We start from the raw sequence: 45,013 nt of genomic DNA, 5'->3' as shown, positions 1-45,013 counted from the left end.
GGCAATTTACCCCTGAAATATTACGACCAACTGCGCAACTTCTTGCGCAGTTGGGGATTTGCCGGGACCGCGATGTTGCCTTCGCGAGCAGGCTCGCTCCCCCAGGGACAGTGCTGCCAGCGAAAGCGTCTTATAAATGAAACACCGCCCTCGGCTATACTCCCCGCATTTCGATCAGGCACGAGGATTCACTGTGAAGAACTGGACGTTGCGCCAACGCATTTTGGCGAGCTTTGCGGTGATTATCGCCATCATGCTGTTGATGGTGGTGCTGTCCTACTCGCGGTTGTTGAAGATCGAGGCCAGTGAAAACAGCGTGCGCGACGATGCCATCCCCGGCGTCTATTACAGCTCGATGATTCGTGGTGCATGGGTCGACAGTTATTTGCAGACGCAAGAGCTGCTCGGCCTCAAGGAAGGCCAGGGCGTTTCCAGCGAAGACGAAGCGGACTACAAGGCGTTCGAGGCGCGTCTGCAAGAGCAGATGGCCAATTATCGCAAGACCATGGCCACCGATGAAGACCGATCCGAATTCGCCTTGTTCGAGAAGTACCACGACACCTACATCCAGATTCAGGATGCCGTGCTGGATCTGCACAAGCGCAATCTGGAAGCCGATGCCATCAAGCTGTTCAACGAGAAGCTGACCCCGGCGTGGTACACCGGGCGCATGAAACTCAACGACATCATTGGCGAAAACAAAGTCGTCGCCGATAACGCCATGGCCAACATCGACGATGCGGTCGCAACGGCCAAAGTCAGCATGGTCATTTCCCTGCTGGTCGCGGTACTGGTCGCCGGCCTCTGCGGTCTGCTGTTGATGCGCGCGATCATGGCGCCGATGAACCGCATCGTGACCATCCTCGACATCATGCGCACCGGTGATCTGAGCTCGCGCCTGAACCTCGATCGCAAGGACGAATTCGGCGCGGTCGAAACCGGCTTCAACGACATGATGACCGAGCTGACGTCGCTGGTATCCCAGGCCCAGCGCTCCTCGGTGCAGGTGACCACCTCGGTCACCGAGATCGCCGCCACTTCCAAGCAACAACAGGCCACCGCCACCGAAACCGCAGCGACCACCACCGAAATCGGCGCAACCTCCCGTGAGATCGCCGCGACTTCGCGGGATCTGGTGCGCACCATGACCGAAGTGTCCACCGCTGCCGATCAGGCCTCGGTGCTCGCCGGCTCCGGCCAGCAAGGCCTGGCGCGCATGGAAGACACCATGCACTCGGTCATGGGCGCGGCGGATCTCGTCAACGCCAAACTGGCGATACTCAACGAGAAGGCCGGCAACATCAATCAGGTGGTGGTGACCATCGTCAAAGTGGCTGACCAGACCAACCTGCTGTCGCTCAACGCAGCGATCGAAGCCGAGAAGGCCGGCGAGTACGGTCGCGGTTTTGCCGTGGTCGCCACCGAAGTCCGGCGTCTGGCCGATCAGACCGCCGTTGCCACCTACGACATCGAACAGATGGTTCGCGAGATCCAGTCGGCGGTGTCGGCCGGGGTGATGGGCATGGACAAGTTTTCCGAAGAAGTGCGCCGCGGCATGTCGGAAGTGCAGCAGGTCGGCGAGCAGCTGTCGCAGATCATCCATCAGGTGCAGGCGCTGGCGCCGCGCGTGCTGATGGTCAACGAAGGCATGCAGGCCCAGGCCACTGGCGCCGAGCAGATCAACCATGCGCTGGTGCAGTTGGGCGATGCCAGCAGCCAGACCGTCGAGTCGCTGCGTCAGGCCAGTTTCGCTATCGACGAACTGAGCCAGGTGGCCGTCGGCCTGCGCAGCGGCGTTTCGCGATTCAAAGTCTGATGAGCGAAATCATCGCCAAACGTGGCGCCGCGCCAGTGGCGAAGCAGGCGCTGTTTCTGCTGTTTCGCATCGGCAACGAGCGCTATGCCCTGCGCGCCACGGAAGTGGCCGAAGTGCTGCCGCGCCTGCCGTTGAAGCCGATTGCCCGGGCGCCGCACTGGGTGGCTGGGGTGTTCGCCTATCGCGGGGCGGTGGTGCCGGTGATCGACCTCAGTGCGCTGACTTTTGGCCAGCCCGCCGAGGCGCGCACCAGCACGCGGCTGGTGCTGGTCAATTATCAGCCGGATCAATCGCAATCAGCACAATGGCTCGGGCTGATTCTCGAGCAGGCCACCGACACGCTGCGCTGTCATCCGCAAGATTTCCAGCCTTACGGCCTCGACAACCGTGAGGCGCCGTACCTCGGCCCGGTGCGCGAAGATGCGCAGGGATTGCTGCAATGGGTGCGGGTCAATGACTTGCTCGATGACGCCGTGCGCAGCTTGCTGTTCCCCGATCCGCCGCGTGATCCGGCGCAGCTTGAGGCGCAGCCATGAGCAGTGAGCAGCGCTTTTTCGATTTCCTCAAGGAACGCATCGGCCTTGATGTCGCGTCGGTGGGCGCGGCGATCATCGAGCGTGCCGTGCGCCAGCGCACGACCCTGTCCCAGGCCGCCCACGCCGACGAATATTGGCAGCTGTTGCAAGGCTCGCGGGACGAGCAGCAGGCGCTGATCGAAGCGGTGATCGTTCCGGAAACGTGGTTTTTCCGTTATCCGGAATCTTTCGCGACGCTGGGCAAACTGGCGCGAGGTCGGCTTAAAGAACTCAATAATATGCGCGCGCTGCGAATTCTGAGCCTGCCGTGCTCGACCGGCGAAGAACCCTACTCGATTGCCATGGCCTTGCTTGATGCCGGATTGCAGCCGCATCAATTCAAGGTCGACGGCATGGACATCAGCCCGCTCTCGGTGGAAAAGGCGCGGCGTGCGGTTTATGGCAAGAACTCCTTTCGCGGTCAGGATCTGGAATACCGCGAGCGACATTTTTTTGCCGAGCAGGACGGCCACCGGGTCAACGAATACGTTCGCGAACAAGTGCGCTGGCAGGTCGGCAATGTGCTCGATCCGACGCTGTTGGCGAGCGAGCCGGCCTTCGATTTCGTGTTCTGCCGCAACCTGCTGATCTACTTCGACCAGCCGACGCAAAAGCAGGTGTTCGAAGTGCTCAAGCGCCTGACCCACGTCGACGGCGTGCTGTTTATCGGCCCGGCGGAGGGCAGTCTGCTCGGGCGTTTGGGCATGCGCTCGATCGGCATCCCGCAGTCGTTCGCTTTCAGCCGCCATAGCGAGCCGCACCCCGAACCGCTGCCGATGCCCAAACCGGTCGCCGTGCCGGTCAGCCAACCACTGCGCAGCGCGCCGCCGCCAGCGCCAGTGCGCAATCGGCCGTTCGCTGCCGTGACGGCTTTGCCGGTGGCGAAAAAAACTGCCGACCCGGACGCCGCAACGCTGCTGGCGCAGATTGCTGCACTGGCCAACGAAGGCAAAAGCGCCGAGGCCCGTGCCGCGTGCGAACACTATCTGCGCAGCCATGAACCCGTGGCGCAGGTGTTCTATTGGCTGGGCCTGCTCAGCGATGTCGCCGGGCTGAGCCTCGAAGCCCAGGGGTATTACCGCAAGGCCTTGTACCTCGAACCGCAACACCCCGAAGCGCTGATGCACCTGGCCGTATTGCTGCAGGCTCAGGGCGATACGGCGGGTGCCCGACGATTGCAGGAGCGCGCCGCCCGCAGCGGGCGCACCGCCGACAGTGAGCGTAAACGATGAGCGCGTCCGACACTTTGAACGTTACCCACGAAGACGCCCGCGCCATCGACGATTGCTGGAACCGCATCGGCATTCATGGCGACAAGTCCTGCCCGTTGCTGGAAGAGCATATTCACTGCCGCAACTGTTCGGTGTATTCCGCCGCCGCCACGCGCCTGCTCGACCGTTATTCGTTGCAGCAGGACCAGCGCGAAGCGGTGGTCAGCAAGGTCGAAACCGACGTCAAGACCCGCTCGCTGCTGATGTTCCGCCTCGGCGAGGAATGGCTCGGACTGGCCACGCGCACGCTTGTCGAAGTTGCGCCGTTGCAGGCGATACATTCGCTGCCGCACCAGCGCTCGCGGGCCTTGCTCGGCGTGGCCAATGTCCGTGGCGCACTGGTCGCGTGCCTGTCGCTGGTGGAGCTGCTCGACCTCGGCGCCAGCGTTGCGCCGGCCAGCGGCGGACGCGTCATGCCGCGCATGCTGATCATCGCCGCGCACGGCGGGCCGGTGGTGGTGCCGGTGGATGAGGTGGACGGCATCCATGCCATCGACGAGCGCATCCTCGACGCCGCGTCGCAGTCCGGTGCGCAGAACAGTGCCAAGTACACCCGTGGCGTTCTGCAATATCGCGGTCGCAGCCTGCGCTGGCTGGATGAAGAACAGCTGTTGTCCGCCGTGACCCGGAGCCTGACATGACCCCCGAGCAAATGCGCGACGCCTCTCTGCTCGAGCTGTTCAGTCTCGAAGCCGAAGCCCAGACCCAAGTGCTCAGCGCCGGGCTGTTGGCGCTGGAGCGCAATCCGACCCAGGCCGATCAGCTGGAGTCGTGCATGCGTGCGGCGCACTCGCTCAAAGGTGCGGCGCGCATTGTTGGCATCGACAGCGGCGTCAGCGTCGCCCACGTCATGGAGGATTGCCTGGTCAGTGCGCAGGAAGGCCGTTTGTTGCTGCGTCCCGAACACATCGACGCGTTGTTGCAGGGCACCGACCTGCTGATGCGCATCGCCACGCCGGCCAATGCGCCGCAACCCACGGACATTGAAGCCTACGTCGCGTTGATGGGGCGTCTGCTCGATCCTTCGGCGCCAGCCGCTGTGGTTGCCACGCCGCCAATGGCCGAGTTGCAGATCGAGCCCGCGCCAACGGCGACAGCGCCGATCATGGACGAGCCCGCCGAGCCGACTCCGCGCAAAAACAAACGCACCACCGAAGGCGGCGAGCGCGTTTTGCGCGTCACTGCCGAACGCCTGAACAGCCTGCTCGATCTATCGAGCAAATCGCTGGTGGAAACCCAGCGTCTCAAGCCGCATCTGGCGACCATGCAGCGCCTCAAACGCATGCAGAACAACGGTCTGCGCGCGCTGGAAAATCTCAATGTGCACCTGAAGGAGCATGCGCTGAGCCTGGAAGCGCTCGAGTCGCTGGAAGATGCGCGACGTTTGCTCGCCGAGTCGCAGCAATTGCTCAGCGAGAAAAACGCCGAACTCGACGAATTCGCCTGGCAGGCCAGCCAGCGTGCGCAAGTGCTCTATGACACCGCGCTGGCCTGTCGCATGCGCCCGTTCGCCGACGTGTTGAGCGGGCAGGCGCGCATGGTTCGCGACCTCGGTCGCAGCCTTGGCAAACAAGTGCGCCTGGAGATCGAAGGTGAGAAAACCCAGGTCGATCGCGACGTGCTGGAAAAGCTTGAAGCACCGCTGACTCATCTGCTGCGCAACGCCGTCGATCACGGCATCGAATCCCCGGAACAACGCCTGCTCAAGGGCAAGCCGGAAGAGGGCCTGATTCGCTTGCGCGCTTCCCACCAAGCCGGTTTGCTGGTGCTGGAACTCAGCGATGACGGCGGTGGCGTCGATCTGGAGAAAGTCCGCCGCAGCATCGTCGAACGGCAGTTATCCCCAGCCGAAACCGCAGCGCAATTGAGCGAAGAAGAACTGCTGACCTTCCTGTTTCTGCCGGGATTCAGCCTGCGCGACAAGGTTACCGAAGTGTCCGGGCGTGGCGTTGGCCTGGACGCTGTTCAGCATATGGTCCGCCAATTGCGAGGGGCCGTGGTGCTGGAGCAGACGGCGGGCGAGGGCAGCCGTTTCCATCTGGAGGTGCCGTTGACGCTTTCGGTGGTACGCAGCCTCGTGGTGGAAGTCGGCGAAGAGGCTTACGCATTCCCCTTGGCGCACATCGAACGCATGTGCGATCTGGCCCCCGAAGACATCGTGCAGGTCGAAGGACGCCAGCATTTCTGGCACGAAGGCCAGCATGTCGGCCTGGTTGCGGCCAGCCAGTTGCTCAATCGCCCGGCCAGTCAGAACGATGGCGCTACCCTGAAAGTCGTGGTGATCCGCGAGCGCGAGGCGATTTATGGGGTGGCTGTCGAGCGCTTCGTGGGTGAGCGCACGCTGGTGGTGTTGCCGCTGGACGAGCGTCTGGGCAAGGTTCAGGATATTTCCGCCGGGGCCTTGCTCGATGATGGTTCGGTGGTGCTGATCGTCGATGTCGAAGACATGCTGCGTTCGGTAGACAAGCTGCTCAACACCGGGCGTCTGGAGCGCATTGCCCGCCACGGCAATCAAGCTGCCGAAGCGGCGCGCAAACGAGTCTTGGTGGTCGACGATTCGCTGACCGTGCGCGAGCTGCAACGCAAACTGCTGCTCAATCGCGGCTATGACGTCGCGGTGGCGGTGGACGGCATGGATGGCTGGAATGCGCTGCGTTCGGAGAACTTCGATCTGCTGATCACCGACATCGACATGCCGCGCATGGACGGCATCGAGCTGGTCACGCTGCTGCGCCGCGACAACCGTTTGCAATCGTTGCCGGTGATGGTCGTGTCGTACAAGGATCGCGAAGAAGACCGCCGCCGTGGACTGGACGCCGGCGCCGACTATTATCTGGCCAAAGCCAGTTTTCATGACGACGCCCTGCTCGATGCAGTGGTCGAGCTCATCGGGGGAGCGCGGGCATGAGGATCGCAATCGTCAACGACATGCCCCTGGCGGTGGAGGCCCTGCGCCGAGCGCTGGCGTTCGAGCCGGCGCATCAGGTGATCTGGGTCGCCAGCAACGGCGCCGAGGCGGTGCAACGCTGCGCCGAGTGCACGCCAGACCTGATTCTGATGGACCTGATCATGCCGATCATGGACGGTGTCGAAGCCACGCGGCGGATCATGGCCGAGACCCCATGCGCGATCGTCATCGTCACCGTCGACCGCCAGCAGAACGTGCACCGCGTGTTCGAGGCCATGGGCCACGGCGCGCTGGACGTGGTCGACACGCCGGCGATCGGCGCCGGCAATGCCCAGGAAGCGGCGGCGCCGTTGTTGCGCAAGATCCTCAACATCGGCTGGCTGATCGGCGACAAGGCGCCGCGTTCGCGCCCGGCTCCGAGTTCGCCGCGCAGTTCGCCTTCACGTCAGCGGCTGGTGGCGATCGGTTCGTCTGCCGGTGGGCCGGCGGCGCTGGAAGTGTTGCTCAAAGGCCTGCCGAAGGATTTTTCCGCCGCGATCGTGCTGGTGCAGCATGTCGATCAGGTGTTCGCCGCCGGCATGGCCGAATGGCTGGCCAGCGCCAGCGGCCTCGATGTGCGTCTGGCCCGTGAAGGCGAGCCGCCGCAAAGTGGCGCGGTGCTGCTGGCCGGGACCAATCACCATATTCGCCTGTTGAAAAACGGCACGCTGGCCTACACCGCCGAACCGGTCAACGAGATCTATCGCCCCTCGATCGACGTGTTTTTCGAGAGCGTTGCCAGTTACTGGAACGGTGACGCGGTCGGGGTTTTATTGACCGGAATGGGGCGCGATGGCGCGCAAGGGCTTAAGCTCATGCGCCAGCAGGGTTATTTGACCATCGCCCAGGATCAGCACAGCAGTGCGGTGTACGGCATGCCCAAGGCTGCCGCGGCAATCGATGCCGCGGTGGAAATCCGCCCGCTGGAAAAGATAGCGCCACGATTGCTGGAGATTTTCCCCAAATGAACAGGTTGATCCGCAATCCAGGCCCCCGCAGTACTCAGGTGACCGCTCATGAATGATTTACAGATCGACGACATTAAAACCGACGAAAACGCCGCTATGGTGTTGTTGGTGGATGATCAGGCGATGATCGGCGAAGCGGTGCGCCGTGGGCTGTCGAATCAGGAAAACATCGACTTCCACTTCTGCTCCGACCCGCAGCAGGCCATCGCCCAGGCGGTGCGGATCAAACCGACGGTGATTCTCCAGGACCTGGTGATGCCCGGCCTCGATGGCCTGAGCCTGGTGCGCGAATACCGCAATCATCCGGCGACCAAGGACATCCCGATCATCGTTCTCTCGACCAAGGAAGACCCGCTGATCAAAAGCGCGGCGTTCTCCGCTGGCGCCAACGACTATCTGGTGAAACTGCCGGACACCATCGAACTGGTCGCGCGCATTCGCTACCACTCGCGGTCCTACATGACATTGCTGCAACGCGACGCCGCGTACCGAGCGTTGCGGGTCAGCCAGCAGCAATTGCTCGACACCAATCTGGTGCTGCAAAGGCTGATGAACTCCGATGGCCTGACCGGGCTGTCCAACCGACGGCACTTCGACGAGTACCTGGAACTGGAGTGGCGCCGTTCGCTGCGTGATCAGACGCAGCTGTCATTGCTGATGATCGACGTCGATTACTTCAAGTCGTACAACGACAGTTTTGGCCACGTTGAAGGCGACGAAGCCTTGCGCAAGGTCGCCACGGCGATCCGCGAGGCCAGTGCGCGACCGTCGGATCTGCCGGCGCGTTACGGCGGCGAGGAGTTTGTGCTGGTCCTGCCGAACACCTCGCCCGGCGGCGCGCGGCTGTTGGCCGAGAAACTGCGCCAGACCGTGGCGGCGCTGAAAATTCCGCATAACACGCCGGCCGAGGGCTCCAGTCTGACCATCAGCATTGGTCTGGCGACCATGGTGCCGCAGGCGGGCAGTGATTGCCGGCTGCTGATTTCGGCGGCGGATCGCGGCTTGTATCTGGCCAAGAACAATGGGCGCAATCAGGTCGGGATCGAGTAACGGCCGTTGCCCTCACCCCAGCCCTCTCCCGGAGGGAGAGGGGGCCGACCGAGGTGTCTCGGGCCAGACATCGACCTGAGAGATCGCAGCGATTATGGATCTTCAGGCTTGGCGATCACGGATTCGGTGAAGCCATTCTATTCGGCGTATGTTTCAAATATCCCCCGATCGGTCCCCTCTCCCTCCGGGAGAGGGCTAGGGTGAGGGCAGCAATCTCGGCCCATTCACCGCCAGACGGGCTGCCGCGACAGGCTGTTTACGTTATACTCGCCGGCTTTCAAAAGTTCGCCAACGAGTGCTGCCCGTCATGGAAATCAACCCGATCCTGAACACCATCAAGGACCTGTCCGAGCGCTCCGAAACTATTCGGGGGTATCTTTGACTACGATCAAAAGCATGAGCGTCTGACCGAGGTCAATCGCGAGCTTGAAGATCCGAGTGTCTGGAACAAACCTGAATACGCCCAGGAGCTGGGCCGCGAGCGTGCCGCGCTGGCGCAGATCGTCGACACTCTCGACGAACTGAACGGCGGTCTGGCCGATTGCCGCGACCTGCTGGACATGGCCGTCGAAGAAAACGACGAAGGCGCAGTGGGCGATGTCGTCGCCGAGCTGGCCCGTCTCGAGGAAAATCTGGCCAAGCTGGAATTCCGCCGCATGTTCAGCCATGAAATGGACCCGAACAACGCCTACCTGGACATCCAGGCCGGTTCCGGCGGTACTGAAGCGCAGGACTGGGCCAACATCCTGCTGCGCATGTACCTGCGCTGGGCTGACAAACGCGGTTTCGACGCAACCATCATGGAACTGTCCGCCGGTGAAGTCGCCGGGATCAAGGGCGCGACCGTGCACATCAAGGGCGAATACGCCTTTGGCTGGCTGCGTACCGAGATCGGCGTGCACCGTCTGGTGCGCAAGAGCCCGTTCGACTCCGGCAACCGTCGCCATACCTCGTTCTCCGCTGTTTTCGTCTCGCCAGAGATCGATGACAAGGTGGAAATCGAAATCAACCCGGCAGACCTGCGGATCGACACCTATCGTTCCTCCGGTGCCGGTGGTCAGCACGTAAACACCACCGACTCGGCCGTACGTATCACCCACGTACCGACCAACACCGTGGTCAGCTGCCAGAACGAACGTTCCCAGCACGCCAACAAGGACACCGCGATGAAAATGCTGCGGGCCAAGTTGTACGAGCAGGAAATGCAGAAGCGCAACGCCGCTTCGCAGGCGCTGGAAGACACCAAGTCGGACATCGGCTGGGGTCACCAGATTCGCTCTTACGTGCTCGATGCCTCGCGGATCAAGGATCTGCGTACCAACATCGAACGCAGCGATTGCGACAAGGTGCTCGATGGCGACATCGATGAGTACCTGGAAGCCAGCCTGAAATCCGGCCTGTAACACCCTCTGTGGGAGCGGGCTCGCCCGCGATCCCCAGCCGAAGGCTGGGGGCAACGAACCTGATGGAATACTTAAAGACATGAGCGACCTACAACTCGACCCGCAAGCCCTGCAACAGGAAGAAAACTCCCTGATCGCCCTGCGCAAGGAAAAGCTTGCTGCCGAGCGCGCCAAGGGCAATGCCTTCCCGAACGACTTCCGCCGCGACAACTACTGCGATGCCTTGCAGAAACAGTACGCGGACAAGACCAAGGAAGAGCTGGCAGAGGCTGCAATCCCGGTCAAGGTTGCCGGTCGCATCATGCTCAACCGTGGCTCGTTCATGGTGATCCAGGACATGACCGGGCGCATTCAGGTCTACGTCAACCGCAAGACGCTGTCCGAAGAAACCCTGGCTGCGGTGAAAACCTGGGACATGGGCGACATCATTGCCGCCGAAGGCACCCTGGCGCGTTCCGGCAAAGGCGACCTGTACGTTGAAATGACCAACGTGCGCCTGCTGACCAAGTCGCTGCGCCCGCTGCCGGACAAGCACCACGGCCTGACCGACACCGAACAGCGCTACCGCCAGCGTTACGTCGACCTGATCGTCAACGAAGACGTACGCCAGACCTTCCGCGTGCGTTCGCAAGTGATCGCGCACATCCGCAGCTTCCTGATGAAGCGCGACTTCCTCGAAGTCGAAACGCCGATGCTGCAGACCATTCCCGGCGGCGCCGCAGCCAAGCCGTTCGAAACCCACCACAATGCGCTGGACATGGAAATGTTCCTGCGTATCGCGCCAGAGCTGTATCTGAAGCGTCTGGTGGTTGGCGGTTTTGAAAAGGTCTTCGAGATCAACCGCAACTTCCGTAACGAAGGCGTTTCGACTCGTCACAACCCTGAATTCACCATGTTGGAGTTCTACCAGGCCTACGCCGACTACGAAGACAACATGGACCTGACCGAAGAATTGTTCCGTGAACTGGCGCAGCTGGTTCTGGGCAGCACCGACGTGCCGTACGGCGACAAGGTGTTCCACTTCGGCGAGCCGTTCGTGCGTCTGTCGGTGTTCGACTCGATCCTCAAGTACAACCCTGAGCTGACTGCCGATGATCTGAACGACATCGACAAGGCTCGCGCCATCGCCAAGAAGGCCGGCGCCAAGGTGCTGGGCTTCGAGGGGCTGGGCAAATTGCAGGTGATGATTTTCGAAGAACTGGTCGAGCACAAGCTGGAGCAGCCGCACTTCATCACTCAGTACCCGTTCGAAGTGTCGCCGCTGGCCCGTCGTAACGACGAGAACCCGAACGTCACCGACCGCTTCGAGCTGTTCATCGGTGGTCGTGAAATCGCCAACGCCTACTCCGAGTTGAACGACGCGGAAGACCAGGCCGAGCGCTTCATGGCGCAGGTGGCCGACAAGGACGCCGGCGACGACGAAGCCATGCACTACGACGCCGACTTCGTCCGTGCGCTGGAGTACGGCATGCCGCCAACCGCCGGCGAAGGTATCGGCATCGATCGTCTGGTGATGTTGCTGACCAACTCGCCGTCGATCCGCGATGTGATCCTGTTCCCGCACATGCGACCGCAAGCGTAAACGTTTCAGTTAAAAAGCCGCCTAAAACAGGCGGCTTTTTATTGCCTGTCTGGTACAAATGTATCAATTGGTTAATTTGGCATTAGTAGAGGAAGTGCTGTCGTGATGGGTGCATTAGCTCAAGAAGGTGCAGCGGGTATCGCCACTGCGGTCGCTGAAAGTGTTCAGTACCAGGGCCGCAAGGCCAGCCGACAGGGCAGTGAGCAGCGTCGCCAGGACATTCTCGACGCCGCGATGCGCATTGTCGTGCGCGACGGCGTGCGTGCCGTGCGCCATCGTGCGGTCGCGGCGGAGGCCGGCGTGCCGCTGTCGGCGACCACGTATTACTTCAAGGACATCGATGACCTGCTCACCGATACCTTCGCCCAATACGTGGAGCGCAGCGCGGCGTACATGGCCAAGTTGTGGATCAATAACGAGGGTCTGTTGCGCGAAATGGTGGTCAGCGCCGACGGCAGCCCGGAGTCGCGCTCGCAATTGGCCGATGACATCGCGCGGTTGATGGCCGATTACGTGCACCGGCAACTGATCAACCGCCGCGAGCATCTGATGGCCGAACAGGCGTTCCGCCAGGAAGCGCTGCTCAATCCGCGTCTGGCCATTCTGGTGCGCTCCCACCAGCAGATTCTGCTGCAGGGCACCTGCCAGTTGTTCCAGGTACTGGGCTCGCGCGAACCGCAGCAGGATGCCAAGGTGTTGACGGCGATTATCGGACGGATGGAATATCAGGGCCTGCTCAACGACGCCGAGCCTCTGGCCGAAGAGGACATGCTCGGGATCCTGACGCGGTATATGCACCTGGTGCTGGCGTCGGTCTAGCGTTTCACGCACCCTGCGGGAGCGAGCCGTTGATGATCGTTCCCTCGCTCCGCGTGGGAATGCATCCTGTGACGCTCTGCGTCACGCAGCAAAAAGGGACGCGGAGCGTCCCGGGCGACATTCCCACGCAGAGCGTGGGAACGATCAGTACTGCAATCCTGCGTCACGTTTTCTACAGGAGTTTCGGGTGGACGATTACCAGCAGACGATACGCATGTTGTCCGATCGCATTGTGCTGGCGCAGACGCCGATCCGCGTGCTCGATGCGGTCAAGTGGGACGACAACGTGCGCAAGGGCTTCCTCAAGGCCAAGGGCAAGGAAATGCCGGCGGTGGATCGCGACTACTACCTCAACCGCCCGCTGTCGTTCGATTCGAGCCAGGTCAAACTGGAATTCCAGAACATCGAGCGTGACATCACCCGCCAGCTCGGCCAGTTCAACCCGGTCGGGCAGATCATGCGGCGCATGTGCAAGGAATACCGCATGGTGGTGCGCATGCTCGAAGCGCGCGGCACCGAGGACTTCGGGCTGATCTCGCAGGAGCTGTACGGCGCGGCGTCCGATGCCTTCCACGCCGGTGACCCGACCCTCGCCGACCTCGGCCTGATGATGTCCGACTACCTGAACAACATCGACGGGCGCGGCGATCTCAAAGACGAGCCGAAAATCCTCACCGCCAAAGACGCGGTGCACCTGCTGCAAACCCGACTGAACAAGGTATTCGGTGAGGCCGAAGAAACCATTCGCGTGTTCGAGTCCGACGGCATCGTCGCCGACGCTGCGGCGGGCGCCGACTACATCAAGATTCGCACCGACGCGCTGTTCAACGACCGCGACGTGCGCGCACTGGAAGTCCACGAAGGTCTGGTGCATGTCGGCACCACGCTCAATGGCTTGAACCAGCCGATCTGCACGTTCCTGTCGAAAGGCCCACCCTCGTCGACGGTGACCCAGGAAGGTCTGGCGATCCTGATGGAAATCATCACCTTCGCCTCTTACCCGAGTCGCCTGCGCAAACTGACCAACCGCACCCGTGCGATTCATATGGTCGAGGAGGGCGCCGACTTTTTGCAGATTTACGAATTCTTCCGCGAGCAGGGTTTCGAGATGGCCGAAAGCTACGGCAATGCCAGCCGGGTTTTCCGTGGCTCGACGCCGACCGGTCTGCCATTTACCAAAGACTTGTCCTACCTCAAGGGCTTCATCATGGTTTACAACTACATTCAGTTGGCCGTGCGCAAGGGCAAGCTCGAGCAGATTCCGTTGTTGTTCTGTGGCAAGACCACACTGGAAGACATGCGGACCTTGCGCCAACTGGTGGACGAAGGACTGGTGGTGCCGCCGAAATATCTGCCGGACCAGTTCCGGGACTTGAATGCGTTGTCGGCGTGGATGTGTTTCTCCAACTTCCTCAACCATTTGAGCCTGGACCGGATTGAGGCGGATTACTCCAATATCCTCTAGACCCAGCACCGAACCCCTTGTGGGAGCGAGCCTGCTCGCGAATGCGATTTCACCTTCAACATTGATGTCGGCCGATACACCGCTTTCGCGAGCAGGCTCGCTCCCACAGGTTTGATTTGTGTTCAGTTCTCTTCTTTGCGAGGTTTCACCGGATGAGAATCCTCGGCATCCTTTGCCTGCTCTTGACCCTCAGCGGTTGCAGTTCGCTGCTGTTCTACCCGGAACCGGGCCAGATCTTCACCCCGGACAAAGCCAAACTCGAATACCGCACCGTCACCCTGACCACCGCCGATGGCTTGAAGCTCAACGCCTGGTGGCTGCCGGCCAAACCTGGCGTCGAGGTCAAAGGCACGGTCCTGCATCTGCACGGAAACGGCGGCAATTTGCCGATGCATCTGGGCGGCAGCTGGTGGTTGCCGAAGAACGGCTATCAGGTGCTGCTGGTCGACTATCGCGGCTACGGTTTGTCCGAAGGCAAGCCGAGCCTGCCGGCGATCTATCAGGACATCGACGCCGCGTTCGCCTGGCTCGACAACGCGCCAGAGGTCAAAGGCAAACCGCTGGTGCTGCTCGGGCAGAGCCTCGGCGGCGCGATGTCGGTGCATTGGCTGGCGCAGCACCCGGAACGGCAAAAACAACTCAAGGCCCTGGTGCTGGATGGTGTGCCGGCCAGTTATCGCAGTGTCGGCCAATTCGCCCTCAGCACTTCGTGGCTGACCTGGCCATTGCAAGTGCCGCTGTCGTGGCTGGTGCCGGACGGCGACAGCGCAATCAACTCGATGGCGCAGCTGACCGGCGTGCCGAAGCTGATCTTCCATAGCATCGACGATCCGCTGGTGCCGATGGTCAACGGCATTCGCCTGTATCAGGCAGCGCCGCCGCCGCGCGTGTTGCAGCTGACCCGTGGCGGTCATGTGCAAACCTTCGGCGACCCGGTGTGGCGTCAGGTCATGCTGCGCTATCTCGACGACCCCGAACACTTCGACGGCCTGCGCCGCCTCGGCGAAATCCCCAACTATCCGCCGCCCCCGAATTCCGAAGATGAGACCCCGCAATGACTGAAGAACGTAATGCCATCCCGCTGATCATCACCGGTATCTGCAGCATCCTCGGCACCGTCGGGGCGCTGTGGTACTACGGCTACCTGCACTTTGCCAAGCCGGAGGATGCGTTGCTGCTCAGCGAATTCACCATGCTCAAGACCGTGCCGGGCGAGGACTACAAAGTCTCGCTGACGCCTGCGCCGCAAGTGGCGCAGTGCATTGATGGCGTGCTGGTGCTGTTCGATACCGAACAGAAAGGCCTGACCGGGGTGCTGGTTAATGCGCAGAAGAAAGCCGTGCGGTGTATGGGTGAAGAGACCCCGCAGAAGCTGGAGGAGTGATTCTGCAGGTTCAGCCCTCACCCTAACCCTCTCCCAGAGGGAGAGGGGACTGACCGAGGTGTTTGTTTAAGCTAAGTCGACCTGATCCATTGCGCCGAACACAAGTTTTGAAAGCGACCAAATCGGCTCCCTCTCCCTTGGGAGAGGGCTGGGGTGAGGGGCTACGATGTCTGCTCCCACAAAAAAGCCCCGCCTGATCAGTTCAGGCGGGGCTTTTGCGTTACCGAGTGAAGCTTAGTTCGAGCTCACCGAAGAACGCGGTGCTACTGGCTGGTTGTCGTTGGAGATGGTCACTTCCACACGACGGTTCATCGCACGGCCCGAGACGCTGCCGTTATCCGCTACCGGGTACTCCTTGCCATAACCCTGAGCGACGATGCGCGAAGGATCGACGCCCATCTTGATCAGGGCCATCTGCACGGAAGTCGCGCGGCGCTCGGACAGCGACTGGTTGTAGCTCGCGGTGCCGGTGCTGTCGGTGTAACCCTCGACGATCACTTTGCGATCCGGGTTTTCCTGGAGGAATTGCGCCAGTTTGTTGATGTTCACCAGGCCGCTGGATTTCAGATCAGCCTTGTTGGTGGCGAACAGCACGTCACCGAAAGTCACCAGCGTACCGCGATCAGTCTGCTTGGCGTTGAGGCTGTCCTGCAGCTGTTTGATCTGCTGGTCACGGGCATCCAGACGGGCCTGGGCACGTTGGGCTGCGGCGTTTTTCAGGTTGTTTTCAGCGGTGCGCAGAGCGATTGTCTGCTTGGCCACTTCGACGCGCTGGTTGGTCAGGTAAGCCAGTTGGTCAACCTTGGCGGCGTCTTCCTTGTCCAGATAAGCCTTGTCGGCCTTGTCCAGGTAATCGCTGGCGTCTTTGGTTTCCAGTGCTGCGACTTTGCTCGCCTGTGGGTTGGCCTGCAGACCGGCGTAGTTGGTGCGCGCCTGTTCCAGGTTCGGGTTAGGCGGGGTGGAGCAGGCAGCCAGTGCAACGCTTGCGGCCAGAAGAGCGGGAATCATCAGTTGCTTACGCATAATTTGTCGTCCTTTCTATCGGTAAGAGTTTCAGCTTTGCGATCGGGATGCGCGCTTACTGCACAGTGCGCTGGCTTTCCTGACGCAGTTCCTGAACACCTTTCTGGGAATCCTTCACAGCCTGTTCGGCCTTGGCGGCCTGAGCCTTGCGTTCAGCGACGCGAGCGTCCCATTCAGCCTGTTCGGACAGGCGACGGGCCTCGTCATACTTCTTGTCGTGCATGGCGATTTCAGCTTGTTTCAGTTTGTCCTGAGCCTGCTTCATTTCCACCGCAGCGAATTCGGTACCGCCAGCGCTGACGGCGCTGTTGACGGCCGATTGGGTCACGGCGTACTGCTCGGTCGGAGGATTACCGGCGCAACCGGCCAGTACGAAGCTGGTGCCGATGGCCAGAGCGGCCAGTTTCAGACCGCGCAGGTGGGAAAACGAGGTTTGGGTTTTCATGGTCTTCAACTCCATTAGGCATCTCCTGAAAATACAACTGAATCCATCCTGGCAGAGGAGGCGAAAGCATCGCTTGTAGACGCGAATTGAAACGCTCGTTCCAGGCGTGGTTACCTGTTCCGACCGGCGGCATTTTTGAAAAGTTCAGAAAAGATGGCCTATCGCCAAAAATTAAATTGACCGTTTGGACAAGGCTCTGGGATGGGAACTTTGGGGCTTTGGAGCGGTACGCGCGGGTGGGTTTTAAGGTGATATCAGAGGGTGATCAGTACCCTGTGGGAGCTGGCTTGCCAGCGATGAGGCCATCATGCTCAGCACATTTTTGACTGAACTGCCGCCATCGCGGGCAAGCCCGCTCCCACATTTTTCTCGGTGTCAGGAATCAGTGCTTCTGCTTGTTCTCAGCCGAGGACAAATCATGCAAATGCCGCCGCGACAACGCCAGAAAACGCGGCGTCGGGCCGACATCCTCATACAACGGATCACCTTCCTCATCGGTCGCCACCACCGTCGAACCCTTCACATACGGCAGGCTCGCTTCGAACTCCTCAAGCGCGGCGCCGATCAGCTCGCCGAGCAGTTCCTCGGGATGACGTTTGGGATACATCTCGGCAATTGCCGCCAGGCGCGCGGCGGCCTCGACGTCCAGATGAATCGTGTAGCCGGTGTCGGTCAGGCGACCTTTGGCGTTTTCTTCCCAATGCTGGGCGAGTTCACGAATTTTCATGATGACCTCATTTAGCGCCTGCTGATGGCAGGCCTGGGTGAGTGTCCGGCAGCGCCGGCGGCGGGCCGTCGTACGGCTTACTGTTGAGACTAGCTTTCGCCGGCAAGGTTTAAAGTCAATTCGTCGCCTGCTTGTAAGAAGCGGCGCAGAGCGGCACTCTCTGGCAAAGCATTCGTTTCTGCGCTGTCCCCGATTACCGCTGGAGAACTGCTGATGACCGATATTGATGCACGCTTGCGCGAAGATGTTCACCTGCTCGGAGAGCTGTTGGGCAACACCATTCGAGACCAGTACGGCGAGGCGTTCCTCGACAAGATCGAGCAGATTCGCAAGGGCGCCAAGGCCGACCGGCGCGGCTCGATGGACGCTGAACTGAGCGCCAGCCTCAATCAATTGAGTGAAGACGAATTGCTTCCGGTCGCGCGGGCCTTCAACCAGTTTCTCAACCTGGCCAACATCGCCGAGCAATATCAGCTGATCCATCGCCGCGAGGAGTCGCAACCGGCGCCGTTCGAATCGCGGGTATTGCCGGAACTGCTCGCGCGCCTGCGCAGTGAAGGGCACAGCGCCGAATCTCTGGCCCGGCAGCTGGCGCGGCTGGAAATCGAACTGGTGCTGACCGCGCACCCGACCGAAGTGGCGCGACGCACGTTGATCCAGAAGTACGACGCGATCGCCGCGCAACTGGCCGCGCAGGACCATCGCGACCTGACCAGCGCCGAGCGCGAGCAGATCCAGAGCAAACTGCAACGGCTGATCGCCGAAGCCTGGCACACCGAAGAAATCCGCCGCACCCGCCCGACGCCGGTCGATGAAGCCAAATGGGGCTTTGCGGTGATCGAGCATTCGTTGTGGCAGGCGATCCCCAACCATATGCGCAAGGCCGATCAGGCGCTGTTCGCCGCCACGGGTCTGCGCTTGCCGCTGGAAGCCGCGCCGATCCGCTTCGCCTCATGGATGGGTGGCGACCGTGACGGCAACCCCAATGTCACCGCCGCCGTCACTCGCGAAGTCTTGCTGCTGGCGCGCTGGATGGCCGCTGACTTGTATCTGCGCGATGTCGATCACCTTGCTGCCGAACTGTCGATGCAGCAGGCCAGCGACGCGCTGAAGGCCAAGGCCGGCGACAGTGCCGAACCGTATCGCGCGGTGCTCAAGCAACTGCGCGAACGCCTGCGCGCCACACGCAACTGGGCGCATGCCGCGTTGACCGCGCCGACCCCGGCCACCGCCGATGTGCTGCACGATAATCGCGACCTGCTCGAGCCGTTGCAGTTGTGTTTCAACTCGCTGCACGAGTGCGGCATGGGCGTCATCGCCGACGGGCCGTTGCTCGACTGCCTGCGTCGGGCGGTGACGTTCGGCCTGTTCCTGGTGCGCCTCGATGTGCGTCAGGATTCGACCCGGCACAGCTCGGCAATGACCGAAATCACCGATTACCTCGGCCTCGGCCGCTACGAAGATTGGGATGAAGAACAGCGCATCAACTTCCTCACCGAGGAGCTGAGCAACCGTCGTCCGTTGCTGCCCGCGCATTTCAAACCATCGGCCGACACCGCCGAAGTGCTCAACACCTGCAAGGAAATCGCCGCCGCGCCCGCTGCGTCGCTGGGTTCCTACGTGATCTCCATGGCCGGCGCCGCTTCCGACGTGCTCGCGGTGCAACTGCTGCTCAAGGAATCCGGCGTATTGCGGCCGATGCGCGTGGTGCCGCTGTTCGAGACCCTCGCCGACCTCGACAACGCCGGGCCGGTGATGGAACGTCTGCTGCTGTTGCCGGGCTATCGCGCGCGTTTGCACGGCCCGCAGGAAGTGATGATCGGCTATTCCGACTCGGCCAAGGACGCCGGCACCACCGCTGCGGCGTGGGCGCAATATCGCGCGCAGGAACGACTGGTGGAAATCTGCCGTGAGCAGCAAGTCGAACTGCTGCTGTTCCACGGTCGCGGCGGCACCGTTGGCCGTGGCGGCGGACCGGCGCACGCGGCGATTCTGTCGCAACCACCGGGTTCGGTGGCCGGGCGTTTCCGTACTACCGAGCAGGGCGAAATGATTCGTTTCAAATTCGGCCTGCCGGACATAGCCGAGCAAAACCTCAATCTGTATCTGGCTGCCGTGCTCGAAGCGACCTTGCTGCCACCGCCGCCGCCGACTCCGGAATGGCGCCATCTGATGGACGAGTTGGCGGCGGACGGTGTCAGCGCTTACCGCCAGGTGGTGCGGGAAAATCCGCAATTCGTTGAGTACTTCCGTCAATCGACCCCGGAGCAGGAGCTCGGACGGTTGCCGCTCGGCAGTCGCCCGGCCAAACGCCGTGCCGGCGGTATCGAAAGCCTGCGGGCAATTCCGTGGATTTTCGGCTGGACCCAAACCCGATTGATGCTGCCGGCCTGGCTGGGCTGGGAGACGGCGCTGAGCAAGGCGCTGGAGCGCGGCGAGGGCGAGTTGCTGGGGCAGATGCGCGAACAGTGGCCGTTCTTCCGCACCCGTATCGACATGCTGGAAATGGTCCTGGCCAAGGCCGATGCGGATATTGCGCAGTCCTACGACGAACGTTTGGTCGAGGCTGATCTGCTGCCATTGGGCGCGCAGTTACGCGACCTATTGTCGCAGGCGTGCTCGGTGGTACTGGGCCTGACCGGGCAGTCGCAGCTGCTGGCGCACAGCCCGGACACCCTCGAATTCATCCGCTTGCGTAATACCTATCTGGACCCGCTGCATCTATTGCAGGCCGAGCTGTTGGCGCGTTCGCGGCAGCAGGATGTCGAGCAGGGCAGCCCGGTGGAACAGGCGCTGCTGGTGTCTGTGGCGGGGATTGCCGCCGGATTGCGCAATACCGGCTAAGGTTGCTGAGCATGTCAGGCGGCATTCGCGATGAGGGTCGGATGCCGCTTCTCCTGCTGTAGGAAAGTGCCGCCAGGCGACAGTTAATGTAGGGGTTGCGACTTGGGTTACCGCGTCGCGAGGTCACGGCGGGCGTCGGTTTCTCCGACTTTTGGCGTCTTGTGTGGGCGCAGCCTGCTGTGTATCTTGATCAGCCTTTGGCCGTTTGTGCGGCCACGACCCGTATTTTCAGGATCCGCCGGTTACGAGCGAATCCTTTGTTTTGTAAAGCTTTTATATAAAAAATTGAGGAGCACATCGATGCGCGTCATTCTGCTGGGAGCTCCCGGGGCCGGTAAAGGTACTCAGGCAAAGTTCATCACCGAGAAATTCGGCATTCCGCAAATCTCCACCGGCGACATGCTGCGTGCTGCGGTCAAGGCTGGCACTCCACTGGGCGTGCAAGCCAAGAGCATCATGGATGCCGGCGGCCTGGTGTCGGATGACCTGATCATCGCGCTGGTCAAGGACCGCATCGCTCAACCTGATTGCGCCAACGGTTTCCTGTTCGACGGCTTCCCGCGCACCATTCCGCAGGCTGAAGCGCTGGTCACTGCCGGCGTCGAGCTGGATGCCGTGGTCGAGATCGCTGTAGAAGACGACGAAATCGTTCAGCGCATCGCCGGTCGCCGTGTTCACGAAGCCAGCGGCCGCGTTTACCACATCGTTTACAACCCGCCGAAACTGGCTGGCAAGGACGACATCACCGGCGAAGAGCTGGTGCAGCGCAAAGACGACACCGAAGAAACCGTACGTCATCGCCTGTCGGTCTACCACTCGCAGACCAAACCGCTGGTAGAGTTCTACCAGAACCTTTCCACCAACAACGGCGGCAAGCCAAAGTGCAGCCACATTGAAGGCGTGGGTTCGGTTGATGCAATCACCACCAAGGTGCTGGCCGCGCTGAGCTGAAAAGTCTGATCGGCTGCATCATCCACGGCCCGCTTGCGGGCCGTAGTTGTTTATACTGACGCACCTTTTCCCCACCCCTGTTTTGGAAACATCGATGAGCACCTTGCTGGCCCTGGACACCGCGACTGAAGCTTGCTCCGTTGCCTTGCTGCATGACGGCAAGGTCACGAGCCATTACGAGGTGATCCCGCGTCTGCATGCGCAGAAGCTGCTGCCGATGATCCAGCAATTGCTCGCCGATGCGGGCACCACGTTGCAAGCGGTCGACGCGATTGCCTTCGGCCGTGGCCCGGGTGCGTTCACGGGTGTGCGCATTGCCATCGGTGTGGTGCAGGGTTTGGCCTTTGCTCTGGATCGTCCGGTATTGCCGGTATCCAACCTTGCCGTGCTGGCGCAGCGTGCCTTTCGTGAACATGGCGTAAGCCAGGTCGCGGCTGCGATCGATGCGCGGATGGATGAAGTGTATTGGGGCTGCTACCGCGAGACGGCGGGGGAGATGCGTCTGGTTGGCGCCGAAGCGGTGCTGCCGCCGGAGGTGGCTGCGCTACCGGCCGATGCCACAGGTGACTGGTTCGGTGCCGGTACCGGTTGGGGTTATGGTGAACGCATTGCGGTCAATCTGAGCGGCTCCGACGCCGGCATGCTGCCCCACGCCGAAGACCTGTTGACGCTGGCGCGTTTCGCCTGGGAGCGCGGTGAGGCGATCTCGGCAGATGACGCCCAGCCGGTCTACCTGCGCGATAAAGTTGCCACCCCGAAAGCCCGCTGATTCGACACTTTCTCCTGTGGGAGCGAGCTTGCTCGCGAAGGCTTCTGGTCAGTCAATGCATGTGTTGAATGTGCTGGCCCCTTCGCGAGCAGGCTCGCTCCCACAGGTTCGCTGGCCACATACAAATATCGCCAATCGTCAGTTTCTGCCCCCTCGCTTAAAACCTTTTGCGCTTTATGTGTTCTAGTTATCACTCGGCGGTTTGCTAAGTCGGTCAAGTGCCGCTAAATTGCCATCATTGATACCGAGCATGACATTATGCGTATAGACGGCGTTTCCACTCAGTCCTACCCCATCAAGCGCAAGCCGCGTAAAGGCAATGCGGCGCTGGATGAATCCGTCGACATCATCGACGGCGAGCTGGAATTCCCGAGCGAAGAGCAGATGGCCGCCCGTGCCGCTCAAGCCACCGCGCAACGCCTGAGCAACCTGCCTGCCCGTCAACAAGACATGATTTACCACCGCGCGATGAAGAAGAGCGTAGCCATGGCTCTGGCCAGCTACCTGAGCACCGCCGGTTTTGTCGATTGGGACGCAGACGTGCTGGGCCTCGATCTGTATATCTGATGGATCTGCCTTACTACCTCGGTTGCCCGTCCTGGAGCGAAAATGCCTGGCGCGAGTATCTGTATCCGGTAGACGCAAAAACCTCCGACTTTCTCGCTCTCTACTGCCAGGTGTTCAACGCCGTCGAAGGCAACACCACCTTCTACGCCAGCCCGTCGCCAGCCACTGTGCAGCGCTGGGCCGAGATCATGCCGGCGCACTTTCGCTTCACTGCCAAATTCCCCGGCGACATCAGCCACAGCGGCGACTTGCGCGAGCAATTGACCGCTGCCGAAACTTTCCTGCAATTACTCAAGCCGTTAGGCGAACGTGTTTCGCCGCTGTGGCTGCAACTGTCGAAAAGCTTCACGCCGCAGCGTCTGCCGGAGCTCGCGGCGTTTATCGATGCGCTGGATTGCCCGCTTGCGGTCGAGGTGCGCAATGAACAGTTCTTCGCCAAGGGCGAGAGCGAACGTCTGCTCAATCGTCTGTTGCTGGATCGCGGTGTCGAGCGCATCTGTCTCGACCCGCGCGCGCTGTTCAGCTGCTTGTCGACCGAGTCCTCGGTGATCCACGCGCAGTCAAAAAAACCGCGTGTACCGACGCGTCCGGCGGCGTTCACGCAGTTTCCGCAGGTGCGTTTCATCGGCCATCCCGAGCTTGAGGCAAACGATGCGTTTCTTGTGCCGTGGGTGGCGAAAGTCGCTGAATGGATCGAAGAGGGCCGCACGCCCTACGTCTTTCTGCATACCGCCGACAACCTGTTGGCAGCGAAACTGGCGCAACGTTTTCACGCACAACTGATGCAACGTTTGCCTGGCTTGCCCGCGCTGCCTGAGCTATACAGAGAACCCGCCGCCGAGCAGCTTGGCTTGCTCTGAGGCGGGTTTTTTCTGTCCGGGAGCCCGTCGATGAACGTCCAAGTCAGTCAACAGCAACTCCTTAAAGCCCAAGCCTTCAAGGCCCTGCATGATCGCCAGGGGATCTTCGTCATCCCCAATCCGTGGGATGCCGGCTCGGCGAAGATGCTCGCCAGTCTTGGCTATCAGGCCTTGGCCACCACCAGCGCCGGTTACGCGTTTTCTCAGGGCAAAGCTGATGGCGCGTTGAGTCTCGACGAGACCCTGGCCAATGTCCGGGCGATTGTCGCGGCGACGGATCTGCCGGTGGCGGTGGACTTGGAAAACGGCTTTGCCGATGATCCGCTCGAGTCCGCGCAGAGTCTTCTCCGTGCCGCCGAAGCGGGCGCGGTGGGCGGGTCGATCGAGGACGCTACGGGACGTCCGGACGCGCCGATCTATTGCTTCGAACACGCCGTCGCACGGATTGAAGCTGCTGTCGCGGCGGTACGCACGCTGCCGTTTCCCTTCATTCTTACGGCTCGCGCCGAAAATTACCTGCACGGTAATCCCGATCTCGACGACACCATTCGCCGTTTGCAGGCATTTGCCGAAGCGGGTGCCGACGTGCTCTATGCACCGGGTTTACGCAGCGCCGAAGAAGTGCGCGCAGTGGTGCAAGCGGTGGCGCCGAAACCGGTCAATGTGTTGATGTCTGGCGGTTTGAAGCTGACCGTGCAACAGCTCGAGGAACTGGGCGTACGCCGCATCAGCACCGGCTCGGCACTGGCGCTGGCGGCGTTCGGCGAGTTCTTCCGAGCGGCTGAAGAAATCCAGCAATTTGGCACCTTTGGCTTCACGTCACAGTCGATGCCGTATGCCAAGGCCAATCAACTCTTCAAGGACTGAGCATGGGACGTTGGCTGTTCTGGGGGGTGTTGCTCGCGATCGCTGGTGGCGCGGTGAGTGTCTGGCGTGGCTGGCTGGACGTGCCGCCGCAGTGGAACCCGTGGGCGCCATTGGACATAAAAGCCGCGCCCAACTGGCTGACCGGTTACAAACTCATGCGCCTGCGCAGTGATTCCGAGCTTTGCGCACAGGCATTGAGCAGCTCGGATCTGCGCGTCAGTCCGCAGGCCGACAGCCCGGGCGCCAAGTGTCCGCTGATCGGTGCTCTGCGGGTGCAGGGCGGTGAAGTGGCGCTGAGCAGCAGTTTCATCGCCAGTTGCCCGCTGGCGATCGCCTACGCAATGTTTGAACACCACACCCTGCAACCGGCGGCGCAATCGGTTTACGGCCAGAAAATCGCGCGGGTCGATCACCTCGGCAGCTTTGCCTGTCGCAATGTCTACAACCGTGAGAGCGGCGCTCTCAGCCGACATGCGAGTGCCGACGCGCTGGACATTGCCGGTTTCCGCCTGGCTGACGGGCGCACGATCAGCGTGCTCAAGGATTGGCCCAAGCAGAATCAGGACGCAGAGTTTCTGCGCCAGCTGCGTGACGGCGCCTGTGAGTCATTCAGTGTGGTGTTGAGTCCGGACTACAACGCCGCTCATCGCAATCACTTTCATGTCGATGTCGGGCGCTGGAGCGTGTGTCGCTGAGAATCAGGCGGCGAGGCGCAGGTTCTGCAGAACGATCGGGCGAGCCCAGCCATTATCGAAGTCCAGGGCCTTCTGCTGTTCGACGATCTCTTCCGGCGGGAACGGCGGGTAAGGCTTCTGCAGCAAGTCCAGGTCGAACTCGGCAATCGGCAGGTACAGCGGACGTTTCTGCGGAGCAGGGCCTGGCTCCGGCACTGGCTGGCCATTGTTGATCACAATCGGGCGTACCCAGCTGCTGTCGAAATCCTGTTGCTCTTGCTGAGCCTTGAGTTCTTCTGGCGGGAACGGTGGGAACGGCTTGTCCAGCAGCTCCATTTCGAACTCGGCGATCGGCAGGAACAGTGGCTCTGGCGGGCGAACCTGGGTCTCTACCACATCGCACTCGCGCTGGCTGACGATATGCGCGTGCAACTCGCTGCCAACGGTCGGTTCTTCCGGGCTGTTCAGGTCAACCGGTGGAAACGTGCCACAGGCAGGCACCACTTCACTCGTCTGTTCGGCCAGGGCCTGGGCAAAGAAATCCTGCCACAGGTGACTGACGCCGCTCAGTGCTTGAGTGTTATGACGGCTGAAGTCGCCATGGGGCGAAACGTAGCCAATCGATGTGGGAAGAATGCCTGACATTTTTTTCGGTTGACGCTCAGCTCTGGCAAAATGCGCGTTGAATGGTTTATCGGCGGTTTTTGTCGATCCTTAACTTTTTTGAGCGTTTTTTCATGATCGAGTCACCTGCGGCCTGCCGCATCCATGTCCAGGCCCTCGCCCCGACGTTTCAAGCGCAAGCCGAGCACTGGGCCGAACGTCTCGGCCTGCCGCTCGGCGAGGCGCACGGTGAGTTCGCCTTGCAGGTCGGCGAGCAGGGTTTGCAGTTGCAGCAGCTCGGCCCGGATGCGCCTGGGCCGGTGCGGGTCGACTTCGTCGAAGGCGGCGCGGCGCATCGTCGTTTGTATGGCGGCGGCAGCGGGCAGATGATCGCTAAAGCGGTCGGCATCGCCCAAGGCGTGCGTCCGCGCGTCCTCGATGCCACGGCGGGGCTGGGCAAGGACGCGTTTGTGCTGGCCAGTCTCGGTTGTGAAATGAGCCTGATCGAGCGTCAGCCGCTGATCGGCGCACTGCTTGAGGACGGCCTGGCCCGGGCGGCAGAAGATTTCGATGTAGCGCCGATCGTGGCGCGGATGAAATTGCTCAAGGGCAATTCCATCGAAGTGATGCGCAGTTGGGAAGGGGAGCCGCCGCAGGTGATCTACCTCGACCCGATGTTCCCGCATCGCGAGAAAACCGCGCTGGTGAAAAAGGAAATGCGCCTGTTCCGCCCGCTGGTCGGTGATGATCCGGATGCCCCGGCCCTGCTTGAAGCCGCGCTGGCGCTGGCCACGCACCGGGTGGTAGTCAAACGCCCGCGCAAGGCGCCGTGCATCGAAGGGCCGAAACCGAGCCATGCGCTGGATGGCAAATCGAGCCGGTATGACATTTATCCGAAAAAAGCGCTGAAGCCCTGAGACTGCGTCGCCCCATTCGCGAGCAGGCTCGCTCCCACAGTTGAAATGCATTCCAGTGTGGGAGCGAGCCTGCTCGCGAAGCGGTCTGCACAAGCACCGCAAAACTGTCAGGGTTTGTACGCCCTCATAAACAACCCCACCACCTCCCGCACATGCCGCTCCGCTGCCTCTCCGGTCAGCGGCTCGCCGCAGCCGTACAACAAACGAAAATTTCCCGCCCCTTTGATCAGGCAGAAGAAATGCTCGGCGGCGTTGCGTGGCTGGTCGATGCTCAGCGCGCCGGTTGCATGGATTTTCGCCAGCAGACCTTCCATGCCGTTGACCACGCGCTCTGGGCCGGCCTCGAAGAAGATCAGCGACAGCTTCGGATCCTGACTGCCCAGCGCCATGATCAGGCGGTGCAGGTTCACCGATTCATCGCTGTTGATCAGTTGGTGGAAGCCTCGGGCAATGTTCAGCAATACATTTTCCACCGCGATGCCGTCCGGCAATTCGAAGAACAGCGGCGGCAATTGTTCCTCGCATTTCGCGACGACGGCGGCGGAGAACAGCGTCTCCTTGTCGTTGAAATGGCTGTAGACCGTCAGCTTCGACACGCCCGCCTCGCTGGCCACCGCGTCCATGCTGGTGTTGGCGTAGCCATGGCAAAGAAACAGGGTTTTCGCCGCATCCAGGATCGCCTGGCGTTTGGCCAGATCCTTGGGGCGGCCCGGGCCGTTTGGAGCTGAAAGATTGTTCGACATTCTTCGCTTTTAATACTGGACTGGTGAGTTTGCTATTAATACCATACCCGCCAGTATAAATATTCCAAGCCTCATTCGCGAAAGGTCCGTCACCATGTTCCGCCATGCGTTGTCCTTTGCCGTGCCAGTCAGTCTGGCGTTCCTGTTATCGGCGTGCGGTCAGGAAGAGGTGACCAAGGTCACCGTGCGACCGGCCATGGTGGTACAGCCCGAGCCTTCGGCGCAGGCGATGGAAAGTTATCCGGGCGAGGTTCGCGCCCGCTATGAGCCTGATCTGGCATTCCGCATCGGCGGCAAAGTCAGCCGACGACTGGTCGACGAAGGCCAGCGCGTCAAGGCCGATCAGCCCTTGGCCGAACTCGATCCGCAGGATGTGCGCCTGCAACTGGAAGCCACCCGCGCGCAGGTCGCCGCCGCCGAGGCCAATCTGAACCTGGTGCGCGCCGAGCGCGATCGCTACAAAACCCTGATGGATCGGCAGATGGTCAGCCGCTCGGCCTACGACAACGCCGAAAATCTATATCGTTCCGGCGAAGCCCGCCTTAAACAAATCAAAGCTGAATTCAACGTTTCGACCAACCAGGCCAGTTACGCGGTGCTGCGTGCGCCACAGGATGGCGTGGTGGCCAAGCGTTCGGTGGAAGTCGGGCAGGTGGTCGCTGCCGGGCAAACCGTGTTCACCCTCGCCACCGATGGTGAGCGCGAAGTGTTGATCAGCCTGCCGGAGCAAAGCTTCGGCCGCTTCAAGGTCGGTCAGCCAGTGACCGTGGAATTGTGGGCGCAGCAGAATCAACGCTTCGCCGGGCAGATCCGCGAGTTGTCGCCGTCCGCCGACCCGCGCTCACGCACTTTTGCCGCGCGTATCTCGTTCACCAGCGGCAAAGTGCCGGCTGAACTGGGGCAGAGCGCCCGGGTGTTCGTGCAATCGGCTGACAGTGTCTCGCTGTCGATACCGCTTTCCGCGCTGACCGCTGAAAACGGCGCGACTTACGTCTGGGTGGTCAACGGCAACAACACGTTGAAGAAAACCCCGGTGCGGGTCGGTCCGTTCGGCGAGAAAAGCGTGGCGGTGCTCGAAGGCCTGAATGCCAGCGACTGGGTGGTGGCTGCCGGCGTTCACGTATTGCTCGACGGCCAGCAGGTGCGACCAGTGGATCGCTCCAATCGTGTGGTCAATCTGGCGAACAAGGAGTAAGCCCCGATGCGCTTCAACCTCTCCGAATGGGCGTTGCGTAATCGCCAGATCGTACTGTTCCTGATGCTTTTGCTCGCCGTTGTCGGCGCGTTGTCCTACACCAAACTCGGCCAGAGTGAAGACCCGCCGTTCACGTTCAAGGCGATGGTCATTCAGACCCGCTGGCCCGGTGCGACCGCGCAGGAGGTCTCGCGCCAGGTCACTGAACGTATCGAAAAGAAGCTGATGGAAACCGGCGAGTACGAACGCATCATGTCGTTCTCCCGCCCCGGTGAATCCCAGGTCACCTTCATCGCCCGCGACTCGATGCACTCCAAGCAGATCCCTGATCTCTGGTACCAGTTGCGCAAGAAGGTCGGCGACATTCGCCAGACTTTGCCGCCGGGAATTCAGGGGCCGTTCTTCAACGATGAGTTCGGCACCACCTTCGGCAATATCTATGCGTTGACCGGCGACGGTTTCGACTACGCCGTGCTCAAGGATTACGCCGACCGCATCCAGATCCAGCTGCAGCGGGTCAAGGACGTCGGCAAGGTCGAACTGCTTGGGTTGCAGGACGAGAAAATCTGGGTCGAGCTGTCCAACGTCAAGCTCGCCACTCTGGGCTTGCCGCTGGCGGCGGTGCAGCAGGCGCTGGAGGAACAGAACGCGGTATCCACGGCGGGGTTCTTCGAAACCGGCAGCGAGCGCTTGCAGCTACGCGTCTCGGGGAATTTTCAGACAGTCGATGAGATAAAGAACTTTCCGATCCGCGTCGCCGATCGTACGTTCCGCATCGCCGATATCGCCAATGTGCGTCGCGGTTTCAGCGACCCACCGGCGCCGCGCATGCGTTTCATGGGCGACGACGCGATCGGTCTGGCCGTGGCGATGAAGGACGGCGGCGACATTCTGGTGCTGGGCAAGGCACTGGAGGGCGAGTTCTCGCGGATCCAGAAAAACCTCCCGGCCGGCATGCAGTTGCGCAAGGTGTCCGATCAGCCGGCAGCGGTAAAAACCGGCGTCGGCGAGTTCGTCCAGGTGTTGGTCGAGGCGTTGGCGATCGTCTTGCTGGTGAGCTTCTTTTCCCTCGGTGTGCGCACCGGCATGGTCGTCGCGCTGACCATTCCGCTGGTGCTGGCGATGACCTTCGCTTGCATGTATTACCTCGGCATCGGTCTGCACAAGATTTCCCTCGGTGCGCTGGTGCTGGCGCTGGGTCTGCTGGTGGACGACGCGATCATCGCCGTGGAAATGATGGCGATCAAAATGGAGCAGGGCTTCGACCGCATTCGCGCGGCGAGTTATGCCTGGACCAGCACCGCATTCCCGATGCTTACCGGCACGCTGATCACCGCCGCCGGCTTCCTGCCGATTGCCACTGCGCAGTCCGGCACCGGCGAATACACCCGCTCGATTTTCCAGGTGGTGACCATTGCCTTGCTCGCCTCATGGGTCGCGGCGGTGATGTTCGTGCCGTATCTGGGGGAAAAACTCCTGCCGGATCTGGCGAAAATTCACGTGGCAAAACACGGCACTGGCGATGGTCAACCGGATCCGTATGCTACGCCGTTTTATCAGCGCGTCCGGCGTCTGGTGGAGTGGTGCGTGGCCCATCGCAAGACTGTGATCGTGCTGACTGTGGGCCTGTTCATTGCCTCGGTGATGCTGTTCCGTTTCGTCCCGCAGCAGTTCTTCCCGGCTTCGAACCGGCTGGAGTTGATGGTCGACCTGAAACTGGCCGAAGGCGTTTCGCTGGCCAACACCACCAGTGAAGTCAAACGCCTCGAAGCGCTGCTCAAGGAGCACGCTGGCATCGACAATTATGTGGCCTATGTCGGCACCGGTTCGCCACGCTTTTATCTGCCGCTGGATCAGCAACTGCCGGCGGCGAGTTTTGCCCAGTTCGTGGTGTTGGCAAAAACCATCGAAGAGCGTGAAGCGCTGCGCAGCTGGTTGATCGAAACCCTCAACGAACAGTTCCCGGCCCTGCGTTCGCGGGTCACTCGTTTGGAAAATGGCCCGCCGGTTGGCTATCCGGTGCAGTTCCGCGTCACGGGCGAGCACATCGAAGAAGTCCGTGCGTTGGCGCGCAAGGTGGCGGCAAAGGTTCGCGAGAATCCGCATGTGGTCAACGTGCATCTGGACTGGGAGGAGCCAAGCAAAGTTGTCTACCTGAATATCGACCAGGATCGCGCCCGCGCCCTCGGTGTGAGCACCGCCAATCTGGCGAAATTCCTGCAGAGTTCGCTGGTCGGCTCGACGGTCAGCCAGTACCGCGAAGACAACGAATTGATCGAGATTCTGCTGCGCGGCACCGTGCACGAGCGCACTGAATTGTCGTTGTTGCCGAGCCTGGCGGTGCCGACCGATAACGGTCGCAGTGTGGCGTTGTCGCAGATTGCCACGCTGGAATACGGCTTCGAGGAAGGCATCATCTGGCACCGCAACCGCCTGCCAAACGTGACCGTACGCGCGGACATTTATGGCAAGGAACAACCGGCGACGCTGGTCAAACAGATCATGCCGACGCTGGACCCGATTCGCGCTGAGTTGCCCGATGGTTATCTGCTGGATGTCGGCGGCACGGTGGAGGATTCCGAGCGCGGGCAGAAGTCGGTGAATGCCGGGGTGCCGATGTTCATTGTCGTGGTGTTGACCTTGCTGATGGTGCAGTTGCGCAGTTTCTCGCGCACGGCGATGGTGTTTCTGACGGCGCCGTTGGGCTTGATCGGGGTGACGTTGTTTCTGATGGTGTTCCGGCAGCCGTTCGGGTTTGTGGCGATGCTCGGGACCATCGCATTGTCCGGGATGATCATGCGCAATTCGGTGATTCTGGTCGATCAGATCGAGCAGGATATTGCTTCGGGGCTTAAGCCTTGGCAGGCGATTATCGAGGCTACGGTGCGGCGGTTCCGGCCGATTGTGTTGACGGCGCTGGCGGCGGTGCTGGCGATGATTCCGCTGTCGCGCAGTGTGTTTTTCGGGCCGATGGCGGTGGCGATCATGGGCGGGCTGATTGTGGCCACGGCGCTGACGCTGTTGTTTTTGCCGGCGTTGTATGCGGCCTGGTTCAGGGTGCGTAAGGAGGCTTGAGGTTTTTGTGTCGTGGCGGCCTTCGGGCCGACCATGACGTGGGGTTTTGGGTGTATATCCGTTGCTGTGGGTGTTGCTGATTACGGTTCCGCTCTTACGCCGTCACCTTTTTCAAACGCCGGAGTGCCGGCCCAGCAAAAAGGTAACCGAAAAGGCTTGCTCCTGCGTCCGTCCCTCGCAGGCTCGCGTTCCTTCGCTGCACTTCCTTGCGCTGTGTCTGGCTGCGCCAGACGGTCGCTGCGCTCCCACGCCGGATCAGTCCCTCCACTCAGCCTTCCGACGTCGCCGGTGGATCAAGATCAAGAGCAGGCGAGCTGACACTCGGCCTATTGAGTGGTGAAAAGCGTGGGTGTTCGGCTTTTGATTTGTGTTGTTGCTGCCCCTCACCCCAGCCCTCTCCCGAGGGAGAGGGAGCCGATTTTGGGCGTTCCAAAATCTGCATTCGACTCGGTATCGCAAGTCGGCGTATTTCGCCTGAACACCTCGGTCAGTCCCCTCTCCCTCCGGGAGAGGGCTAGGGTGAGGGGCTTTTGATCTGTTTCTTTTGCGGATACTGACTCGGTATCTCAAGCCGACGTTGCTCTGGTAATCAGCCCGACTTCCCGCTATGACTGCGCATCGGCAGAGGATTTCCCTTGCTGAACTGCGGTGAATCGTGTCCTCGGTCCGGTCGATCCACAAAGCGGATGCGCAAAAAAAACCGCTGAACCGAGGAAGTTGAGCGGGCTTTTTTTGTGGTTCGGAAATTACAACGTACCAAACACCTTCTTCGCCAGACTCGTCGCCGCAGCGGCCGGGTTCTGACGAATTGTTTCTTCCTGCTTGCCGATCATTTCAAACAAACCGTTGAGTGCCTGTTCGGTGACGTAGCTTTCAACGTTGGCGCTCTTGGCGTCGACGACACCGAAAGCCGCAGCTTGACCTGCAAAGGCGTTGTATTTCTGCGCGACGCCGACCTTGTCGGTGGCTTGCTTGACGATGGGCAGGAATTTCGCGCGGATCTGTTCGCGGCTGGATTTGTTCAGGTATTGGGTCGCCGAATCGTTGCCGCCGCTGAGGATGCCTTTGGCGTCGGCCACGCTCATTTTCTTTACTGCATCGACTAGGATTGGCTGGGCCTGGGTCACGGCGGATTCGGCGGCTTTGTTCATCGCGGTTTCCAGTTCTTCGACCTGGGCGCCCATGCCGAAGGCTTTCATCTTGCTTGCGGCTTTGCCGAGTTTGCCTGGCAGTTCGATTTTCACTTCGGGGTTGTTGCTGAAGCCGCCCGGGGTGCCGAGTTGTTTCACGGCGATCTGGGCGCCTTGGGTCAGGGCGTCCTTGAGGCCGCCGGTGGCGTCTTGTTGCGACAGGTCGTTGAGCGACAAGGCCAAGGCGTTGGCGGAGATCAGCAGACCGGCGCAGGCGGCGGCGAAGCGAAGGGTAGGGCGGCGCATGGCGGCTTCCTTGTGGCGAAAAATGGATTAACGAACGGCGTCGACGCGGATTTTCAGCGGCTGCGGGTCGTTGCCGTCGAGCTGCACGGCATGGTTTTCGGTGGTGATGAACATCAACTCGCCGTTGACTTCAATACGTGCGCTGACCGAGTAACGGTGGCCGGATTTGACCTGCGCCGGATCGTAGCTCAAATGAAACGGCAGCGGCACCTGGCCTTTGATCGGGCCGTTCTGTTCAGCGAGGACGATGGCCGGTGCATCGGCCAGCGACACATCTTGCAGGCTCACGCTCAGAGTCGCGCTCGGGGGCAGGGCGATGCGTTGCAGGTAGAAGACTTCGCCGTCGAGGCTGGCCTTGCCGGCGGGGGTGGTTGATTGGCAGGCGCTGAGCAGGGTGGCGACGGCGAGGGTCAGCAGTTTTTTCATGGGTGAATCTCCTTTCAATGTGGGAGCGAGCCTGCTCGCGAAAGCGCTGGTTCAGTCAAACTAAATGGCGACTGACACTCCGTCTTCGCGAGCAGGCTCGCTCCCACAGGGGTAAGGCTTCAAGCCTCAGGCTGTGGCGTAATCTGATCCGCCGCATCTTCACTGCGGTGCAGCGCGACCTGGCGGATCGACAGGCGAATCTCCGCCGGCAACACGCGCTTGGCCGCGCCTTCGGCCAGCTCGCCGAGCAGTTCGTGGTAGCTGAGCTTGCCGGCTTCGTCGCGGCGCAGGACGTCGAGGTCGAGCAGGGTCTGGATGAAGTGGCGGAACAGACTCTTGTCGAAAAACTCTGGGGCGTTCAGGCCATGGAGGATCGACAGACGCTGGGCCATCACTGTGCACAGATCTTCCAGCTCTTCGGCGCTGATGCTGTTCTGGCCGCTGTTGAGCAGCAAAGATACGGTCATGTAGAACCGCTGCAAGGTCTGCGCGATGCTTTTCGACAGTAGTGTCAGCAGCACGAAATGCCGCGAACTCGGTGCCGGGCGCAGGTAAACGTCCTTCTCGAAACGCAGCAGGCCCTGCTCGACGAAGGCTTCCAGCCACTGATCGATCACCGCGTCGAGTTCGTCCAGGCTCCAGCGGATGAACAATTCCGATTGCAGGTACGGATACAGCGCGCGGGTGTAGCGCAGGATCTGCTCGCGGCTCATGCGCGAGGTGCTCTGGAAGAAACTCGCCAGCAACGACGGCAGAGCGAAAATGTGCAGGACGTTGTTGCGGTAGTAAGTCATCAGGACTGCGTTCTGCTCGTCCAGATACAGAATCTTGCCCAGCGCATCGTTCTGCTCGGCGAGCAGATCCATGTCTTTCACATGCTCGATCAGCGCCCGGCCATCGCCTTCCGGCAAGGTGGTGTGTGGCGAATACGGGACCTTGCGCAGCAGCGCCAGATACAAGTCAAGCACCCGCGCCATGGCGCGATCATCCAAGGCCAGACGCGTGGTCGACAGCAGAGCCAACGCCACCAGATTCACCGGATTGATCGCCGCCGCTTCGTTGAGGTGCCGGGCGACTTTCTCGCCGAGGCGGTTGGTGGTTTCGTTGAGCCACGCCGGTTTGAACTGCGGGCCGAGCTCCTGCTGGCGCCAGTCCGGTTGCTCGGCGTCGAGGAATTCCGCCAGTTTGATCGGCTCGCCGAAGTTCACCGCGACTTGGCCAAAGCGCTGCTTGAGCGCGCCGATCACTTTGAAAATGTCGAAGATCGATTCTTTTTTCTTGCTCGCCCCACGCAGTTCGCCGAGGTAGGTGCGGCCTTCGAGCACGCGCTCGTATCCGATGTACACCGGCACGAAGACGATCGGCATCCGCGACGAACGCAGGAAACTGCGCAGGGTGATCGCGAGCATGCCGGTTTTCGGTTGCAGCATGCGCCCGGTGCGCGAGCGCCCGCCCTCGACGAAATACTCGACCGGGAAACCTTTGGTGAACAGCGTGTGCAGATATTCGTTGAACACCGAGGTGTACAGCGGATTGCCCTTGAATGTGCGGCGCATGAAGAACGCACCGCCGCGACGCAGCAGGCTGCCGATCACCGGCATGTTCAGGTTGATCCCGGCAGCAATGTGCGGCGGGGTCAGGCCGTTGCGGAACAGCAGATAGGAAAGCAGCAGGTAATCGATGTGGCTGCGATGGCACGGCACGTAGATCACTTCGTGACCCTGCGCAACGTTCTGCACGCCCTCGATGTGGTTGACCTTGATGCCGTCGTAGATCTTGTTCCAGAACCAGCTCAGCACCACTTCGAGAAAACGGATCGCTGTGTAGGTGTAGTCCGAGGCGATCTCGTTGCCGTAGCGCAGGGCCTGGGCCTTGGCTTTCTCCGGGGAGATTTTTTCGCGCTCGGCTTCGTCGAGGATCGCCTGTTTGACCAGCGGCTGGTTGAGCAGGCCTTTGACCAGATTGCGCCGGTGGGAAATGTCCGGGCCGATCACCGCTGCTTTCAGATTGCGGAAGTGCACGCGCAGGATGCGCTGGGCCATGCGCACGGTGCGCTCGTGGCCCTTGTTGTGATCGATCAGTTCGCGCAGGTGAATCGGCGCGGAGAACTGCACGCGGGTTTTACGCCCGAGGACGATGATGCTCAGCAGCCGGCGCAGACGTCCGGTGACTGCCCAGCTGTCGGCGAACAACAGTTTCCACGGACTGTTTTCGCTGTCCGGGGACTGGCCCCAGAACACGCTGACCGGAATGATCTGCGCGTCTTCGGCAGCATTCTGAGTCAGCGCGCTGACCAGACGGGTGAGGGTCGGCGGCGCGCCGCGTTTGTCCTGGCGACCGAGCCAGTCCGGGTCCGGCGTCAAATAGAAAAACGCCGCTGGTTCGATGAGTGAACCCACCGACACCGCCAGCACCGGGCGGGGCAGGCCGGCCTTGGTGCACTCGGTGTCGACCACCGCCAGATCGGTCAGCGAGGGGTTTTGCAGGACGTAGAACACCGGACGACTGCGGTCGAGGTTGAGGGTGAACGACGACTGATTGATGGTCTCGGAGCGAACCCAGAGATACAACAGGCGGCGCAGGGTGCCAAACACAAGACGGCGGAACGGGGAACGGGTCATACGGCTTCTGCGTGAGTGAATAAAACCGAGCAGGCGCTCGGGGCGGACAGTTTGCCGTATTAGGCGAAAATCGGCAAAAAAGCGCCGAAGTAATCTCCTGTTGAGAGTTTCTTCACCTGTCATATACTCGGCGCTCTGTTGCCGGTGCCCTGTCATGGACGTCGGACGCAGGCTGACGTTCCTCGAAGGCTTTCCTGCGAAAAGCCCGTTCAATAATAAAAAAGGAGTATGAACAGATGGCAACACGCGAAACCGGCAACGTGAAGTGGTTCAACGACGCCAAAGGCTACGGCTTTATCCAGCGCGACGACGGCGTGGACGTGTTTGTGCACTACCGCGCGATACGCGGCGAAGGGCACCGCTCGCTGACCGAAGGTCAACAGGTCGAGTACGCGGTGATCACCGGCGAGAAGGGGTTGCAGGCGGAAGACGTTGTAGGCCTGTAAAAGCAGCTGCAAGCCTCAAGCCTCAAGCTGCAAGCAGTTCAGCTTGAAGCTTGAAGCTTGTAGCTGCCGCTAAGCGGTCTTCCAGGTGATCTCTTCTTCTCCGTCTTCGCTGATGCGAATCCAGCGATCGGCGGTTTCTTCACCTTCTTCTTCGACCCACGTTCCCGGTGCGCAGCGCACCTCGACGTTCAGTGCGGCAAAGGCTGCGCGGGCGCAGGCGATGTCGTCGTCCCAGGGGGTCTGGTCGCTTTCCAGGAACAGGCTGTTCCACTTGCCCACGGCTTTCGGCAGCCAGGTCACCGGCACGTTGCCGGCCTTGCACTTGTACGTCTGGCCTTTCTGCACCCAGTCGCTGCACGGGCCAAGCGCTTGGCCGAGCCAGGCGGCGATGGCCTTGTGGTCGACGTCGGCGTCTTTCAGGTAAATCTCGATGTCCGGTTGGCGCATGGATGTCCTCACTGCGGGTCTGAAAAATCCATTCGCGGATTTAGCCGGCCCCGGGCCTTTGCCCGGGACCAAAAGTTATTGAAGAACGAAATAATCGTAGCGCATCGACACGGTGGTCTCGAACGGCTCGGCCTGCTCGATCACCGCCGCACGACGCTCGGCACTGGCACGCCAGCCGTGAGGCGTCATCGCCAACAGGTTGGCGCGGTCCTCGGGCTTGTCCAGGGTCAGCTTGAATTCCAGGGTTTCGCTGTGCGCCAAAACCATGCCTGCCGGCACCAGGGCCAGGTGCTTGTCGTCGGTGTATTCGCGCACTTCGTCGTACAGGCGTTCGCGCAATTCCATCAGATGGCCGCGGGTCGGGCCGACCTTCATCAGGCCGCCGCCGACGCTGAGCAGACGCTTGGCTTCCTCCCAGTCCAACGGACTGAAGACGCTGGCGAGAAACTGGCAACTGCCTGAAGCCAATGGCACGCGGGCCATGCTGGCAATCAACCAGGTAATTGCCGGATTGCGCTTGCAGGCGCGTTTGACCGCTTCGCGGGAAATGTCCAGTGCATAGCCATCCGCATTGGGCAACGCTTCGGCGATTTGCGCGGTGTAGTAACCCTCGCCACAACCGATGTCGACCCAACGCTCCGGCGCATAACTCGCCGCCAATTCAGCCAGACGCTTGGCCACTGGCGCGTAATGCCCGGCGTTGAGGAAATCACGCCGCGCCTCGACCATCGCTTGATTGTCGCCCGGGTCGCGGCTGTTCTTGTGCTGCACCGGCAACAGGTTCAGATAACCCTGACGCGCACGGTCAAACCGATGCCCGGCGGGGCAGACCACGCCGTTGTCGACCGCGTTGAGCGGCTCACTGCAGATCGGGCACGCGAGCATCAGGCGAGCAACTTGATCAGGGTCTGGTAATAGATTTCCGTCAGCACATCGAGATCCGCCGCCAGCACGCGCTCGTTGACCTGGTGGATGGTCGCGTTGACCGGGCCCAGTTCAACCACTTGCGTGCCCATGGTCGCGATGAAGCGGCCATCGGAGGTGCCGCCGCTGGTCGACGCCTTGGTCTCGCGACCGGTGATGTCCTTGATGCTCGACGATACCGCATCGAGCAGCGCGCCCGGTTCGGTGAGGAATGGCAGGCCGGACAGCGCCCAGTCGATGTGCCAGTCCAGACCATGCTTGTCGAGGATGTCGGCAACGCGTTTCTGCAGGCCTTCGACGGTTGATTCGGTGGAGAAACGGAAGTTGAACACCGCCACCAGATCACCGGGGATCACGTTGGTCGCGCCGGTGCCGGAATTGAGGTTGGAAATCTGGAAACTGGTCGGCGGGAAGAAATCGTTGCCGTGGTCCCAGTGCTCGGCGGCCAGCTCTGCCAGCGCCGGAGCGGCGAGGTGGATCGGGTTCTTCGCCAGATGCGGGTAGGCCACGTGGCCCTGCACGCCTTTGACCGTGAGCTTGGCACCGAGGGAGCCGCGACGGCCGTTTTTTACCACATCGCCGACCAGCGTGGTGCTCGACGGTTCGCCAACGATGCACCAGTCCAGACGCTCCTTGCGCGCGACCAGACGCTCGACCACAGCCTTGGTGCCGTGATGCGCCGGGCCTTCTTCGTCGCTGGTGATCAGGAAAGCGACCTTGCCCTTGTGATTCGGGTAATCGGCGACAAAGCGTTCAGCGGCGACTGTCATCGATGCCAGGCTGCCTTTCATGTCTGCCGCGCCACGGCCGCAGAGCATGCCATGTTCGTCGATCACGGCATTGAACGGATCGATCTGCCATGCGGTAACCGGACCGGTCGGCACCACGTCGGTGTGGCCGGCGAAGCACAGCACCGGGCCGTCGTTGTTGCCATGAGTGGCCCAGAAGTTATCCACATCTTCGATGCGCATCGGCTCCAGGGTGAAACCGGCATCGCCCAGGCGCTGCATCATCTGCTTCTGGCAGTCGGCATCGATTGGGGTCACGGAAGGACGGCGGATCAGGTCGATGGCCAGTTGAAGGGTCGGCGATAGGTCGGCGTGGGCCGTCATGGAAAACTCCGGATCATGAATTTGAGCGAGGCCAATGTGGGAGCGAGCTTGCTCGCGAAAGCGGTGTAACAGGCAACATAAGGGTTGAATGTTACAAAGCCTTCGCGAGCAAGCTCGCTCCCACAGGGATAGGAGCGCGCCCGCAAAATGGCGGTTATCTTAAAGCAAAACGGCGACCATTGGCCGCCGTTTAGTGCTGCGTTGCGGATTTAGACGACCGGTGCCGGCTCAGCCTTGGCCGCAGGTTTGGGCAGCGACGACAGGAACGCCATGATCAGCGCCGCCAGATACGGCAGCGACTGCACCAGCAGCATGGTTACCCAGAAGCGCATGTCATTGCTCGGAATGCCCTGCACCAGGAAGATCCCCAGCGCCGCGCCCCACAGCAACAGCATGATGAACAGCTCCTCGCGAGCCTCGCTGATCGCCACCCAGAAACCGTGGTTGTCAGCGTTTTTCGGCGTGCGGAAGAACGGAATGCTGCTGGTGAAGAAACCGTACAGCACCGCTTTGGCGATGGTGTGCGACAACGCCAGCCCGGCCAGTGCCGCGCAGAACGCATCTTTCAGATTCACGCCGACGGCGCGGCGATAAAGGAAGATGATCTTGCCGACCTTGAACACGAAAAGCGCCAGTGGCGGGATCGCGAAAATCAGCAACGGCGGATCGACCCGTTGCGGCACGATGATCATCGCCGCCGACCACAACAGCGCGCCAACGGTGAAGAAGATGTTCATGCCATCGGCGACCCACGGCAGCCAGCCGGCGAGGAAGTGATAACGCTGGCCACGGGTCAGTTCGGTGTCCTTGCCGCGCAGCAGGCTGCGGGTGTGGCGCTTGATGATCTGGATCGCGCCATACGCCCAACGGAAACGCTGTTTCTTGAAGTCGATGAAGGTATCCGGCATCAGGCCCTTGCCGTAGCTGTCGTGGTAATACGCCGCCGACAGGCCTTTCTCGAACACGCGCAGGCCGAGTTCGGCGTCTTCACAGATGCACCAGTCAGCCCAGCCCAATTCCTCCAGCACGGAACGGCGGGTCATGGTCATGGTGCCGTGCTGAATGATCGCGTCACGGTCGTTGCGGGTGACCATGCCGATGTGGAAGAAGCCCTTGTATTCGGCGTAGCACAGCTTCTTGAAGGTGCTTTCGTTCTGGTCGCGATAATCCTGCGGCGACTGCACCACGGCGATTTTCGGGTCGGCGAAGTGCGGCACCATGTGCTTGAGCCAGTTCGGGTGCACGCAGTAATCGGAGTCGATCACCGCGATCACTTCGGCGTCCTTGGCGGTGTGCGGAATCAGGTAATTCAGCGCGCCGCCCTTGAAACCGGCCAGCGGCGATACGTGGAAGAACTTGAAGCGCGGGCCGAGGGTTGCGCAGTAATCGCGCACCGGTTCCCAGACGGCCGAGTCCTTGGTGTTGTTGTCGATGATCAGGACTTCGAAGTCCGGATAATCAAGTGCGGCGAGGGCGTCGAGGGTCTGTTTGACCATCTCTGGCGGCTCGTTGTAGCACGGCACATGGATCGACACTTTCGGCCGGTAATCAGAATCGCCCAGCACCGGCAGGAATTCCCGCCGGCGCTTGTGAATCCACACCGCTTCGGCCAGTTCATGGGCCTCTGTAAGCAGGACGATGAATACCCCGAGCGCACCGAGCGCCAGGAGGAATCCGACCGTGAGGCTGAACCACGTGCTGTATTGCTGGCTGTAGTCGTAACCGATGTACACCAGCACCGAGCCGCAGAGGAACGCGATAAAGGTCAGGAACGTACGACCGCGCTGGCGCAGGGCCGAGCCGTCGATCATCAGCAGGGTCAGCGACAGCAGCGCCAGCACCACCGAGCCGATGGCCAGCACGCGCCATTGCGGAATCGCCACCACCGGGCCTTCGAAATTGAATTTCTGCTGGCGCGCGGCGTTGAACACGCCCCAGTAGGCGCCGACCGAACCTTCATCGCTGGCCTTCCACGGCTGGTCGAACGCTTCGATCACGAAGTAGTTGAAGCCTTGGCGATTGAGCTTGTTGACCAGTGTGCGCAGGTAAATCGCCTGATCTGCCGGCGAGGCATCGGCGCCACCGCGCATGCGACCATTGCTCGGCCAGCCGACCTCGGAGAGCAGCAGCGGTTTTTTCGGAAAGAGTTTTTTCAGATCGCGGGCGCGGTCGAAGACGAACTGGCCGGCCTTGTCCACCGGAATGAATTCCCAGTAGGGCAGGACGTGGGCGGCGATCAGGTCAACGTGCCTGGCCAGTTGCGGGTATTTCTCCCAGATATGCCATTGCTCAGAGGTGGTCACCGGTACTTTGACCGCAGCGCGCACCCGATCCAGCAGAACGATCAGCGCTTCCGGGGTGATTTCTTCACGAAACAGCGCCTCGTTGCCGACCACCACGCGCACGACGCTTCTGGAGGTGTTGGCCAGTTCGATGGCTTTGGTGATTTCCCGTTCGTTGCGTTCCTGGTCCGGGCTGATCCAGATGCCGAGGGTGACACGCAGGCCGAATTCTTCAGCCAGTTTCGGGATGTCTCCAAGCGAGCCGTCGACCGAGTAGATACGAATGTTGTCGGTCAGCTTGCTCATGATTTCCAGGTCACGGCGCATTTCGTCGTCAGACGGATACTGATCCTTCTGTGGGAATTGCCCCTGCTGGAATGGCGAATACGAGAAGCCGGAGATTTGCTGCGGCCAGTTCGGCGCCGTGACCGGGCGATTGACCAGCGCCCAGAAACCGGTGAACAAGGCAGCGATGGCCAGCACCACCACCAGGTTGAGTCCAAATTTACGCGATGACATAGCTGTTTCGGGTTCCAAAGGCTGTGGAACGAAGGATCGGTCGGATAGACGCCCGAGGGGCGCGCATCCTACACCGGCGGTTAACCAGTCGTACAACTGACGGGAAAATGCCTGACGTTGGGCAGCCGTCTCTGACTTAAGTTCTTACACTTGTCGCTTGCAGCTTAAAACTTGTCGCTGCGTAGCCCTATAATGCGCGCCGGTTTTTGGGGTAATGGTCATGAGTACAGAAGATCCGCGGTTTGCAGGCATCGCCCGTTTGTATGGCATCGAAGGCCTGGAACGCTTGCGCGCCGCCCATGTGGCGATCGTCGGCGTCGGTGGCGTCGGTTCCTGGGCGGCAGAAGCCATGGCCCGTTGCGGGGTGGGCGAGATTTCGCTGTTTGACCTCGACGACGTCTGCGTCAGCAATGCCAACCGCCAGTTGCACGCGTTGGACAGCACCGTCGGCAAACCCAAGGTCGAGGTGATGGCCGAGCGCCTGCGCGGGATCAACCCCGATTGCACGGTGCACGCCGTGGCCGATTTCGTTACCCGCGACACCATGGCCGAATACATCACGCCGAACATCGACTGCGTGATCGACTGCATCGATGCGGTCAATGCCAAAGCGGCGCTGATCGCTTGGTGCAAACGCCGCAAGATCCAGATCATCACCACCGGCGGCGCGGGCGGGCAGATCGATCCGACGCTGATTCAGGTCTGCGACTTGAACCGTACCTTTAACGATCCGCTGGCCTCGAAAGTCCGTTCGACGTTGCGCCGGGACTACGGCTTTTCCCGCACCGTGACCCGCCACTACAGCGTGCCGTGTGTGTTTTCCACCGAACAGCTGCGCTACCCGAAACCGGACGGCAGCATTTGTCTGCAGAAGAGTTTTGTCGGCGACGGCGTGAAGCTCGACTGCGCCGGCGGGTTTGGCGCGGTGATGATGGTTACCGCGACATTTGGCATGGTCGCTGCGACCAAGGCTGTGGACAAGATTGTCGCTGGTGTTCGGCGCCCGGCGGACCGGGTCAAACCTCAAGCCTGAGGGTATTAATGAGGGCCTCTTCGCGAGCAGGCTCGCTCCCACAGGGAAATGCATTTCCATTGTGGGAGCGAGCCTGCTCGCGAAGGCGATTAGCGCGCCAACTCATTCATCCGCTGGAGCACCGCATTCAGGCCATTGCTGCGCGAAGGCGACAACTGCCGCGACAAGCCCAACTGATTGAACCACTCCGGCAGATCCACCTGCTGCAACTCCACCGCCGACAAGCCGTTGACCCGCAACAGCAGCAACGCCACCAACCCGCGAATCATCCGCGCATCGCTGCTTGCCTTGAACTGCCAGTGCCCGTCGCGCAAATCCCCGACCAGCCACACCTGACTCTCACAGCCATGCACCCGGTTGGCCTCGCACTTTTGCGCGTCATCCAGCACCGGCAAGCGATCGCCGAACTGCATCAGCAGCCGCGCCCGCTGTTCCCAGCCCGCCGCAGTCTGAAACGTCTGCAGCGCTTCGGCCGCCTCCACCGGCAGGCTCATCGCAACATCTCCAGGGCCTGATCCAGCGCCTCGAAAAAGCGCTCCAGATCTTCCGAGTCGTTATACAGCGCCAGCGACACGCGAATCGCGCCGGCCAGTTCGAAGCTTTTCATCAGCGGCATGGCGCAGTGATGCCCCGCACGCACGGCGATGCCTTGTTCGGTAAGCAGATGCGCCAGATCAGCGTTGTGCACGCCTTCGACGACAAAACTGGCCAGCGCCAGTTGCGGCTTGCCCAGCAGGCGAATGCCATTGCGGGCGGCGAGGCCGCGCAACAGGTAGTCGTGCAGCGCCGCTTCGTGGGCAGACACGGCTTGCTGATCCAGTCCAGCCAGATAATCCAGCGTGGCGCCGAGGCCGATGACACTGGCGATCGGCGGTGTGCCCGCCTCGAACCCCAACGGCGCCGGGCGGAAGCGCGAATCCTGATAGTTGGCGTCAAGCACCATCTCGCCGCCGAATTGCCAATGCTGCAATTGCTCCAGCGCAGCGTTGCGCCCGAACAGCACGCCGAGGCCATCGGGGCCGTAGAGCTTGTGGCTGGAAAACACATAGAAGTCGCAACCCAGCGCCTGCACGTCATGCCGGCCGTGCACCACGCCTTGCGCGCCATCGACTACCGTCAGCGCGTTCTGCGCCTTGGCCATGCCGAGCAAAGCGGTCAGCGGTTGCCAGGCACCAAGGACGTTGGACAGCTGACTGACTGCCAGCAAACGCGTGCGCGGGCCGATCAGGTGTACGGCAGCGCCGAGGTCGATCAGGCCGTCGGCATCCAGCGGCAGGATCACCAGTTTCAGATTGCGACGTTGCGCCAGTTGCTGCCACGGCAGCAGGTTGGCGTGATGCTCCAGGGCGCTGATGACGATCTCATCGCCCGGCTGAAACAGAGGCTCCAGACCATAAGCCAGCAGATTCAGCGCGCTGGTGGCGCCGTGGGTGAAGATGATTTGCCCGCTGTCACCGGCATTCAGCCATTGGCCAACCTTGCGCCGACTGTCTTCGAACGCTTGCGTCGCGTGGGCACCGGGCAGGTGTTGCGCACGATGCACATTGGCCGCGCCGTTGGCGTAGTAATGCGTCAGTGCGTCGAGCAGGGCCTGGGGTTTTTGCGTAGTGGCGGCGCTGTCCAGATAGGTCTGGTCTTGCCGTTGCAGGGCGGCGATAGCCGGGAAATCGGCGCGCCAGGGGGAGGGGATCATCATGGGTTCAGCCCTGTGAAATTGGGCGGGGTGTACGCCAAACCTTGTGGGAGCGAACCTGCTCGCGAAAGCGTCATTGAGGACGCCAGAAGTTTCGCGAGCAGACTCGCTCCCACAGGCCTACAGCGCTTAGTTGTGAGCGTGCAGCGCTTCGTTCAGTTCGATCGCCGATTTGTGGGTCTTGCATTCCACAGCACCGGTTTCCGAGTTGCGACGGAACAGCAGATCAGTCTGACCGGCCAGCTCGCGCGCCTTCACAACCTTGACCAGATTGTTGTGCTCGTCCAGCAGCGCAACCTTGGTGCCAGCGGTGACGTACAGGCCCGATTCCACAGTGTTGCGGTCGCCCAGCGGAATGCCGATACCGGCGTTGGCGCCGATCAGGCAGCCTTCGCCGACCTTGATCACGATGTTGCCACCGCCCGACAGGGTGCCCATGGTCGAGCAACCGCCGCCCAGGTCCGAACCCTTGCCGACGAAGACGCCAGCGGAAACGCGGCCTTCGATCATGCCCGGGCCTTCGGTGCCGGCGTT

40 protein-coding genes are annotated in these 45,013 nt (G+C 61.3%); 25 read left to right on the top strand and 15 right to left on the bottom strand.

The features are described from left to right. Positions 1-193 precede the first annotated feature (193 nt). From D8U70_RS00210 to D8U70_RS00150, 13 genes are all read left to right on the top strand, one after another. A complete protein-coding gene (locus D8U70_RS00210) occupies positions 194-1,816 on the top strand; it encodes a methyl-accepting chemotaxis protein (RefSeq protein ID WP_073476121.1) in 1,623 nt (540 codons plus the stop codon). Continuing rightward, positions 1,816-2,352, top strand: coding sequence for a chemotaxis protein CheW (locus tag D8U70_RS00205; RefSeq protein WP_130928068.1), 537 nt, complete (start codon positions 1,816-1,818; stop codon positions 2,350-2,352). The genes D8U70_RS00210 and D8U70_RS00205 overlap by 1 nt, the downstream gene beginning before the upstream one ends. Further along, complete coding sequence (locus D8U70_RS00200; RefSeq protein WP_130928067.1) at positions 2,349-3,623, top strand: protein-glutamate O-methyltransferase CheR; 1,275 nt, start codon at positions 2,349-2,351, stop codon at positions 3,621-3,623. The genes D8U70_RS00205 and D8U70_RS00200 overlap by 4 nt, the downstream gene beginning before the upstream one ends. Continuing rightward, positions 3,620-4,303: a chemotaxis protein CheW gene (locus tag D8U70_RS00195; protein ID WP_130928066.1), complete on the top strand. Its 684-nt coding sequence runs from the start codon at positions 3,620-3,622 to the stop codon at positions 4,301-4,303. The genes D8U70_RS00200 and D8U70_RS00195 overlap by 4 nt, the downstream gene beginning before the upstream one ends. Beyond that, a complete protein-coding gene (locus D8U70_RS00190; RefSeq protein ID WP_130928065.1) occupies positions 4,300-6,570 on the top strand; it encodes a hybrid sensor histidine kinase/response regulator in 2,271 nt (756 codons plus the stop codon). The genes D8U70_RS00195 and D8U70_RS00190 overlap by 4 nt, the downstream gene beginning before the upstream one ends. Next, a complete protein-coding gene (locus tag D8U70_RS00185) occupies positions 6,567-7,577 on the top strand; it encodes a chemotaxis response regulator protein-glutamate methylesterase (protein WP_095180462.1) in 1,011 nt (336 codons plus the stop codon). The genes D8U70_RS00190 and D8U70_RS00185 overlap by 4 nt, the downstream gene beginning before the upstream one ends. 48 nt (positions 7,578-7,625) lie before the next feature. Beyond that, entirely contained in the window at positions 7,626-8,627 is a 1,002-nt protein-coding gene (locus D8U70_RS00180; RefSeq protein ID WP_041478162.1) for a PleD family two-component system response regulator, read from the top strand. A 307-nt stretch (positions 8,628-8,934) separates the two neighbouring features. Further along, positions 8,935-10,030 (top strand): peptide chain release factor 2 gene (gene prfB / locus D8U70_RS00175; protein ID WP_099758102.1). Its coding sequence is split into 2 segments (ribosomal slippage): positions 8,935-9,006 and positions 9,008-10,030, totalling 1,095 coding nucleotides; the frame shifts between segments, so codons are not numbered across the junction. Between the two features lie 79 nt (positions 10,031-10,109). Further along, positions 10,110-11,612 (top strand): lysine--tRNA ligase, encoded by a 1,503-nt coding sequence (gene lysS, locus D8U70_RS00170; protein WP_024011743.1) that lies wholly within the window; start codon positions 10,110-10,112, stop codon positions 11,610-11,612. A 105-nt stretch (positions 11,613-11,717) separates the two neighbouring features. Next, positions 11,718-12,431: a TetR family transcriptional regulator gene (locus tag D8U70_RS00165; RefSeq protein WP_016771505.1), complete on the top strand. Its 714-nt coding sequence runs from the start codon at positions 11,718-11,720 to the stop codon at positions 12,429-12,431. A gap of 214 nt (positions 12,432-12,645) precedes the next feature. Further along, complete coding sequence (locus tag D8U70_RS00160) at positions 12,646-13,896, top strand: flavohemoglobin expression-modulating QEGLA motif protein (protein ID WP_166554750.1); 1,251 nt, start codon at positions 12,646-12,648, stop codon at positions 13,894-13,896. Positions 13,897-14,048: 152 nt separating this feature from the next. Then, positions 14,049-14,954, top strand: coding sequence for an alpha/beta hydrolase (locus D8U70_RS00155; protein WP_130928064.1), 906 nt, complete (start codon positions 14,049-14,051; stop codon positions 14,952-14,954). Next, positions 14,951-15,280: a hypothetical protein gene (locus tag D8U70_RS00150; RefSeq protein ID WP_024011745.1), complete on the top strand. Its 330-nt coding sequence runs from the start codon at positions 14,951-14,953 to the stop codon at positions 15,278-15,280. Before D8U70_RS00155 ends, D8U70_RS00150 begins: the two co-directional genes overlap by 4 nt. Positions 15,281-15,514: 234 nt before the next feature. Here D8U70_RS00150 and D8U70_RS00145 read toward each other — a convergent pair whose 3' ends face one another. From D8U70_RS00145 to D8U70_RS00135, 3 genes are all read right to left on the bottom strand, one after another. Further along, the gene (locus D8U70_RS00145) at positions 15,515-16,303 is read right to left on the bottom strand and encodes an OmpA family protein (protein ID WP_024011746.1); all 789 of its coding nucleotides are present in this window, start codon (positions 16,301-16,303) and stop codon (positions 15,515-15,517) included. A 55-nt stretch (positions 16,304-16,358) separates the two neighbouring features. Continuing rightward, positions 16,359-16,763: a DUF4398 domain-containing protein gene (locus D8U70_RS00140; protein ID WP_024011747.1), complete on the bottom strand. Its 405-nt coding sequence runs from the start codon at positions 16,761-16,763 to the stop codon at positions 16,359-16,361. Positions 16,764-17,130: 367 nt separating this feature from the next. Next, positions 17,131-17,475: a hypothetical protein gene (locus tag D8U70_RS00135; RefSeq protein WP_016771500.1), complete on the bottom strand. Its 345-nt coding sequence runs from the start codon at positions 17,473-17,475 to the stop codon at positions 17,131-17,133. A gap of 213 nt (positions 17,476-17,688) precedes the next feature. Between D8U70_RS00135 and ppc the strand changes: the two genes are divergently transcribed. The 7 genes from ppc to D8U70_RS00100 all read left to right on the top strand — a co-directional run bounded on the left by ppc (position 17,689) and on the right by D8U70_RS00100 (position 25,028). Further along, a complete protein-coding gene (gene ppc / locus D8U70_RS00130) occupies positions 17,689-20,319 on the top strand; it encodes a phosphoenolpyruvate carboxylase (protein ID WP_130928063.1) in 2,631 nt (876 codons plus the stop codon). Positions 20,320-20,619: 300 nt separating this feature from the next. Further along, the gene (gene adk / locus D8U70_RS00125; protein ID WP_071174520.1) at positions 20,620-21,270 is read left to right on the top strand and encodes an adenylate kinase; all 651 of its coding nucleotides are present in this window, start codon (positions 20,620-20,622) and stop codon (positions 21,268-21,270) included. A gap of 94 nt (positions 21,271-21,364) precedes the next feature. Continuing rightward, complete coding sequence (gene tsaB / locus D8U70_RS00120) at positions 21,365-22,039, top strand: tRNA (adenosine(37)-N6)-threonylcarbamoyltransferase complex dimerization subunit type 1 TsaB (protein ID WP_122704897.1); 675 nt, start codon at positions 21,365-21,367, stop codon at positions 22,037-22,039. Between the two features lie 258 nt (positions 22,040-22,297). After that, positions 22,298-22,606 carry a hypothetical protein gene (locus D8U70_RS00115; protein WP_042606956.1) on the top strand — a complete coding sequence of 103 codons (309 nt, stop codon included), beginning with the start codon at positions 22,298-22,300 and terminating at the stop codon, positions 22,604-22,606. Then, entirely contained in the window at positions 22,606-23,466 is an 861-nt protein-coding gene (locus tag D8U70_RS00110) for a DUF72 domain-containing protein (protein ID WP_024011753.1), read from the top strand. The genes D8U70_RS00115 and D8U70_RS00110 overlap by 1 nt, the downstream gene beginning before the upstream one ends. A 30-nt stretch (positions 23,467-23,496) precedes the next feature. After that, positions 23,497-24,333 carry an isocitrate lyase/phosphoenolpyruvate mutase family protein gene (locus D8U70_RS00105; protein WP_071174523.1) on the top strand — a complete coding sequence of 279 codons (837 nt, stop codon included), beginning with the start codon at positions 23,497-23,499 and terminating at the stop codon, positions 24,331-24,333. Positions 24,334-24,335: 2 nt separating this feature from the next. Next, positions 24,336-25,028, top strand: a complete 693-nt coding sequence (locus D8U70_RS00100; RefSeq protein ID WP_130928062.1) for an extensin family protein — start codon at positions 24,336-24,338, stop codon at positions 25,026-25,028. A 3-nt stretch (positions 25,029-25,031) separates the two neighbouring features. On the opposite strand, the gene D8U70_RS00095 is transcribed toward D8U70_RS00100, so the two are convergent. Then, entirely contained in the window at positions 25,032-25,652 is a 621-nt protein-coding gene (locus D8U70_RS00095; protein WP_056783179.1) for a hypothetical protein, read from the bottom strand. Positions 25,653-25,747: 95 nt separating this feature from the next. On the opposite strand from D8U70_RS00095, the gene D8U70_RS00090 reads away from it, so the two are divergent. Next, positions 25,748-26,527, top strand: coding sequence for a class I SAM-dependent methyltransferase (locus D8U70_RS00090; protein ID WP_177433926.1), 780 nt, complete (start codon positions 25,748-25,750; stop codon positions 26,525-26,527). 107 nt (positions 26,528-26,634) lie between these two features. Here the strand turns inward: D8U70_RS00090 and D8U70_RS00085 are convergent, their stop codons facing one another. Continuing rightward, positions 26,635-27,270, bottom strand: a complete 636-nt coding sequence (locus D8U70_RS00085) for a TetR/AcrR family transcriptional regulator (RefSeq protein WP_024011757.1) — start codon at positions 27,268-27,270, stop codon at positions 26,635-26,637. Between the two features lie 94 nt (positions 27,271-27,364). Here D8U70_RS00085 and D8U70_RS00080 point away from each other — a divergent pair, with 94 nt between their 5' ends. Further along, entirely contained in the window at positions 27,365-28,465 is a 1,101-nt protein-coding gene (locus D8U70_RS00080) for an efflux RND transporter periplasmic adaptor subunit (protein ID WP_041478148.1), read from the top strand. Positions 28,466-28,471: 6 nt separating this feature from the next. After that, the gene (locus tag D8U70_RS00075) at positions 28,472-31,540 is read left to right on the top strand and encodes an efflux RND transporter permease subunit (RefSeq protein ID WP_130928061.1); all 3,069 of its coding nucleotides are present in this window, start codon (positions 28,472-28,474) and stop codon (positions 31,538-31,540) included. Positions 31,541-32,286: 746 nt separating this feature from the next. Here D8U70_RS00075 and D8U70_RS00065 read toward each other — a convergent pair. From D8U70_RS00065 to plsB, 3 genes are all read right to left on the bottom strand, one after another. Then, positions 32,287-32,976, bottom strand: coding sequence for a DUF4197 domain-containing protein (locus tag D8U70_RS00065; RefSeq protein ID WP_016771492.1), 690 nt, complete (start codon positions 32,974-32,976; stop codon positions 32,287-32,289). Positions 32,977-33,003: 27 nt separating this feature from the next. Continuing rightward, positions 33,004-33,402: a YbaY family lipoprotein gene (locus D8U70_RS00060; RefSeq protein ID WP_073476084.1), complete on the bottom strand. Its 399-nt coding sequence runs from the start codon at positions 33,400-33,402 to the stop codon at positions 33,004-33,006. 119 nt (positions 33,403-33,521) lie between these two features. Further along, on the bottom strand, positions 33,522-36,023 hold the full coding sequence (plsB, locus tag D8U70_RS00055) for a glycerol-3-phosphate 1-O-acyltransferase PlsB (protein ID WP_122610711.1): 2,502 nt from the start codon (positions 36,021-36,023) through the stop codon (positions 33,522-33,524). 236 nt (positions 36,024-36,259) lie between these two features. Between plsB and D8U70_RS00050 the strand changes: the two genes are divergently transcribed. After that, entirely contained in the window at positions 36,260-36,469 is a 210-nt protein-coding gene (locus D8U70_RS00050) for a cold-shock protein (protein ID WP_016771489.1), read from the top strand. 69 nt (positions 36,470-36,538) lie between these two features. Here D8U70_RS00050 and D8U70_RS00045 read toward each other — a convergent pair whose 3' ends face one another. From D8U70_RS00045 to D8U70_RS00025, 4 genes are all read right to left on the bottom strand, one after another. After that, the gene (locus tag D8U70_RS00045; RefSeq protein ID WP_016771488.1) at positions 36,539-36,916 is read right to left on the bottom strand and encodes a hypothetical protein; all 378 of its coding nucleotides are present in this window, start codon (positions 36,914-36,916) and stop codon (positions 36,539-36,541) included. Positions 36,917-36,991: 75 nt separating this feature from the next. After that, on the bottom strand, positions 36,992-37,801 hold the full coding sequence (locus tag D8U70_RS00040) for a putative RNA methyltransferase (protein WP_130928059.1): 810 nt from the start codon (positions 37,799-37,801) through the stop codon (positions 36,992-36,994). After that, positions 37,801-38,952, bottom strand: a complete 1,152-nt coding sequence (gene dapE / locus D8U70_RS00035) for a succinyl-diaminopimelate desuccinylase (protein WP_071174532.1) — start codon at positions 38,950-38,952, stop codon at positions 37,801-37,803. The genes D8U70_RS00040 and dapE overlap by 1 nt, the downstream gene beginning before the upstream one ends. 209 nt (positions 38,953-39,161) lie before the next feature. Beyond that, positions 39,162-41,753 (bottom strand): glycosyltransferase, encoded by a 2,592-nt coding sequence (locus D8U70_RS00025; protein WP_130928058.1) that lies wholly within the window; start codon positions 41,751-41,753, stop codon positions 39,162-39,164. A 214-nt stretch (positions 41,754-41,967) separates the two neighbouring features. Here D8U70_RS00025 and tcdA point away from each other — a divergent pair, with 214 nt between their 5' ends. Next, the gene (gene tcdA, locus D8U70_RS00020) at positions 41,968-42,786 is read left to right on the top strand and encodes a tRNA cyclic N6-threonylcarbamoyladenosine(37) synthase TcdA (RefSeq protein ID WP_039762445.1); all 819 of its coding nucleotides are present in this window, start codon (positions 41,968-41,970) and stop codon (positions 42,784-42,786) included. 89 nt (positions 42,787-42,875) lie between these two features. On the opposite strand, the gene D8U70_RS00015 is transcribed toward tcdA, so the two are convergent. The 3 genes from D8U70_RS00015 to D8U70_RS00005 all read right to left on the bottom strand — a co-directional run. Further along, positions 42,876-43,280 carry a SufE family protein gene (locus D8U70_RS00015; protein ID WP_110645890.1) on the bottom strand — a complete coding sequence of 135 codons (405 nt, stop codon included), beginning with the start codon at positions 43,278-43,280 and terminating at the stop codon, positions 42,876-42,878. After that, complete coding sequence (locus tag D8U70_RS00010) at positions 43,277-44,482, bottom strand: cysteine desulfurase (RefSeq protein WP_130887777.1); 1,206 nt, start codon at positions 44,480-44,482, stop codon at positions 43,277-43,279. Before D8U70_RS00010 ends, D8U70_RS00015 begins: the two co-directional genes overlap by 4 nt. 126 nt (positions 44,483-44,608) lie before the next feature. Then, positions 44,609-45,013, bottom strand: a 405-nt coding sequence (locus D8U70_RS00005; RefSeq protein WP_277751260.1) for a DapH/DapD/GlmU-related protein, incomplete at its 5' end; no start/stop codon positions are given.

The organism is Pseudomonas sp. Sample_20 (genome assembly GCF_004307585.1).
Taxonomy (GTDB): Bacteria; Pseudomonadota; Gammaproteobacteria; order Pseudomonadales; family Pseudomonadaceae; genus Aquipseudomonas; species Aquipseudomonas atacamensis.
The sequence above is the reverse complement of the archived record's forward strand: the minus strand, read 5'-3'. Positions and strand labels throughout refer to the sequence as shown.

Bases quoted from the DNA above. Each gene is read 5' to 3' on its own strand.
- D8U70_RS00205 (WP_130928068.1), top strand. From the start codon at position 1,816: ATGAGCGAAATCATCGCCAAACGTGGCGCCGCGCCAGTGGCGAAGCAG.
- D8U70_RS00200 (WP_130928067.1), top strand. From the start codon at position 2,349: ATGAGCAGTGAGCAGCGCTTTTTCGATTTCCTCAAGGAACGCATCGGC.
- D8U70_RS00195 (WP_130928066.1), top strand. From the start codon at position 3,620: ATGAGCGCGTCCGACACTTTGAACGTTACCCACGAAGACGCCCGCGCC.
- D8U70_RS00190 (WP_130928065.1), top strand. From the start codon at position 4,300: ATGACCCCCGAGCAAATGCGCGACGCCTCTCTGCTCGAGCTGTTCAGT.
- D8U70_RS00185 (WP_095180462.1), top strand. From the start codon at position 6,567: ATGAGGATCGCAATCGTCAACGACATGCCCCTGGCGGTGGAGGCCCTG.
- D8U70_RS00180 (WP_041478162.1), top strand. From the start codon at position 7,626: ATGAATGATTTACAGATCGACGACATTAAAACCGACGAAAACGCCGCT.
- lysS (WP_024011743.1), top strand. From the start codon at position 10,110: ATGAGCGACCTACAACTCGACCCGCAAGCCCTGCAACAGGAAGAAAAC.
- D8U70_RS00165 (WP_016771505.1), top strand. From the start codon at position 11,718: ATGGGTGCATTAGCTCAAGAAGGTGCAGCGGGTATCGCCACTGCGGTC.
- D8U70_RS00160 (WP_166554750.1), top strand. From the start codon at position 12,646: ATGTTGTCCGATCGCATTGTGCTGGCGCAGACGCCGATCCGCGTGCTC.
- D8U70_RS00155 (WP_130928064.1), top strand. From the start codon at position 14,049: ATGAGAATCCTCGGCATCCTTTGCCTGCTCTTGACCCTCAGCGGTTGC.
- D8U70_RS00150 (WP_024011745.1), top strand. From the start codon at position 14,951: ATGACTGAAGAACGTAATGCCATCCCGCTGATCATCACCGGTATCTGC.
- D8U70_RS00145 (WP_024011746.1), bottom strand. From the start codon at position 16,303: ATGCGTAAGCAACTGATGATTCCCGCTCTTCTGGCCGCAAGCGTTGCA.
- D8U70_RS00140 (WP_024011747.1), bottom strand. From the start codon at position 16,763: ATGGAGTTGAAGACCATGAAAACCCAAACCTCGTTTTCCCACCTGCGC.
- D8U70_RS00135 (WP_016771500.1), bottom strand. From the start codon at position 17,475: ATGAAAATTCGTGAACTCGCCCAGCATTGGGAAGAAAACGCCAAAGGT.
- ppc (WP_130928063.1), top strand. From the start codon at position 17,689: ATGACCGATATTGATGCACGCTTGCGCGAAGATGTTCACCTGCTCGGA.
- adk (WP_071174520.1), top strand. From the start codon at position 20,620: ATGCGCGTCATTCTGCTGGGAGCTCCCGGGGCCGGTAAAGGTACTCAG.
- tsaB (WP_122704897.1), top strand. From the start codon at position 21,365: ATGAGCACCTTGCTGGCCCTGGACACCGCGACTGAAGCTTGCTCCGTT.
- D8U70_RS00115 (WP_042606956.1), top strand. From the start codon at position 22,298: ATGCGTATAGACGGCGTTTCCACTCAGTCCTACCCCATCAAGCGCAAG.
- D8U70_RS00110 (WP_024011753.1), top strand. From the start codon at position 22,606: ATGGATCTGCCTTACTACCTCGGTTGCCCGTCCTGGAGCGAAAATGCC.
- D8U70_RS00105 (WP_071174523.1), top strand. From the start codon at position 23,497: ATGAACGTCCAAGTCAGTCAACAGCAACTCCTTAAAGCCCAAGCCTTC.
- D8U70_RS00100 (WP_130928062.1), top strand. From the start codon at position 24,336: ATGGGACGTTGGCTGTTCTGGGGGGTGTTGCTCGCGATCGCTGGTGGC.
- D8U70_RS00095 (WP_056783179.1), bottom strand. From the start codon at position 25,652: ATGTCAGGCATTCTTCCCACATCGATTGGCTACGTTTCGCCCCATGGC.
- D8U70_RS00085 (WP_024011757.1), bottom strand. From the start codon at position 27,270: ATGTCGAACAATCTTTCAGCTCCAAACGGCCCGGGCCGCCCCAAGGAT.
- D8U70_RS00080 (WP_041478148.1), top strand. From the start codon at position 27,365: ATGTTCCGCCATGCGTTGTCCTTTGCCGTGCCAGTCAGTCTGGCGTTC.
- D8U70_RS00075 (WP_130928061.1), top strand. From the start codon at position 28,472: ATGCGCTTCAACCTCTCCGAATGGGCGTTGCGTAATCGCCAGATCGTA.
- D8U70_RS00065 (WP_016771492.1), bottom strand. From the start codon at position 32,976: ATGCGCCGCCCTACCCTTCGCTTCGCCGCCGCCTGCGCCGGTCTGCTG.
- D8U70_RS00060 (WP_073476084.1), bottom strand. From the start codon at position 33,402: ATGAAAAAACTGCTGACCCTCGCCGTCGCCACCCTGCTCAGCGCCTGC.
- plsB (WP_122610711.1), bottom strand. From the start codon at position 36,023: ATGACCCGTTCCCCGTTCCGCCGTCTTGTGTTTGGCACCCTGCGCCGC.
- D8U70_RS00050 (WP_016771489.1), top strand. From the start codon at position 36,260: ATGGCAACACGCGAAACCGGCAACGTGAAGTGGTTCAACGACGCCAAA.
- D8U70_RS00045 (WP_016771488.1), bottom strand. From the start codon at position 36,916: ATGCGCCAACCGGACATCGAGATTTACCTGAAAGACGCCGACGTCGAC.
- D8U70_RS00040 (WP_130928059.1), bottom strand. From the start codon at position 37,801: ATGCTCGCGTGCCCGATCTGCAGTGAGCCGCTCAACGCGGTCGACAAC.
- dapE (WP_071174532.1), bottom strand. From the start codon at position 38,952: ATGACGGCCCACGCCGACCTATCGCCGACCCTTCAACTGGCCATCGAC.
- D8U70_RS00025 (WP_130928058.1), bottom strand. From the start codon at position 41,753: ATGTCATCGCGTAAATTTGGACTCAACCTGGTGGTGGTGCTGGCCATC.
- tcdA (WP_039762445.1), top strand. From the start codon at position 41,968: ATGGTCATGAGTACAGAAGATCCGCGGTTTGCAGGCATCGCCCGTTTG.
- D8U70_RS00015 (WP_110645890.1), bottom strand. From the start codon at position 43,280: ATGAGCCTGCCGGTGGAGGCGGCCGAAGCGCTGCAGACGTTTCAGACT.
- D8U70_RS00010 (WP_130887777.1), bottom strand. From the start codon at position 44,482: ATGATGATCCCCTCCCCCTGGCGCGCCGATTTCCCGGCTATCGCCGCC.